Raw genomic sequence first — 57,671 nt, forward strand, 5'->3', positions numbered from 1 at the left:
ATCAGGTCGCCCGGTTCCAGGTATTTGAGCATCTCCGACAGCAGCTGGATTTCATGATCGTTGATGCGGTGGACGATGTGGAACGGACGCAGCGCCGAGGTGTGCGGCAAGCCGGCCGCCTGCACCAGTTCCTGCAGTGCGTGCAGCGTGCTCTGGTGGAAGCGGTAGACGCGTTCGGCCTTGTCCGGCACCACCAGCGCACGCGCGCGCGTCGGGTTCTGTGTCGCCACGCCGGTAGGACAGCGGTCGGTGTGGCAGCTCTGCGACTGGATGCAGCCGAGCGCGAACATGAAGCCGCGCGCCGAGTTGCACCAGTCGGCGCCGAGCGCCAGCGTACGGGCGACGTCAAAGGCGGTGATGATCTTGCCGCTGGCGCCGATCTTGACGCGGTCGCGCATGCCGATGCCGACCAGCGTGTTGTGCACCATCAGCAGGCCTTCCTGCAGCGGCATGCCGACGTGGTCGGTGAACTCCAGCGGCGCGGCGCCGGTGCCGCCTTCAGCGCCGTCGACGGTGATGAAGTCGGGCACGATATTGGTTTCCAGCATGGCCTTGGCGATGCCGAAGAATTCCCAGGGATGGCCGACGCACAGCTTGATGCCGGTGGGTTTTCCGCCCGACAGCGTGCGCAGTTTTTCTATGAATTGCAGCAAGCCGATCGGTGATGAGAACGACGAGTGCACCGCCGGCGAAATGCAGTCGACACCCATCGGGATGCCACGCGTGGCAGAGATTTCCGGTGTGATCTTGGCCGCCGGCAGCACGCCGCCGTGGCCCGGCTTGGCGCCTTGCGACAACTTCACTTCGATCATTTTCACTTGCGGCGCGTTGGCCTGGACTGTGAATTTTTCTTCGTCGAAACTGCCGTCCGGATGGCGGCAGCCGAAATACCCCGAGGCGATCTGCCAGACAAGGTCGCCGCCGAATTCGCGGTGATAGGCCGAAATGGATCCTTCGCCGGTGTCATGCGCGAAGTTGCCTTTTTTTGCGCCTTGATTGAGCGCGCGGATGGCGTTGGAAGACAGCGAGCCGAAGCTCATCGCCGAGACGTTGAAGACTGACATCGAATACGGTTGCGCGAGTCCTGCGCCGACGGTGACGCGGAAGTCGTGGCTGGCGATCTTGGTCGGCGACAGCGAGTGGCCGATCCATTCGTAGCCGGCCAGCTTGACGTCGAGTTCGGTGCCGAACGGGCGGCTGTCGACGTCCGCCTTGGCACGCTGGTAGACCACGCTGCGCTTCTTGCGTGTGAATGGCGCGCCGTCGTTTTCACCTTCAAAGAAATACTGGCGGAGTTCCGGACGGATCGCTTCGAACATGAAGCGGAAATGGCCCATCAGCGGATAGTTGCGCAGCACTGCATGGCGGCGTTGCACGATGTCGCGCACGCCGATCACACTCAGCACCAGCGGCGCTGCGGCCCACCACCAGCTGACCATATGGTCCGAGGCGAGGATGGCCAGCGCCAGCGTCAGAAAAATCATGAACCACAAGATCAGGTAACGAGTTGCCCACATACCAGCGTCCTTTTTGTTGTTTGTCAGGCGGTGTTGGGATTCTACTGCTGCCAAGGTGGCGGTATGGGTCGAAAAGAATGGTGTTTACGGCAATCACTGCCGCTTCAGATGTGCGCCAAGTTGGTGCGTTGTCATGCTGACGCATCGGCCGCAAAGCGGCACGGGTATTGCTTTCTGGATATACATACTCAAGAGTTTGTGCTGGGCCTGCTCCGGCGGGGCGGATCGTTGAGTGGCATTGTTATTGCTTATTGTGATCAAAAAAAGCACGCACCACTACTTAGGCGTCGTGTAGTCCGCTACATCAATTGCTGTTTCCATTGGTTTTCCGTTCGTTCCCTTTCGTTGTTGCCGTCTGGCATTGATTGTGTAACCCATTTATGAAGATCGTCGCTTCCGTGATTCCGCCTGACAATGCTGCCGCCATCACGTCCATTGCCAGGCCACCGCGCTTGCTTGAAACCTTGTTGGCCAATCTGGACGGCATGGTGTATCGCTGCCGCGACGACGAAGAATGGACCATGGAATTCGTCAGCGAGGGCTGTCTGGAGCTGACCGGTTACCAACCCGAAGACCTGCTGTTCAATCACCGTATCTCGTACGAAGATATTACCCATCCCGACGATCGCGAAAAGGTGCGCCAGACCATCCAGTCCTGCCTGGACGGTAAGCGCCGCTTCGAGCTCGAATACCGCATCGTGCGCGCCGACGGCGAAATGCGCTGGGTGTGGGAGCGCGGCGTCGGCATCTACAATGCCGCCGGAACGCTGGATGCGCTGGAAGGCTACGTGCAGGATGTGACCGCACGCAAGGAGGCAGACCAAGCCTTGCTGGAAGCGGAGCGGCGTTACCGCAGCATCTTTGAAAACGCCATCGAAGGCGTGTTCCAGTCGACCCCGGACGGCGGCTACATTGCGGTCAACCCGGCGCTGGCGCGCATCTACGGCTACAAGTCGGCAGATGACCTGATCGTCAGCCTGCGCGACATCAAGCATCAGCTGTATGTGGAGCCGGAGCGCCGCACTGAATTCATGCGCATGATGGCCGACTTCGGTTCGGTGTCGAACTTCGAATCGCGCGTCTACCGTCGCGACGGCGAGATCATCTGGATCTCCGAAAACGCACGCGCCGTGCGCGACGAGGCCGGCACCCTGATGTTTTATGAAGGCACCGTCGAAGCCATCACCGAACGCAAGTTGTACGAAGCCGAAATCCGTCATCAGGCCACGCATGATGCGTTGACCGGGCTGCCCAACCGCACCATGCTGCACAGCCACTTGCAGCGCGCGATCCAGAGCACGCGGCAAAAGGGCACGCTGACGGCGGTGGTGTTCGTCGATCTCGACCAGTTCAAATTCATCAATGACAGTCTCGGTCATCAGGTCGGAGACGAACTGCTCAAGACCGTGGCTCAGCGGCTGGTGTCCTGCGTGCGGGAAACCGACATGGTGGCGCGTCAGGGCGGCGACGAATTCGTGCTGGTGCTGCAGAATCAGCCAGACGAAAACCGCATCACCGAAGTCCTGCAGCGCATCCTGACCGCCGTGGCGCGGCCGTGGGTGGTAGGTGATCGCGAATTCCACGTCACCTGCAGCATCGGCGTGAGTCGCTGTCCGACCGACGGCCGCGATGTCGAAACGCTGCTCAAGAACGCCGATTCGGCCATGTACAAGGCCAAGGAGCTGGGGCGCAACAACTTCCAGTATTTCGCCGGCTGGATGGACGCGCAGGTCAGCAATCGCCTGGAAATGCTGGTCAGTCTGCGGCGCGCGCTCGACCGCGATGAATTCAAGCTGTATTACCAGCCCAAGATCAGCCTGGCCAGCGGTCGCATCATCGGCGCCGAGGCGCTGATCCGTTGGATCACGCCGGACCAGGGCATGGTGCCGCCGGACCGTTTCATCCCGTTTGCGGAAGAAGCCGGCCTGATCGTGCCGATCGGCGAATGGGTGTTGCGTACCGCCTGTGCCCAGAACAAGGCATGGCAGGACGCCGGTCTGGTGCCGATTCCGGTGGCGGTGAACCTGTCGCCGCGCCAGCTCGACCAGAATCTGCCCGAGTTTGTGCGCCAGGTGCTGGCCGAGAGCTGCCTCGCCGCCGCTTGGCTGGAGCTCGAAATTACCGAAAACGTCGTCATGAAGGATGCCGAAAAGACCGTCGCCACGCTCAATGCACTCAAGCGCCTGGGTTTGCAGGTGTCGGTGGACGACTTCGGCACCGGCTATTCGAGCCTGAGCTACCTGCGCCGCTTCCCGGTGGATGCGCTGAAGATCGACAAGTCCTTTGTGCGCGATATCGCCCGCGACGCCGATAGCGCGGCGATCGTCAAGGCGGTGATTTCTCTGGGCCACATCCTCAACCTGCGGGTGATCGCCGAAGGGGTGGAAGACCAGGAGCAATACAACTTCCTGTTGGAAAACGGCTGCGACGAGGTGCAGGGTTATCTGCTCGGCAAGCCGATGCCGGCGGAGGATTTCACGCGCCGGCTGGAGCTGGAAAAGAAGGCGGCCGGCTGACCCGGCCAACCGCGCGGCAGCCGGGACTTGTTGCCTTTCAGTTACGTCGCCAATACTGTCTGACTGCTGCAACGCTGCGCGATTGAGACGACAACCGTCCGGACCTTTGTGCTAAACTCCGCGCAGTATATTTTGCATTTTGCCTCCGGCCACCCGAAAACTCAGCTCGGCGCCGCCTGCAAGGTCAAAAGTTGAAATGGTGCGAGAATCTGGGAACTCAAGATTCTGTGTTCGCAACCAAGCCTTATTTTCCCGCTCATCTTCAACCTCCTATAAATCGAGCGCCGGGAAGCAGCACCAACAGCATCAGGCAGCATATTCAGGTTCGACAACCTGGCAGCACCGTTGGCGCTGTGATGAAACTCAACCCGCGCAGCCAGGCTTCGTATAGTCCGTATCTCCGATATATCGAATAGTCAGCCGCGAACTTTTATTAAACAAGCCGCACACGAGTCGTACATGAATACTATTGAGGCCAAGAAAGTCCTCGAAACAGCATTGCTATGTGCCCACGAGCCATTATCAATCAACGAACTGAAGAAACTTTATGTCTCAGGTGACGATGCCGTCAGTGAAATAACTGCGGACATCATCCGGCAGATGCTGGAAGAACTGCGCGAAGACTGGATCGACAAGGGCGTGGAAGTGGTCAGCCTGTCGACAGGCTGGCGTTTCCAGAGCCGGGCCGACATGAAGGTCTACCTGGATCGCCTGAATCCGGAAAAGCCGCCGAAATATACCCGCGCCACGCTTGAAACCCTGGCCATCATTGCCTATCGCCAGCCGGTCACCCGCGGCGACATCGAAGAGATTCGCGGCGTGACGGTCAGTACCCAGACCGTCAAGTTGCTGGAAGACCGCGCCTGGATCGAGGCCATCGGCCATCGCGACGTGCCAGGCCGCCCGGCGCTGTTTGCGACGACCAGGAAGTTCCTCGACGACCTCGGTCTGACTTCGCTGGATCAGTTGCCGCCGTTGAAGACCGTGACCAAGGACGGTGTAGTCGATCCGGGTGCATTGCTGGAATTGCAGGCGCTGGAAGCAGGCATGCAGGCCGATCTGCTTGCCCAAGGCGAAGCGGAGGCTGCTGCTGCTGCTGCTGCTGCTATTCCCGCCGCCGGCGAATCTGCTGAATCTGTCGACGCGGCCGAGATTGCCGAAGTTGCCGACGGCATTGCCGTGGAACTGACGACCGAAGAAGTTGCCGAACCGGCTGAGTTCGCCGACGAGGCGGATGCAACGGATGTAGCCGAAGCCGCCGATGTGGCTGAAGAGACGGTTGCCGGAGCTGCCGTGGAAGAAATTCCCGGAGAAGACATCGAGAATGACGTGGATGCCATCGCACCAAGCGTCGCCAATCACGAAGAAGCGCAGGCTGAAAGCCCTGCTTCTGCTGAAGACATTCACACCAACGACCCCGCCTCCGGCCACGCAAGTGACGCCGCGCCCGGTCTGAATAACCGCGATTCAAATAATGAAACCATCTAGTTCCAATGATGATCAGCAGGTAGACCTGCTCGGCGCCGCAGCCGATAACGCCACCGCTGCCAAGCCGGTCCGCAAGCGCACCAAGAAAGTTGCGGCGGAAGACGTCGTCGCCGAAGTAGCGCCGGCCGAAAAGCCCGCCAAGGCGCCGGCCAAGCCGCGTGCCAAAAAGGTCGTCGCTGCGGAAGCGCCGGCTGAAACGGCTGCGCCTGCGCCGGTCGCAGCTGATGCCGCCGCCGATGCGCCCGCGCCGAAGAAGCGTGCGCCGCGCGTCAAGAAGGTGGTTGCCGATGCCGCTCCGGTCGCCGAGGCCGTTACCGCAGAAGCTCCCAAAGTCATCGTCACCATTGGTGAAGAAGTCACTGCCGCGCCGGTCCTGCTCGATGCGCCGACCGACAGCGCCCGTACCAAGCCTGCACGCCGTGGCGTACGCGGACCGCGCGCTTTGCGCAACAATCGCGCCGCGCAGCGCGCCGCTGAAGCCGGTGAAGGCGAACAACACAATACGGTTGCAGGCGACGAGCAGCCGGTTCAGGCAGATGCCAATGCGCCGGTTCCTGTGGCCGACCAGGCCATGGCGGAATCGCGCCGCGACGGTCAGGGGCAGGATCGCAATCGCCAGCAAAAAGGCAAGAAACCATTCGCCAAGGGCGGCAAGCCAAAAGCGCCGCAACTGGGTTTGCGTTCGCATGACGCCGGCGACGACGTGTTTTCGTTCGTCACCTCCGACGCCTACGACAAGGAAGACGGCGCCCGCAGCGGCGCGCGCGGCACGCATCAGCTGCGCGGCAAGAACGGCCGCCGCGACCTGACGTCGGAAGACGACGCGCCCAAACTGCACAAAGTGCTGGCCGATTCCGGTCTCGGTTCGCGCCGCGACATGGAAGAGCTGATCGTGGCCGGCCGCGTGTCGGTCAACGGCGAGCCTGCCCATATCGGTCAACGCATCCTGCCGACCGACCAGGTCCGCATCAACGGCAAGTTGCTGCAGCGCAAAGTCAGCAAGAAACCGCCGCGCGTACTGGTGTATCACAAGCCGGCCGGCGAAATCGTCAGTCATAACGACCCCGAAGGCCGCGCGTCGGTATTTGATCGCCTGCCAAACATGAAGGCGGCCAAGTGGCTGGCCGTCGGTCGCCTCGACTTCAACACCGAAGGTTTGCTGTTGTTTACAACCTCCGGTGATCTGGCAAACCGCCTGATGCACCCGCGCTACAACATCGAGCGTGAATACGCCGTGCGTACGCTGGGCGAGCTGGAGCAAGGCATGCGCCAGAAGCTGCTGCACGGCGTCGAGCTCGATGACGGCGTGGCGCAGTTTTCCAAAATCGCCGACGGCGGTGGCGAAGGTGTCAACAAGTGGTATCGCGTGACTATCGGCGAAGGCCGTAACCGCGAAGTGCGCCGCATGTTCGAAGCCATCGGCCTGACCGTGTCGCGCCTGATTCGTACCCGTTACGGCGTCATGACGCTGCCGCAAGGTTTGAAGCGTGGTCGTTGGGAAGAACTGGAAGAAAACGCCGTGCGCACGCTGCTGACGGTGTGCGGTCTGGAAAAAACAGGCGGCGCCGAAGCGCCGTCGGGCAAGTCCAAAGGCGGCGGCAATCGCAACGGCGATAATCGTGGCAACAGCGACAATCGTGGCAACGGCGACAGCCAGCCGCGCAGCAACGCCAACGCCAATCCGATGCAGCCACGTGGTCCGCGTCGCGACCAGCAACCGTCCTGGCAAGGTCAAGGGCAGGGGGCGCGTCAGGGTCAAGGCCAGGGTTCGCGTCAAGGACAGGGGGGGCGTCCGCAGAGCAACAAGCCGCGTCAGCCTGACCCGTTGCAGACGGCGCTGGGCTTCCCGGATGCCGGTCAACGTCGTCATAACCGCCCGCAACGCAATGGCGGCGGCGGTGGCGGTGGTGGTATGCCCGGGCAAGGGATGGGCGCGGGCGGTCAGCAGCGTCGTCGACGCGGATAAGTCTTTGATTGCTCGGGAATTTCTTTTTGGAAATATCGGGCTGTCTGCGGTATGTCCGGCAATCTTGAATTGCCGGACATACCGTAATCGGTTATAATGCGCAAGTTAACGGGGGTGTCTTCACGGCGAAATACATCGTGAAGCGGTCTGTAGTTGAATAAACGATAAGAACGATGGGCAGATGCCCATTTTTTTTTTGCTGAACAAATTGACGTGTCTGTGCTGGCTGTTTGAAATGCGCAGAACGAAGCGCGGAGAGATTTCCTTGCAATTGCTGGATCTGATTGAAACCACCCTGTCGGGCATGGGCTACGAACTGGTCGACCTCGAGAAAGCGGACCGCGGTCTGGTGCGCGTGTTTATCGATTTCCCGTTCGCCGACGCCGACAAGGGCCCGATCACGGTCGAGGATTGTGAAAAAGTCACGCATCAGCTGTTGCACGTGTTTACAGTCGAAAACGTCAACTACGAACGGCTGGAAGTGTCATCACCCGGGCTTGATCGCCCGCTGAAGAAGCTCAGCGACTATGTGCGCTTTGCCGATCAGGAAGCAATCGTCAAGCTGCGCATGCCGATGCCGGGCGCAGCCAACCGCAAGTCGTTCCAAGGCATCTTGCGGGTGCCCGAGGGCGAGAATTTAAAACTGGAATTTGAAGCAAACGATGGGTCGGCAGCGTTGTTGGACTTTACGCTCGCCGATGTGGATAAGGCACGCCTGGTGCCGAAAGTGGATTTTAGGAGTCGCAAAGCATGAGTCGCGAAGTTTTGTTATTGGTCGATGCGCTGGCGCGCGAAAAGAACGTCGATAAGGATGTGGTCTTCGGAGCACTGGAGCATGCGCTCGCGCAAGCTACCAAGAAACGCTACGAAGGCGAAGTCGACATCCGCGTGTCGATCGACCGCGAAAGCGGCGAATTCGAATCGTTCCGTCGCTGGCACGTGGTGCCTGACGAAGCAGGTTTGCAATTGCCCGACCAGGAAGTTTTGCACTTCGAAGCCAAGGAACAGATTCCTGACATCGCCGTCGATGAATACATCGAAGAGCCGATCGAGTCCGTGGAATTCGGTCGCCGTTTTGCCCAGGACACCAAGCAAGTGGTCCTGCAGCGCATCCGCGACGCTGAACGCGAACAGATCCTGGCTGACTTCCTCGAGCGCGGCGATTCGCTGGTGACCGGCACGATCAAGCGCATGGAACGCGGCGACGCCATCGTCGAATCCGGCAAGATCGAAGCCCGCCTGCCGCGCGATCAGACCATTCCAAAGGAAAACCTGCGTATCGGCGACCGCGTCCGCGCCTATATCCTGCGCATCGACCGCAATGCACGCGGTCCGCAAGTGATCTTGTCGCGCAATGCGCCTGAATTCATCATGAAGCTGTTCGAACTGGAAGTTCCGGAAATCGAACAAGGCTCGCTGGAAATCAAGTCGGCTGCACGCGACCCGGGCGTACGCGCCAAGATCGCGGTTTTCACCAGCGACAAGCGCATTGATCCTATCGGCACCTGTGTCGGCATGCGCGGTTCGCGCGTGCAGGCCGTGACCGGCGAACTGGGCGGCGAACGCGTCGACATCGTGTTGTGGTCGGAAGATCCGGCGCAATTCGTCATCGGCGCGCTGGCTCCGGCCAACGTCAGCTCGATCGTCGTGGATGAAGAAAAGCACGCCATGGACGTCGTCGTCGACGAAGAAAACCTGGCGATCGCTATCGGTCGCGGCGGCCAGAACGTGCGCCTCGCAGCAGAGCTGACCGGCTGGCAGATCAACATCATGACGGCGGAAGAATCGGCCGACAAATCGGCGCAGGAAACTGCCGCGACCCGCATCCTGTTCATGGAAAAGCTGGACGTCGATCAGGAAGTCGCCGACATCCTGGTGGAAGAAGGTTTCGCCAGCCTGGAAGAAATCGCCTACGTGCCGATCAACGAAATGCTCGAGATCGAATCCTTCGACGAAGAAACCGTCAACGAACTGCGCAACCGCGCGCGCGATGCACTGGTGACCGAGGCGATCGCCTCCGAAGAAGGTCTGGAAGGCATGGACGAAGAACTGATCAATTTCGAAGAAATGGATCGTGTCGTTGCCGGCAAGCTGGGCCTGGCGGGTGTCAAGAACGTGCCTGCTTTCGCCGCACTGGCGTACGACGAGTTCGGCGCGATCCTGGCCCTTTCGGCCGAGCGCGCGCGCCAACTGATTGAGAATGAATTTGAAGATGTGACCGACGATGAAATGAAGCTCATCGATGCTAAATACGACGAGCGTGCCAAGGCACTGCAAGCCAAAGCATGGGCCACCGTGGAAGCAAAGCAGTAAGCCTCCAGGACCACATCATCGCCGAGCCACATAGAAAAGAGGACTGAATGGCAAGTAACAACGTAGCCCAATTTGCCACCGAGCTGAAAATGCCGGCGGATTTGCTACTGACCCAGCTGCGATCTGCAGGAGTTGAAAAAAGCTCCGAGTCCGATCCTTTGTCAAAAGAAGACAAGGACCGTTTGCTGGAGCATCTGCGCCGCGTGCGCGGAGCAGCTCCGGAAGGCGAGAAGAAGAAAATCACGCTGACCCGCAAGGAAACGACCGAAATCAAACAGGCCGATTCCACGGGCAAGTCACGCACTATCCAGGTGGAAGTGCGCAAGAAGCGCACCTTCATTAAGCGCGATGAACCGACTGCGGACGAAACCGGCAAGCCGGCAACTGTTGCGCCTGAGTCGACTGAAGCCGAGCCAAGCGCGGAAGAAGCGCGTCACCAGGAAGAGCTGATCGCCCGTCAGGAAGCTGAATTGCGCGAGAAGCAGGAACGTCTGGCGCAACTCGAAGCCGAGCGCGCTGCGGAAGCCAAGGCGGCCGAACTGGAAGCGCAGAAGGCTGAGCAGGAAGCCAAGCAAGCGGCTGAAGAAGAAGCTCGTCAAGCTGCTGCAGAAACTGCCGACAAGGCCAAGCCGAGCGCCGGTGCTGCTGCTCCTGTAGCGAAATCGGCAGAAGATGCCGCCGCTGAGGAAAAGAAGCGCGCTGCCGCCGAAGAAGCCAAGAAGAAGGTTGCCCAGGTCGCCAAGGAAGCCTCTGAACGTGCAGCTGCCGCCGACCGCGCCCGCAAGGTCGTGGAAGACGAAGTCGCCCAGATCAAGGCCATGATGAATGCGCCGCGCCGCGTGATCAAGGCTCCCGAGCCTGCGCCGGTCGCTGCCACTAAGACTTCCGAAGGTACGCTGCACAAGCCCGCCGACAAGAAGCCTGGTGAAAAGAAAGACGACAAGAAGGCGCCGGTTGCAGTCGACAAGAAGTCGATCAAGTCGGCCAACGTCTCGTCGACATGGCAGGACGACGCCAAGAAGCGCGGCACCGGCATGAAGACGCGCGGCAACACCGGCACCGGTGGCCGCGATGGCTGGCGTGCAGGTCCGAAGGGCCGCCGCAATTCGCATCACGACGACCACGAAAGCAATTTCCAGGCGCCGACCGAAGCAATCATCAAGGACGTCCACGTCCCTGAAACGATCACCGTCGCCGAGATCGCCCACAAGATGTCCGTCAAGGCTTCCGAAGTCATCAAGCATCTGATGAAGCTCGGCCAGATGGTCACCATCAACCAGGTGCTGGACCAGGAAACCGCCATGATCGTGGTGGAAGAAATGGGCCACCGTGCGCATGCTGCCAAGCAGGATGATCCGGAAGCATTGCTGGAAGAGGGCGTTGAGCATCCTGACGCAGAACTGCTGGCGCGTGCGCCTGTGGTTACCGTCATGGGCCACGTCGACCATGGTAAGACATCGCTGCTGGATTACATCCGACGTGCGAAGGTTGCTTCCGGCGAAGCCGGCGGCATTACCCAGCACATCGGCGCGTACCACGTGGAAACACCGCGCGGCATGATCACCTTCCTCGACACCCCGGGCCACGAAGCGTTTACCGCCATGCGTGCCCGCGGCGCCAAGGCAACCGACATCGTGATTCTGGTGGTTGCCGCCGACGACGGCGTGATGCCGCAAACCAAGGAAGCGATCGCTCACGCGAAGGCCGGCGGCGTGCCGCTGGTCGTGGCGATCAACAAGATCGACAAGCAGGGCGCCAATCTGGACCGCGTCAAGCAGGAACTGATTGCCGAAGGCGTCGTGCCGGAAGAATACGGCGGCGAAGCGCCATTTATCTCCGTGTCCGCGAAGACCGGCGAAGGCATCGATTCGTTACTGGAAAACGTGCTGCTGCAAGCCGAAGTGCTGGAATTGAAAGCCGCCATCAACGTCCCGGCCAAGGGTCTGGTCATTGAAGCCAAGCTCGACAAGGGCCGTGGTCCGGTCGCGACGATCCTGGTGCAGTCCGGCACCCTGAAGCGCGGCGACGTCGTGCTGGCGGGTTCGGCTTACGGCCGCGTCCGTGCGATGCTGGACGAAAGCGGCAAGAGCATCACCGAAGCCGGTCCGTCGATCCCTGTTGAAATTCAGGGCCTGACAGAAGTGCCGAGCGCGGGTGAAGAAGTCGTGGTCATGTCCGACGAACGCAAGGCGCGTGAAATCGGCCTGTTCCGTCAAGGCAAGTTCCGCGACGTCAAGCTGGCCAAGCAGCAGGCGGCGAAGCTGGAAAACATGTTCGACCAGATGGCCGAAGGCGAGGTCAAGAACCTGCCGATGATCATCAAGACCGACGTGCAAGGTTCGCAAGAAGCGCTGGTGCAATCGCTGCAAAAACTGTCCACCGCCGAAGTGCGTGTTCAGGTGGTGCATGCAGCGGTCGGCGGCATTTCCGAAAACGACGTCAACCTCGCGGTGGCATCGAAGGCGGTCATCATCGGCTTCAACACCCGTGCCGACGCGTCTGCCCGCAAGCTGGCCGAAGCCAATGGCGTGGACATCCGTTACTACAACATCATTTACGATGCCGTGGATGAAGTGAAAGCGGCGATGTCGGGCATGCTGTCGCCGGAGAAGCGCGAACAGGCCCTGGGTCTGGTCGAGATTCGCCAGGTGTTCGTGGTCAGCAAGGTCGGCTCTATCGCCGGCTGTTACGTCCTCGAAGGTCTGGTCAAGCGCGGTTCGCAAGTCCGTCTGCTGCGCAACAACGTGGTGCTCTGGACCGGCGAGCTGGATTCGCTCAAGCGCTTCAAGGACGACGTCAAGGAAGTCAAATCTGGCTTCGAGTGCGGTCTGTCGTTGAAGAACTACAACGATATCCAGGAAGGCGATCAGCTGGAAATCTTCGAAGTGCAGGAAGTCGCGCGTACTTTGTAATTCTCTCCGTCGTCACGAGGGCGGGTGTCTGCGCAGCAAACACCCGCCTTGTTTCATTCAACAGCAGCACAGAATTTTTATGCCGTCCCGCTTTGGCGAGCCGGCCGAGGTCAGTAATCCAGCATGGCAAAACACAGCAAATCCATTCCCGGGCGCGGCTTGCGCGTCGCCGACCAGATCCAGCGCGATCTGTCGGAAATCATTGCATTCGAGTTGAAAGACCCGCGTGTGGGGATGGTCACGATCACGGAAGTGCAAGTGACACCGGACTATGCGCATGCCAAGATTTTCTTTACGACCTTGAAGGACGACAAGCAGGCGATCCAGGATACGGTGACCGGCCTCTCGAAGGCGTCCGGTTTCCTGCGTGGACAATTGGGCCGCCGTTTGACGATCCACACCTTGCCCGAATTGCATTTCGTGCATGACAACTCGACGGCGCGCGGCATTGAAATGTCGCGCCTGATCGACGAGGCCAATGCCACCCGCGCCAAGGATGCCGACGAGAGTTGAGCTCGCAGCGGCGTTATTGCGCCGCTTAACCGCACGCCAGTAATCATCGCCGCATCGTTTCAAGACGCATCGATTCAAGAAATTCCCGGACTACACAATCATGGCGCAATCATCGCCCCAACCCTCCCGGCCGCCAAGAGCGCCGCGCGTGCCTGTGCATGGCGTGCTGCTGCTGGACAAACCGGTCGGCTGGTCCAGCAACGATGCCTTGATCAAGGCCAAGCGTTTGCTCAATGCCTTGAAGGCGGGGCATACCGGCACGCTTGATCCGTTCGCGACCGGTTTGCTGCCGTTGTGTTTCGGCGAGGCTACCAAGTTCTCGCAGGATTTGCTGGAAGCCGACAAGACCTATGAAGCCGTGGTCCATTTCGGCATCGTCACCAACACCGGCGACACCGAAGGCGAAGTACTGAGCACCAAGGCAGTCGACGTCACGCCGGAACAGATCGAAGCGGTGCTGGAGAAATTCCGCGGTCCGATCTCCCAGGTGCCACCCATGCATTCCGCGCTCAAGCGCGACGGCAAGCCGCTGTACGAATATGCCCGCGCCGGCATCACGCTGGAGCGCGAGGCGCGCCAGGTGACGATCCATCAGCTGGAACTGCTGTCGTATGAAGCGCCGTTCCTGCGCATCCGCGTGATGTGCAGCAAGGGCACTTACATTCGGGTGCTTGGTGAAGACATCGGCGCGGAGCTCGGTTGCGGCGCGCATTTGAATCAATTGCGGCGCACCGGCGTCGGCGCGTTGACGCTGGAGGGCAGCGTGACGCTCGATGAATTCATCGCGCTGGAAGACGGCCAACGCACGCAGGCCTTGCTGCCGGTGGACGGGTTGCTGACGACGTTTCCGGCGGTGATGCTGACCGATGTGCTGACGCAGCGCTTCTTGCACGGACAGCGTCTGGCGCTCGGTAAAGAAGGTATTGCATTGCCCGCAGAGTCAGGCCGGGCAAGGGTTTATCAGGAAAGCAGCGGTCGCCTTCTGGGCACCGGACTGATGCAGGAATTCGGCATACTGGCGCCGGAACGGCTGATTTCGACCTTGTCGGAATAGCGCAATTTTTTGCTGTCGCCAGCCTTTGTAATGTGTACAGCAACTCTTTGAAATTATTAGGCTTTTTAAAGTTCGTGCGTCGCAACATGCTATAATGCGCGCCTTTCAGGGCCTCCCTAAGCCCTTCGGATTCGGCAGACCAACTCAATTCAATCATGTCAAACAATAAACGCGCTATTCGTAACATCGCCATCATCGCCCACGTTGACCATGGCAAAACCACCCTCGTCGACCAGCTGCTGCGTCAGTCGGGCACCTTCCGCGACAACCAGCAGGTTGATGCCCGCGTGATGGACTCGAACGATATCGAAAAAGAACGCGGCATCACGATTCTGTCGAAGAACTGCGCCGTGGAATACAAGGGCACCCACATCAACATCGTCGACACCCCGGGCCACGCCGACTTTGGCGGTGAAGTGGAGCGCGTGCTGTCGATGGTCGACAGCGTGCTGTTGCTGGTCGATGCGCAAGAAGGTCCGATGCCGCAGACGCGTTTCGTGACACGTAAAGCACTGGCGCTGGGCCTCAAGCCTATCGTCGTGGTCAACAAGATCGACCGCGAAAACGCCGATCCGCAAAAGGCCGTCAACGCCACGTTCGAACTGTTCGACAAGCTCGGCGCCACCGACGAGCAACTGGATTTCCCTATCATTTACGCATCGGGTTTCAAGGGCTACGCCGGCCTGGAAGACACCGTCCGCGACGGCAACATGGAGCCGCTGTTCGACGCGATCCTGGAACACGTTCCTGCGCGCGAAGATGACCCGGACGGTCCGCTGCAACTGCAAATCACTTCGCTGGAATACTCGTCCTACGTCGGCAAGATCGGCGTTGGCCGTATCCTGCGCGGTCGCGTCAAAGCGCTGCAAGACGTGATCTGGATGAACGGTCCCGACGACAAGCCAACCAAGGCGCGCATCAACCAGGTGCTGACTTTCCGCGGCCTGGATCGCGTGATTGTCGAAGAAGCGCTGGCCGGCGACATCGTCCTGATCAACGGTATCGAAGAAATCAGCATCGGTTCCACCATCTGTGCACCGGACACGCCTGAAGGCCTGCCGATGCTGAAGATCGACGAACCGACCCTGACCATGAACTTCATGGTCAACAACTCGCCACTGGCAGGCCGCGAAGGCAAGTTCGTGACCACCCGTCAGATCCGCGACCGTCTGGACCGCGAACTGAAAGCCAACATGGCGCTGCGCGTCGTGCAGGCTGAGAACGACGATTCGACCTACGAAGTGTCGGGCCGCGGCGAATTGCATCTGACGATTCTGATCGAAAACATGCGTCGCGAAGGCTACGAGCTGGCCGTGTCGCGTCCACGCGTGGTGTTCAAGATGGTCGATGGCGTGCGCCACGAGCCGTATGAAAACCTGACCGTCGACGTCGAAGAAACCAGCCAGGGCGGCGTGATGGAAGAACTCGGTCGTCGTCGCGGCGATCTGCAGAACATGGAACCGGACGGCAAGGGGCGCGTCCGTCTGGAATACCGTATCCCTGCACGTGGCCTGATCGGCTTCCAGGGCGAATTCATGACGCTGACACGCGGCACTGGCCTGATGAGCCATGTGTTCGACGAATACGCTCCTGTCGACAACAGCAAGGGTGAACTCGGCGGCCGTCGCAACGGCGTGCTGATTTCGCAAGACGACGGCGCTGCCGTTGCCTACGCGATCTGGAAACTGCAAGATCGCGGCCGCATGTTCGTCAGCCACAACGATCCGGTCTACGAAGGCATGATCATCGGCATCCACTCGCGCGACAACGATCTGGTCGTGAACCCGATCAAGGGCAAGCAACTGACCAACGTTCGTTCGTCCGGTACTGATGAAGCGGTGCGCCTGGTGCCGCCAATCGAAATGTCGCTGGAATACGCCGTTGAATTCATCGACGACGACGAACTGGTCGAAGTCACACCGAAGAGCATTCGCCTGCGCAAGCGTTTCCTGAAGGAACACGAGCGCAAGAAGGCATCGCGCGACGCGTAATTGCCGTCGGCGGTGGAGGAATGGCAAGAATGGTAGGAAGGGCAGGAGCAGTAACGCTGTGCTGATATTGGTTTTGTGAATACCTGATATCAGCACAATAAAGCGGACGACTATGATGCGGTGCGATATAGTTACACCTGTCTCCTCCAATTTCCTCCTAAAGAATTGGATTTAAGCCCGCAACCGAAAGGTGAGCGGGTTTTTTTTTACCTGAATCTTTTTACTTGTTTTGCCTCTGGACGCGTGTTTGCGGGGTAGTGGCAAAAGAAGCGTTGCAAAATGGGAACGCCCGCAAACGTTTTCCAGTGCCGGAAAACAGATAAGCACTTAAATTGTGCATTGCGAAATGACGAATGCTGGTTTGTGGTGCAGAATCACCCCCGCAGTATAAAAATCCTATCTCACAGAGGATAGAGGGGACACCAGCCCGCAACGTGCAAACGTTGCGGGCTTTCTATTTGTGGCGCCTCGCGCGTGTTCCGGTCAGATTGCTTATATTGGAGCAGGCGGACGGTAAAGCGCCACCAGTTCATGTTGCTCATTTTGGATAGGTGTTATGTCTTACGGACCAAGAACAATCAGCGTTGCGCCCATGATGGACTGGACCGACCGGCATTGCCGGCTGTTCCATCGCCAGATCACGCGGCACACCTGGCTGTACACCGAAATGGTCACCACCGGCGCCTTGCTGCACGGCGATGTGCCGCGCCACCTCAATTTCAACGACGAAGAACATCCGGTCGCCCTGCAGCTCGGCGGCAGCGAGCCCCACGATCTGGCGAAAAGCGCCAAATTGGGCGAGGAGTGGGGCTATGACGAGATCAACCTGAATTGCGGCTGTCCTTCCGAGCGTGTGCAGAAGGGGGCATTCGGCGCCTGCCTGATGGCTGAGCCAACATTGGTAGCGGATTGCGTCAAGGCAATGCGCGACGCCGTCGACATCGACGTTACCGTCAAGCATCGTATCGGCATCGACGACGTCGAGTCCTACGATTTCGTGCGCGACTTTGTCGGCACGATCGCCGATGCCGGTTGCAAGACCTTCATCGTGCATGCGCGCAACGCCGTCCTGAAAGGCCTGAGCCCCAAGGAAAATCGCGAGATCCCGCCTCTCAAATACGACTACGCCTATCGTCTGAAGAAGGACTTCCCGGCGCTGGAAATCCTGATCAACGGCGGCATCAAGACCGTGGCCGAAATCGACCTCCATCTGCAGCACGTCGACGGCGTCATGCTCGGCCGCGAGGCCTACCACAATCCTTTCCTGATGGCGGGCTTTGACGCGCGCTATTACAGCCAGGTTGACGGCGGCCTGCAGCCCACGCGCAACGACGTCATCGCGGCGATGGTGGAGTATGCGCGCGCGCAGCTGACGGCGCATGGCGACGGCGGCAAGGGCCTGCGCCTGAACAGCATCACGCGTCATATGCTGGGCCTGATGGCAGGGCTGCCGGGGGCGCGCGCCTTCCGCCAGACCCTGTCGGATTCCAAGCGGCTGGCGCTGGGCGATCCGGCGTTGCTGATGGAAGCCTTGTCGCATACGCAACTGGTGACGTTGGAATAAGTCTGCATTCACCCCATCCTTGCCCGCCCAAGCAGGCAATCAGCCAAAAAAACGGCCGCAAATCCTTTAAAATACGGGGCTACTGAAGGAAATCGTTATGCCTATCGCAACAACAGAAGAAATCGTCGCCGAATTGCGCGCCGGACGCATGGTCATCCTGGTCGACGAAGAAGATCGTGAAAATGAAGGCGACCTGGTGCTGGCCACCGATTTCGTCACGCCTGAAGCCATCAACTTCATGGTCAAGCATGCGCGCGGCCTGGTCTGTCTGACGCTGACCGAAGAGCATTGTGACCGTCTTGACCTGTCGATGATGTCGACGCGCAACGGCACCCAGTTCGGCACCAATTTCACCGTCTCGATCGAAGCCGCCGAAGGCGTCACGACCGGCATCTCTGCCGCCGACCGCGCGCGCACCATTCAAGTTGCCGCCGCCAAGGACGCAGTGCCGGCCGACATCGTCCAACCGGGTCATATTTTCCCGCTGCGCGCACAAAAGGGCGGCGTGCTGATGCGCGCCGGCCATACCGAAGCCGGTTGCGACCTGACCCAGATGGCGGGCCTGACGCCGGCCGCCGTGATCTGCGAAATCCTCAAGGACGACGGCACCATGGCGCGCCTGCCGGACCTGCTCGAATTCGCCGAAGAACACAAGCTCAAGATCGGCACCATCGCCGACCTGATCCATTACCGCAGCCAGCACGAAAGCATCATTGAGCGTGTCGCCGAGCGCGAGATGCACACCGTGCACGGCTCGTTCAAGGCCATTGCCTATCGCGACACGCCAAGCGGCGGCGCCCACCTGGCACTGGTGCATGGCGACATCCGTCCGGGCGAAGAAACATTGGTGCGCGTGCATCAGCCGGTCTCGATTCTCGACCTGCTCGAAACCAAAGCGACGACCCACTCGTGGAACATGGCCTCGGCCATGGCCGCGATCAAGGCGGCGCCGAGCGGCGTCGTGGTGCTGCTCAATTGCGAGGAATCGGCCGACCAGATGTTTGCCCAGTTCGCCGCGCTCAACAACGTGCAGGCGGCCAAGCCGGCCCGCGCCGACCGCCTCGACCTGCGCACCTATGGCATCGGTGCGCAAATCCTCAAGGATCTCGGCGTGTGCAAGATGCAGCTTCTGGCCAGCCCGCGCAAGATGCCGTCGATGACCGGATTCAACCTCGAAGTTACCGGCTATCGCGCCAAGCCAGACGCCTGACCGACCGTACCGTCCGCAACGCATCGCGGCACCATCACACTCACACAACGCAAGTTTGCGTATAAGGAAAAGCCATGACTATTGGTACTTACGAATCGGATCTGAATGGCGACGGCTTGCGCATCGGCATCGTCCAGGCGCGTTTCAACGAAGACGTCTGCCACGGCTTGCTGGCGTCATGCCTGGCTGAGCTCAAGCATCTCGGCGTACAGGACGAAGACATCCTCCACGTCAGCGTGCCGGGCGCGCTGGAAATTCCGCTGGCCCTGCAAAAGATGGCCGAGACCGATCAGTTCGATGCGCTGATTGCATTGGGTGCGGTTATCCGCGGCGAGACCTATCACTTCGAACTGGTGTCGAACGAATCGGGCGCAGGCATCACGCGCGTCGGCCTCGACGCCGGCATCCCGATCGCCAACGCCGTGCTGACCACCGAGAACGACGAGCAGGCCGAAGCGCGCATGGAAGTCAAAGGCGCCGATGCTGCCCGCGTCGCCGTCGAGATGGCCAACCTGTCGCTGGCGCTGGAAGAACTCGCCACAGTGGCTGAAGAAGAATAAGCAGGCAGGCCGGCCGGTCTTCGCTGCACGTTTTGCAGTGGACGCCGGCGGCGCAATTGATTGCTGATTGCGCGTCTGTTTCGATTTTGCATTGACCCGGTTTCCTCATTTCATCATGACCAATAAAATTCAACACGCCAACCCGAGCAAGAACCGTACGCCGCGCCACCGCGCCCGCGAGTTCGCGCTGCAGGGCCTGTATCAATGGCTGCTCAACAATGAAGACGCCGGCGCGATCGAAGCGCACATCCGCGAAGCGCACGGTTTCGACAAGGCCGACGCCGAGCATTTCGACGTCCTGCTGTACGGCGCGATCAAACAGGCGCCGGAGTTGCGCACCGATCTGGCACCACTGATCGACCGCGCCATCACCGAGCTGTCGCCGGTGGAACACGCGGCGCTGCTGATCGGCGCCTTCGAACTGAAAAATAATCTCGAGATTCCGTATCGCGTGGTCATCAACGAAGCCGTTGAACTGACCAAGTCGTTCGGTGGTATCGACGGCCACAAGTACGTCAATGGCGTGCTTGACCGTTTCGCCGCCAAGGCGCGCGAAGTGGAAGTCGGTGCCGGACGCCGCTGATCCGCTCGTCATTGTTCGCGCCGCCGCTGCATTGAAGTTAACGCAGCGCGGCGGTTTTACAGTTCTTCTTGCAGTTCTTCGTTCTCACATCGTTCCATGAGCTTTCACGATCTCGCCTCCCGCCTGCAAAACATCGCGCCGTTCCATGTGATGGAGCTGGCCAAGATGGCCGCTGCCCTGGAGCAACAAGGCAATCACATCATTCACATGGGCATCGGCGAGCCCGACTTCACCGCCGCGCCCGCCGTTGTTGCCGCCGCGACACAGGCGATGGCCGACGGCAAGATGCAATACACCTCGGCAACAGGTTTGCCGGCGTTACGAGAGGCGATCTCAGCGCATTATGAGCGCGTGTACGGGTTGGACATCGCGCCGTCGCGAATTATCGTCACAGCGGGCGCCTCAGCGGCCCTGTTGCTTGCCTGTGCGGCGTTGGTGGAGAAGGGCGCAGAGGTTTTGATGCCGGATCCCTCTTATCCGTGCAACCGCCATTTCGTCGCCGCCTTCGAAGGCCAGGCAAAATTGATCGAAAGCGGACCGGAACATCGCTTTCAGTTGTCTGCCGGCATGGTGCAGGAACATTGGTCGGCGGCAACCAAAGGCGTATTGCTGGCGTCGCCGTCGAATCCGACCGGCACCTCGATCCTGCCCGATGAGTTGAAGAAGATCGTCGACGTCGTGCGCGAGAAAAAAGGTTTCACCATTGTCGATGAAATCTACCAGGGCCTGTCGTACGAAGGCGCGCAGTTCTCGGCGCTGTCGCTCGGCGAAGACGTCATCGTCATCAACAGCTTTTCCAAATACTTCAACATGACCGGCTGGCGTCTCGGCTGGCTGGTGCTGCCCGAAAGCCTGGTGCCGCAAGTCGAGAAGCTGGCGCAGAATTTGTTCATCTGCGCCTCGTCGATTGCGCAGCATGCCGGTATCGCCTGTTTTGCGCCGGAGTCGATCGCGCTGTACGAAGACCGCAAGGCCGAATTCAAACGTCGCCGCGATTACATCGTGCCGCAACTCGAACGTCTCGGCTTCAAGGTGCCGGTGATGCCCGACGGCGCGTTCTATGTTTACGCCGATTGCAGCGCGCTCAGCGACGACGCCGATGCATTCACGATCGACATGCTCAACAAGGCCGGCGTGGTACTGGTGCCGGGCCTTGATTTTGGCCCGGCCACGGCGCATCGCTACATCCGCTTGTCGTACGCGACGTCGATGGAGAATTTGCAGGAAGCGGTGCGGCGCCTGGATAAATATCTGGCGGAGCGCAAGGCGGCATAATTTATTGGGGATGTCGCGCAGGATGTCTCTGAAAACATCAATCCGCAGAAAATAAAAAAGGAGCCGATTGGCTCCCTTTTTATTGGCGTCGCTGAAATAATTACAGCGCGGCGATTTCTTCGGTCACGTTTGTGCCTTGCTTCTTCGGCGCTGCCGAAGCCATGTCGCCGACAGCGGTCGGCTTGGCTTGCACCGGCGCCGCTGGTGCGGCAGGACGTGGGGCCGGCTTGATCAGCGCGGTGGTGAAGATCGAGATGTTCTTGCCGACCGCGACTTCCTTCAGGTTCTGATATTCGGACAAGACCTTGAGGCCGTAGCCGCCGTCGTTGTCCATTTCAGCTGCGCCGACGTAGCTCTTCAGGCCGGCTTCCACCGAACCGCCGCGTGTCACGTATTCTTTCAGGATCAGCGAACCGACCTTGATGTTGGCCACCGGATTGAGAGCTGCCTTGACGCCGCCCAGTTCCTGGAACTTGTCGTGATGGACCTTGGACATGACCTGCATCAGGCCTTGTGCGCCCATCGGGCTTTCCGCGAACGGATTGAAGCGTGACTCGATTGCCATCACCGCCAGGATCAGCAGCGGATCAAGCTTGATGTCGCGTGCTGTCAGATACGCAGCCGAGACCAGCATGTCAGTGGCATCGCCGGCAACGCGATAACGCTTGGACAGCCAGTTTGTCACCAGCTTCTGCTGACGCGGCGTGCCAAGAATCTTGCGCTCTTCATCGCTGAGCGGGATGGCGGCGGCTGCCGGTGCAGCGGCGGCAGTCAATGCCGGCGCCGGCGTATCCATCAGGTTGGTCAGTGGCGGCGCTTCTGGCGCTGCCTCTTCAACCTGGCCGTCCGAGAAGGGCGACAGAGCGATGATTTTGTCGGCGAAATCCGGGTTGAAGAACATCATGCCCAGAACGAACAGTGCAGCGATGCCGACCAGAGTCAGGGCATAGTGCGCTGCGGTAAAAAAGCGACCGATGCGGCTGGGAATGGACTTCGCCCATTGCGCCGACTGATCAACCATATCCGAGGCGGCGCTTAACGGCGCCTCTATGGGTTGGTTTAACATTGAACCTCCTGAATGTTGCAAATTACATAGGGCAAAACCGGCCAAGAGTGAAAAACCGGATTACTGACTACATGCATCACAATCAAAAAACTGCCGTCGCAAGGCGTTACGGCAAGCTTGGGGGTTGTTTGCGGTTACTGCAGGGCCGTCGGCTCCTGTGCAGTGCAATACAACCAAGTTCGGGGGAGAAGGCTGACGCCTTTTGACAACACTCCTTAAAAATGTCAGTGGGACCCCGTTCCCGTGAAACCTTGTGAGCTGATTCGGGTTCCTGACCCGGCTCCTTTAATCAAGGTGGCCGAATTGTAGAAGCCACTTTATATCAAGTCAATACTAATAAACCGATTTAATATAACTTTTAAGTCTGATTTTTGGAGGGGTACACCGCCAAAAATCAATAGAATCAACCGTTTGCCCGGTCTATCTCACCTAAGGGCTGTGTTACAGAAATCCAGCGAAAAAAAATGAAATATACAGATTTACGCGATTTTATTTCGCAATTGCAACTTTCCGGCGAATTAAAACGTATCTCCACGCCGGTGTCTCCCTACCTCGAAATCACCGAAATCTGCGATCGCACCTTGCGAGCCTCAGGTCCGGCGCTGATTTTCGACAAGGTCGAAGGCAAAAATATCCCGGTCCTGGCGAATCTTTTCGGCACGCCGCGCCGTGTGGCGCTGGGCATGGGCGCGGAAGATGTCAGCGAATTAAGACGCATCGGCCATTTGTTGGCGAAGCTGAAAGAGCCCGAGCCGCCGAAAGGTTTCAAGGACATCATGGGTCTCGGCACGCTGGTCAAGTCGCTGTGGGACATGGCGCCCAAGGAGCACAGTTCGGCGCCGTGCCAGGACATTGTCTGGGAAGGTAACGACGTCGACCTTGACCGCCTGCCGATCCAGCATTGCTGGCCGGGCGATGTCGCCCCTCTTATTACATGGGGCCTGGTGATCACCAAAGGTCCCAACAAGAAGCGCCAGAATCTCGGCATCTATCGCCAGCAGGTCCTCGGCCGCAACAAGGTCATCATGCGCTGGCTGGCGCATCGCGGCGGCGCACTCGACTTTCGCGAACACTGCATCGCCAATCCAGGCAAGCCGTATCCGATCGCCGTCGCACTGGGCGCCGATCCCGCTACTATATTAGGAGCAGTCACGCCGGTGCCGGACAGCCTGTCCGAATACCAGTTCGCCGGCCTGCTTCGCGGCAGCCGCACCGAGCTGGTCAAGGCCATCGGCAGCGAGCTGCGCGTGCCGGCTTCGGCCGAAATCGTGCTGGAAGGGCATATCTATCCCGATGAATCGCATCCCTCCGGCTACGAGCATGCGCTTGAGGGGCCGTATGGCGACCATACCGGTTACTACAATGAGCAGGACTGGTTTCCGGTCTTCACCATCGACCGCATCACCATGCGCCGCGATCCCATCTACCACTCCACTTACACCGGCAAGCCGCCCGACGAACCGGCCGTGCTGGGTGTCGCGCTCAACGAAGTGTTCATCCCGCTGCTGCAAAAGCAGTTCAGCGAAATCACCGACTTCTACCTGCCGCCGGAAGGCTGCAGCTACCGCATGGCGGTGGTGCAGATGAAGAAGTCCTACGCCGGCCACGCCAAGCGCGTGATGTTCGGGGTGTGGAGTTTCCTGCGCCAGTTCATGTATACCAAGTTCATCGTGGTGGTCGATGAAGACGTCGACATCCGCGACTGGAAGGAAGTGATCTGGGCCATCACCACCCGCGTCGATCCGGTGCGCGACACCGTGATGGTGGACAACACGCCGATCGATTACCTCGACTTCGCCTCGCCGGTCAGCGGCCTCGGCAGCAAGATGGGCATCGACGCCACCAACAAATGGCCCGGTGAAACCAATCGCGAATGGGGTACCACGATCAGCATGACGGATGCGGTCAAGAAGCGCGTGGACAGCATCTGGGACGAGCTGGGGATTTAATGCAGATGAGTTGCGGCGTATGTATTGGCGTGCGCCGCAATTTATGCCGTCAGAGCGAACAGCGCTCGCACCTGCTGCGCAGATGAGGTACAATTCCTGCCGGCGGGCCCCTGCGCATTGTGGCATGGTCAACCTGGTCAGGTCGGGAACGAAGCAGCCACAGCCATTTCCTGCAAGTGCCGCAGACAAGGCTCGCCTCTTCCTTCTCAGGAAGCATTCAATACAAGTCGCCGACGACGCAGTGCATTCCGTCGCCGACACTCCTGTTTCAAATCCCGGATTTGTAAATTAATTAAGCCGCTTTGCCGCCGACGGTAAATCCTATCGTGGTCTTGCCGCCTCTGCTGTTGGCGAACGCGGTGCCGCCGTGCATCAGCGCAATCGCCTTGACGATCGCCAGGCCGAGGCCGTGGCCGTGCACGCCGTCGAAGTCGCGACGCGCGCTGTCGACGCGGTAGAAGCGGTCGAACAGGCGTGGCAAATGGCGCTGCTCGATCGGTTCACCCGGATTGGAAACGGCGACCTGCACGCGCTGTTGCACATCCTGCTGCTGCGCATCGATCGACACCGTGATGCGGGCGCCGGCCGGCGAATGCTGGATGGCGTTTTGCAGCAGATTGGTCAGCGCGCGACGGAACAGCGCAGTCTCGATCATCGACTTCGCATCCACGTCGCCGACCACTTCCACGCTCATCTGCATCTCGTCGAGCACGAACTCGAAGAACTCGATGGTCTTTTGCACCTCGTCGGCGATCGCCGTGTAGACCAGGCTGGTGGCGGCTTCGCCTTGATCGCAGCGGGCCAGGAACAGCATGTCGTTGATGATCGAACGCAGTCGGTCCAGTTCTTCCAGGTTCGACTGCAGCACGATCTCGAACTCCGGCGCGCTGCGTTCGCGCGACAAGGCCACCTGGGTTTCGCCGATCAGGTTGGCCAGCGGCGTGCGCAACTCGTGCGCGACGTCGGCGTTGAAGGCTTCCAATTGCTTGTAGGCGTTTTCCATGCGGTCCAGCGCGCCGTTGAAAGCCTGCGCCAGATCCGACAATTCATCCGGCAGCGCCGAGACGGTGAGGCGTTCCGACAGGGTTTGCGGACTGAGGGTTTGTGCCTTGTCCGACATCCTCTTGAGCGGTTGAAGACCGGCGCGCGCAATCCAGTAGCCGAACAGGATCACCAGAAAAATCCCCGCCAGCGACAGGCCGATCATGGCCGCGACAAAAGTACGCAGCGTCTCGAAATACGGTTCGGTGTCGACGCCGATGGTCAGGCGGATGGCGGGGCGGTCGAGATAAGCCGGCAACACCTTGGTCAGCGTGTGCATCGGGAATTCCTTGCCCTTGATGCGCAGGCGGCCGATGTTGTTGGGGTCGTAATCGAAGTCATGCAGCTCGGCCAGGTCCTTGCCGTAGCTGAATTGCGGATCGTCACTGAATACCCAGAAGCGCACCTTGCCGTCGGCCGGCGTCAGCGTGTCCAGCTTGGCCTGCACGCGCGCCCAGCGCTCCACCGTGCCGATGCGCGAGACCATGTATTCGATGTCGTTGAAGGTCGTCACCAGGCCGTCGCGCTCATGGCGCAACAACTCGTTCTTGACCACGGCGTACAGCACGCCGCCGATCAGCGAAAAAATGACCAGCGCGGCGGCCGCGAACATCATGACCAGCCGCGCGATGATGGAATGCCTCATCCGTCTTCCCCGTCACGTTCATCATGTTCGTCGTGTTCCGGCAGCGCAGCTTCCGCAGCGCGCGGCTCCAGCACATAGCCCATGCCGCGTATCGTATGCAGCAGTTTCTGGTCGAAGGGCGCGTCGATCTTGGCGCGCAGGCGCTTGATCGCAACTTCGACGACGTTGGTGTTGCTGTCGAAATTCATGTCCCACACCAGTTCGGCAATCGCCGTCTTGGACAGGATCTCGCCCTGACGCCGCGCCATGATCGCCAGCAATGCGAACTCCTTCGCGGTCAGGTCGATACGCGTGTTGTTGCGGTAAGCCTTGCGGCTCAGCAGGTCGATTTGCAGGTCGCCGATACGCAGCTGCGCCGGCTCCTGCGATCGTCCGCGGCGCGTCAGCGCCTGCAGGCGCGCCAGCAGTTCGAGGAAGGAAAACGGCTTGATCAGGTAATCGTCGGCGCCATCGTGCAAGCCCTTGATGCGGTCTTCCACGCGATCGCGCGCGGTCAACATGATCACCGGCGTCTGCTTGACGGTGCGCAGCGAACGCAGCACCGAGAAACCGTCCAGCCCCGGCAGCATGACGTCCAGCACGATCACATCGTAATCATGTTGAATCGCCAGATGCTGGCCGTCGATGCCGTTGGCGGCCAGATCCACGGTGCAGCCCTGCTCGGTCAATCCCTTGCAGAGGTACTCCGCCATCTTGTGCTCGTCTTCGACGATCAGAATTTTCATTCCTGCTCCAAATACCGCGTTCATTGACATCAACTAGTGCGATTCTATTACAGGAGCGGCACCGCCTTTGCGTGCTGCCTTACGCGCTGCGCGTGCTTCCTTCTTGTTCATGTACCAGTAATGCGCGCGATCCAGGTAGAGATACACCACCGGCGTCGTGAACAGCGTCAGCGCCTGCGACAGCACCAGGCCGCCGACCATCGCATAGCCGAGCGGACGGCGCAGCTCGGAACCGGCGCCATGGCCCAACATCAGCGGCAGGCCCGACAGCAGCGCGCACATGGTGGTCATCATGATCGGCCGGAAGCGCAGCAAACACGCCTGATAAATCGCCTCTTCCGGTTTCATGCCCTTTTGCCGTTCGGCGGTCAGCGCAAAGTCGATCATCATGATGCCGTTCTTCTTGACGATGCCGATCAGCAGGATGATGCCGATCAGCGCAATCACGCTGAGGTCGTAGCCGCCCGCCATCAGGATCAGCAGCGCCCCCACGCCGGCCGACGGCAGCGTCGACAGGATGGTCAGCGGATGGATGTAGCTCTCATACAGCAGGCCCAGCACGATGTACACCGCGATCAACGCCGCCGCAATCAGGTACGGCTGCGACGACAGCGAATCGCCGAAGGCCTTGGCGGTACCCTGGAACGCCCCCGTCAGGGTAGTCGGCACGCCCATCTCGGCCTGCGCCTGGTTGATGGCGTCGACCGCTTCGCCCAGCGCCACGCCGTGCGCCAGGTTGAACGAAATCGTCACCGCCGGGAACTGGCTCTGGTGGCTGATCGACAGATACGCGGTCTTGGTCGTATCGACCTTGATGAAAGTCGACAGCGGCACTTGCTGGCCGGTGAGCGGCGAGGTCAGGTAGAGCTTGTTGAACAGCGCCGGATCCTTTTGCAGCTCCGGCGTCACTTCCAGGATCACGCGATAGCTGTTCACCTGCGTGAAGTACTGTGCGACCTGGCGCTGGCCGATGGCGTCATAGATCGTGGCGTCGATCAGCGCCGGCGAAATGCCGAAGCTCGATGCGCGTGCACGGTCAATCGTGATGGTCGCGGTCGCCGCCGAGTTTTGCTGATCTGAAGCGACGTCGGTGAGCTCCTTCAGCCGGCGCAAGCGATCCACCAGCTTCGGCGCCCACACGTTGAGCTCGTCCAGGTTGGAGTCGGTCAGCGTGTATTGATATTGCGTACGCGACAGACGGCCGCCGACGTTGATGTCCTGGCTGGCCTGCATGAACAGGTTGACGCCCTGGATCTTGGCCACTTGCGGACGCAGGCGCGTGATGATCTCGCTGGCGTCCAGCGTGCGGCCTTCGCTCTTCGGTTTCAGTGCAATGAAGAAGTTGCCGGTGTTGAAGGTGGTCGAACCCGCGCTCATCGCGAAGCCGGTCACGTCCGGATCCTTGCGCACCACGTCAGCCACCTGCAGCAGGCGGCGATGCATGGCGGTCGAGGAAATATCCTGCGCCGATTCGGCAAAGCCGGCGATCACGCCGTTGTCCTGTTGCGGGAAGAAGCCCTTCGGAATGAAGATGAACAGCACCACGGTCACCGCAACGGTGGCAAGGAAGCTCATCAGCGTGATGAACTGGTGGCGCAGCACCAGATCGAGACCGCGCTTGTAGCCGTTCAGCAGGGCATCGAAGAAGCGCTCGAACAATTGATACATCTTGCCGTGCTTTTCAGCATGGGTGTTCTTCAGGAAGCGCGAGCACAGCATCGGCGTGAGCGTCAGCGAAATGATCACCGACACGCCGATGGTCAGCGTCACTGTCACGGCGAACTCGCGGAACAGGCGGCCGACGATGCCGCCCATCAGCAGCAGCGGGATGAACACCGCCACCAGCGACACCGAAATCGAGATGATCGTGAAGCCGATTTCACCGGCGCCTTTGAGCGCCGCCTCCATCGGATCCATGCCTTCTTCGACGTAGCGGTAAATGTTTTCCAGCATCACGATTGCATCGTCGACCACGAAGCCGACCGCAATCGTCAACGCCATCAGCGACAGGTTGTCGAGGCTGTAGCCGACCAGGTACATCACGGCGGCGGTGCCCATGATCGCCAGCGGCACGGTGATGCTCGGGATCAGCGTCGCCGCGACGTTGCGCAGGAACACGAAGATCACCATCACCACCAGCGCAATCGTCAGGACCAGCGTGAACTCGACGTCTTCCACCGAGGCGCGGATGGTCTGGGTGCGGTCGATCAGCGTATTGACGTGCACGCTGGCGGGGATCGCTGCGCGCAGGCGCGGCATCGCGGCCTTGATGCGGTCGACCGTTTCAATCACGTTGGCGCCCGGCTGCTTGGTGATCGCCAGCACGATGGAGCGGCCGTTGGTCAGCGTCGTGTCCGTCTCTGCGGCCGCGCCGGAGAAGGCCCAGGCAGCAATCTTCATGTTTTCAGGCGCATCGATCGCCACGCCGATGTCGCGCACGCGGATCGGTGCGCCGGCGCGGTAAGCCAGCACCATGTCGTTCCATGGATCGGCGCTGAGCAACTGATCGTTGGTATAGACGGTGAAGCTCTGATGCGTGCCGTCGACCGTGCCCTTGGGCTGGTTCACGGTGGTGGTGGCGATCACACCGCGGATGTCTTCCAGGCTCAGATTCAGCGTTGCGAGCTTGGCGGGATCAACCTGGATACGCACGGCCGGTTTCTGCGCGCCGTTGACGTTGACCAGGCCGACGCCGGAGATCTGCGAGATCTGCTGCGCCAGGATGTTGTCGGCGAAGTCGCTGACCTGCGTCAGCGGCAGCGCGTCCGATTGCACCGACATGATCATGATCGGCGAATCGGCCGGATTGACCTTGCGGAAGGTCGGCGGATTCGGCAGATTGGCCGGCAACTGGCCGGTCGACGCATTGATCGCCGCCTGCACGTCGAGCGCGGCGGCGTCGATGTTGCGGTTGAGGTCGAACTGCAAGGTGATCTGGGTGCTGCCCAGCGCACTTTGCGAGGTCATTTGCGACAGGCCGGCAATCAGTGAGAACTGGCGTTCCAGCGGTTGCGCGACGTTGGAGGCCATGGTTTCAGGACTGCCGCCGGGCAAACTTGCGGAGACTTGAATCGTCGGGAAGTCGACCTGCGGCAGCGGCGCGACCGGCAGCAGCGGCCAGACCGCGACACCGACCAGCAGGATCGCCAGCGCCAGCAACGTGGTGCCGATGGGACGCTTGATGAAGGTGGCGGACACACTCACTTTGCGGATCCTTTCGCAGCAGCGCCGTTGGCGGCAGCCTTGTTCTCAATGATGCGGCTGCCCGGTTTGAGCTTGTACTGACCGTCCAGCACCACGCGTTGAGAGACTTCCAGGCCCTGGCTCAGCACCGCGATGCTGTCTTGGATACGCGTGACCTTGACCGGCTGGATCGCCACCGTTTCGTCGGCCTTGACGATGTACACGTAAGTGCCTTGCTGGTTGCGCTGGATCGCAGCGGCCGGCAGGGTCAGCGCCGGCGCGTGATCATCCATCTGCAGGTTGATGTTGACGTACTGTCCCGGCCACAGCGTGTGCTGCTGGTTGGTGAAGCGCGCCTTGAGCTGCACGGTGCCGCTGGTGGTGTCGATCTGGTTGTTGAGCAGGATCAGCGTGCCGGTCGCCAGCGGTTCGTTGCTGGTGCGCGCGTAGGCAGTGACCTTCAGCGGCTTGTGACTGGCCAGCTGGGCGCGGTTGATGGCCGGCACGGCTTCTTCCGGCAAGGTGAATTGCACGGTGATCGGATCGATCTGGTTGATGATCACCAGGCCGTTGGCGTCGGAGGCGTGGACGATATTGCCCGGATCGACCAGACGTGCGCCGACGCGGCCGCTGATCGGCGCGTTGATCGTGGTGTAGCCGAGCTGGACCTTGGCGTAACTGATCTGCGCTTCATCGGTTTTGACGGCGGCTTCAAGCTGCGCCACCAGGGCCTTTTGCGTATCCAGTTGCTGTTGCGTGGCGGCGTCCTGCTGACGCAGCGTGGTGTAGCGCTGCAAGTCGATTTTTGCGTTCGTCAGCTGGGCCTGGTCACGCGCCTGTTGCGCCTGCACCTGCGCAAGTTGCGCCTGCAGCGCGCGCGGATCGATCTGCGCCAGCATCTGGCCGGCCTTGACGTCCTGGCCTTCGGTGAAGCCGACCTTGTCGAGCTGGCCGTCGATGCGCACCTTGACGACGACGCTGGCATTGGCGGTCACGGTGCCGACGCCCGACAGGTACAGCGGAATGTCGCGCTCCTGCACTTGCACGGTGGTGACGGAAATCGACGGCGCCTGCTGCGCCTGTTCCTTGGGCGCCGCGACTGCATCGGCGCGATGGAACAACGACCAGGCGCCGCCGCCGAGGGCGACCAGAACGGCAGCGGAAATCAACAGGGTGGAACGTTTGGGTGTCAAAGAAGTAGTCATGCTTTCACTCGCGAAATTGTTTTTATTGGCCGGCTTATTTGTTGGCGCTGTTGGATGTCGTGGATGCAGCCGAAGTGCTCACCTTGTCGATGTCGGCTACGGTCCAGCCGCCGCCGGTCGCCTTGATCAGCGCGACGCTGGCCACCAGCTGGCGACCCAGCAGGGTGACGGCGGTGCGCTGGTTGGTCAGCGAAGTCGCCTGCGTCGTCACGACCGCGATGTAGGTGGTGGTGCCGGCCTGGTACTGGCTCAGCGCCAGTCGTTCGGACAATTGCGCCGCCTTCACCGCCTGATCCTGCACCTGGCTTTCCTGATCCAGCACGCGCAGTGTCGACAGGTTGTCTTCGACTTCCTGCAAGCCGCCCAGCACGGTTTGTTTGTAGGTGGCGACGGCGCCGTCGAACGCCGCAGTGGCCTGGTCGTTGCGCGCGCTGCGCGCGCCGCCGTCGAACAGCACCACCGCCAGCGTGGCGCCGAGCGACCACACGCGGCTAGGCGTATCGAACAACTGGGAGAACGATGCGCCGCTGTAACCGCCGGACGCGCCCAAGGTCAGCGCCGGGAAGTACGCCGCGCGCGCCACGCCGATGTTGGCGTTGGCGGCGGCGGCCAGACGCTCGGCGTTGGCGATGTCGGGGCGACGCTCCAGCAGATCGGACGGCAGTCCGGTCGGCGTCGCCGGCATGCTGGCTTGCAACGCCGCGGCATCGGTAGTCAGCGGCGCCAGCGAGAATGCCGCCGGCGCCTTGCCGAGCAAAATGGCGATGGCGTGTTCAAGCTGGTTGCGGGTGGCATCGAGGTCGATCAGCTGCGCCTGTGCCGCGCGCAATTGTGTTTCCGCCAGCGCCACGTCGGAGCGCAATGCCACGCCCGCGTCATATTGATGCCGGGTCAGCTGGAACGAGCGCGTATAGGCCGCCACGGTGCGTGCGTACAAATCTTTCTGCAGGTCGGTCACGCGCAGCTGCAGGTAGTTCTGCGCCAGCGTCGCCTGGATGCTCAGACGCGCCGCGCCGAGGCTGGCTGCGCTGGCCTGGCTGGCGGCGTCGCCGTTTTCCACAGAGCGCCGCACGCGGCCCCAGATGTCTGCTTCCCACGAGGCGTTGAGACCGACAGCGTAGGTATCGGTCAGCCGGCTGCCTGCGGTCGGGCTATTGGTTTGCGCCCGCGTAGGTCCGGCCGAGGCGCCGATGGTGGGCCACAGGCTGGCGCGCGCGATGGCGGCGGTGGCCTGAGCCTGACGGTGTTGCGCTTCGGCAAGACGGATGTTCTGGTTGGCCTGGTTGGCTTGTTCGATCAGGTCATTGAGCACCGGGTCGCGATACGCCTCCCACCAGCGCTGGTTGCTGTCGATCTGACCGGGCTCGGCTTTCTTCCAGGGGCCTTGTTCCTTGTAGGCCGTGGGCAGGTCGAGTTGCGGGCGGACGTAGTCAGGCCCGACCGCGCAGCCGCCGAGCAGCAGGGCGGTCGCGATGGCAGCGGCGGACAACAGTGGGGCCGGCTGGAATGCGGTGGAGCGGGGTGGCGATTTGGTGGTCGCTGTCATGGGTGGGTTTGGCGGCATGGTGGACGGCATTGCATTGAGCGGGCGATCAAATGGACATGTTGACGGGTGGAAATTGCGGACGACCGTCGACACCTTTTTATACGGTGTTCACTTTATAGAGAGGCGGTCAACTGGAGGCTGACGGAAATATGACATTTCTGTCAGTTTCGGATTTGGGTGTGTTTGATTGCTTGTTTGCGTTGCTGATGCTGTTCTTTCTTCGGTCGACCATGGTTGCCGGGGGCGGCCCGGCAGCCGCTCACTTTCTTTGCTTCGCCAAAGAAAGTAAGCAAAGAAAGGCGACCGCGATTCGCCGCCCCGCTGCGCGGGGTTCCCGTTGGCGCCGTACTCAAATCGGGAAGGGAAACAAACTCGCTTCGCTCAGACAAGTTTCCCTTCTTTATCCGATTTGAGCACGTCACCAACGGCGACTCATAAGCGGAATTCCTTTTTCGGCTCGCTTCGCATTGCCTTGGGTGGCTCGCCTTCGGCATCGTGATTGTCGCGGCAGTGGGGTTCGCGAAGAACGGTGACCGTCATTTCACCTCAGTCCCCTGGCGATGCGCAGCGAGCCAGTCTGGAAGTCCGCTTGCGAGTAGCCGGTGGCGGCAGGTGCAAATCGGATAAAGAGGGGAAACTTGTCTGAGCGAAGCGAGTTTGTTTCCCCTCCCGATTTGTGCCTGCCGACGCCGGGGACCCCGAAGGGGCTACGAACCAGCGGTCGCTTCTTTTGCTTACTTTTCTTGGCGAGACAAGAAAAGTGAGTAGCTGCCGGGCTACCCCCGGCAAGGTCGTCCGAAGAACATGCCGCATCAGTTACAACAAACCGGCTATAAAGCTACGGCAAATTCTCCCGCAACATCACACTAATCCTCACCGCCTCCACCCCCGCCAACGCCTCCTTCTTCTCCCGCAAATTCCCAAATATCCGCACACAATTCATGATCATGTTCTGCGGATGCTGCGTCAGAATCGCATCCACGGTGCCGTCGATCAGCAACCCCCGCGTATCCGGCGTCAGGCCATGCCCGATGAACACCACCTTCTGCTCCCGCCCGCTCTCCCGCAGCGCGCGGCCGACGCCATCCGAAGCGCCGCCGATGTTGTACATCCCGACCAGATCCGGGTACTGCTCCAGCAGCGTGCGCGCCTGTTTGTAGTTGGTGTCGGCATCGTCATGCCCCTCGCGCAGACCGACCACCTGCAGATGCGGAAACATTTCTTCGAGCACATGCAGAAATCCCATCTCGCGCTCTTCATGACCGCGATAGCTGAGACTGCCGGCGATCATCGCCACTTTCATCGGCTTGGCCTTATTGCCGCCGACATTGCCGCCGCCAAGAAAGCGTCCCAGCAAGTAACCGGCGGTACGTCCCGCCGCCCGATTGTCCATACCGACATAAGCCGCACGGCGAGAATTCGACAAGTCCGAAATCAGCGTCACCACCGGGATACCTTCGGCCACCAGCGTATTGACGGCTTCGCGCACCAGCGGATGTTCGAGCGCCATGAAGGCCACGCCGTCGGCCTGGCGGCCGTAATGCAGCAGACGCTTGGCCAGCACGCTGGGGTTGAAGCCTTCGATGTGATGGCATTTGCATTTCACGTTGAACGGCGCCAGCTGCTCCTCGGAAAACGCGATGTAGTCGCCCAGCATCTGCATGAAGCGGTTGCTCTGCGGCGGCAGCAAGAACACCAGCCGCATCGGCTTGGGTTGCATCGCCTTGTACAGATCGGCTTCCGGCAGATAGTCGAGTGCGGCGGCCGCCTTCAGGACTTTTTGCATGGTCGCGGCGCGCACGCCGGGGCGCTGGTTGAGTACGCGGTCGACCGTGGCGGTGGACACGCCGGCGGCGCGCGCGATGTCGGTCACGCGGGCGCGGCCGCCATCGTTGATGCCATCGGTCGGCAAACGGGGATCAGGGGAAAATGCCATAGCGAGATATTTTATGTTTACATCAAAAACCATCATGAAATTGCTTTGACCGCAGCAGATGCAAAGCCTATTCTCTGCAAAAAGCAATCGAGACAAATCAAATAACATCAAGAATATACAAGGAGACAGCATGCGCGGAAACATTTTTTCCGCTGCATTGCCACGCAGGTCTTCGCTACCCGAACAGAATCCGCACGCCATCAACGACCTATAAAAATCCAGGAGATACGCAATGCACGCCATGACCCGTCGCCACTTTCTGAAGACCGCTTCGGTCGCCTCGGCCGCCGCCGCGACCGGACTCTATGCCGGTTCCGCCAGCGCCGCCGCTGAATTCACGCTGAAGTACGGCAACAACCTGCCGATGACCCATCCGATGAACGTGCGCGCCAAGGAAATGGCCGCCAAGATCGCCGCCGAGTCCAAGGGCCGCGTCGACTTCCAGGTCTATCCCAACGGCCAGCTCGGCACCGACACCGACATGCTGTCGCAGGTGCGCGCCGGCGCCATCGACTTCTTCACCATCTCGCCGGAAGTGCTCGGCACGCTGGTGTCGGCCGGCCAGATCAGCGGCGTCGGTTTCGCCTTCAAGGATTACAGCCAGGTGTGGGCGGCGATGGACGGCGATCTTGGCGCCTACGTGCGCAAGCAGATCGCCGCGACGACTTCGCTGTTCGCGTTCGAGCGCTGCTGGGACAACGGCTATCGCCAGGTGACCACCAGCACGCGCCCGATCACCAAGCCGGAAGACTTCAAGGGCATGAAACTGCGCGTACCGCCGAGCCCGCTGGCGACTTCACTGTTCCGCGCGTTCGATGCGGCGCCGACCAGCATCAACTTCGCCGAAGTGTATTCCGCGCTGCAGACCAAGATCGCCGAAGGCCAGGAAAACCCGCTTGCAGTGATCTCCACCGTCAAGTTCTATGAAGTGCAGAAGTATTGCTCCATGACCAACCACGTGTGGAGCGGCTTCTGGTTCATGGGCAACAAGAAGTCCTTTGAACGCATGCCAAAAGAGTTGCAAGAGATCGTTACACGCAACGTCAACGAAGCCGGCCTCAAGCAGCGCGTCGACGTCAAGGCCTTGAACGAATCGCTGGTGGCCGACATGAAGGGCAAGGGCATGCAGTTCAACGATACCGATAACGAAGCCTTCCGCACCAAGCTGCGCGCTTCCGGCTTCTACACCGAGTGGCACAAGAAATTCGGTCCCGAGGCGTGGGCGCTGCTGGAAAAGTACACTGGGAAGCTCGCGTAAATGGACGCTGCAATAAATTACATAACGCCGTTGCCGACCAACCCGCTGGCGCGTCTGCTGGCGGGCGTCAATCGCGGCGTCATGCACGTTGTCGCCGCGGTTGCTGCGGCGTTGGTGGTGGTGGAAACCGGCGTGCTGCTGGCCGGCGTGATCTACCGCTATGCGCTGCATGATCCGCTGATCTGGTCCGATGAACTGGCCTCGACGCTGTTCATCTGGCTGTCGATGCTGGGCGCAGTGCTGGCGCTGGACCGGGGCGAGCACATGCGCCTGACGGCCATCGTCAACAAGCTCTCCGACAAATGGCGCGTCTGGCTGGAAACGGTGGCCGCGCTGATCGTCTGCATTTTTGTATTGATGATCATCCATCCTGCGGTCGACCATGCGTCGGAGCAGATGGCGATCACCACGCCGGCCTTGGAGATCCCCGACGGCCTGCGTGCAGCAGCGCTGCCGGTCGGCGCGATCCTGATGTTCCTGGCGGCGATCGCCCGCATGGCGAGCCGCTCCAGCATCAGGCAGGTGCTGTCCGCGGTTGCCGTGGTCGCCGTCATCGGCGCGGTGCTGTGGATCAGCAAGCCGGCCCTGCTGGCCATGGGCAACTACAACCTGATCGTGTTCTTCGTGGTGCTGATCGGCGCGTGTGTCGCAGGCGGTATTCCGATTGCGTTCGCCTTCGGTACGGCGACGATGGCCTATCTGACCATTGCTACAGGCGCGCCGATGATGATCGTGGTCAGCCGTATGGACGAGGGCATGTCCAGCCTGATCCTGTTGTCGGTGCCGCTGTTCGTCTTGCTCGGTTCGCTGCTGGAAATCAGCGGTCTTGCCAGAACGCTGATCGACTTCATGGCGGCCTTGCTGGGCCACGTGCGGGGTGGTTTGCAATACGTGCTGCTGGGCGCGATGTTCCTGGTCTCCGGCATCTCCGGCTCCAAGGCAGCCGACATGGCCGCGATTGCCCCGGCGCTGTTCCCTGAAATGAAGAAGCGCGGTTCCAAGCCGGAAGAACTGGTGGCCTTGCTGTCGTCCTCCGGCGCCATGACCGAAACGATTCCGCCGAGCCTGGTGCTGATCACCATCGGCGCCGTGTGCAGCGTGTCGATTACGGCCCTGTTCATCGGCGGCCTGATGCCTGCCGTGATCGCCACGATTGCGATCGGCATTGTCTGCTGGTTCCGCGCCCGTCGTGAACCGATGCCGGATGTGAAGCGCGCCACCATCGGCGTGATCGGCAAGACATTGATCGCGGCGATTCCTGCGCTGGCCTTGCCGATGCTGATCCGCGTGGCGGTGATTGAAGGCGTCGCCACCGCAACGGAAGTGGCCACCATCGGTGTCGCCTACACCATCGTGGTCGGTCTGGTCATGCATGCCTTCATGAAGCATCTCGATTTCAAGCGCATCTATCCGATGCTGGTGGAAGCGGCGACGCTGTCGGGCGCGATCCTCTTGATCATCGGCATGGCCACCTCGATGGCCTGGGCGCTGACGCAGTCGGGCTTCTCGGCCAAGCTGGTGTCGCTGATGCAGGGCGTGCCGGGGGGTGGCTTCGGTTTCCTGCTGATCACGATCGTGATCTTCATCGTGCTGGGCAGCATCCTGGAAGGCATCCCGGCGATCGTGCTGTTCGGACCGCTGCTGTTCCCGGTGGCGCGCTCACTGGGCATCCATGACGTGCACTACGCCATGGTGGTGATCCTGGCGATGGGCATTGGTCTCTTTGCACCACCGTTCGGCGTTGGCTTCTATGCCGCCTGCGCGATCGGCAAGGTGTCGCCGGACAAGGTCTTCAACCGTGTGTGGGGCTATCTGGCCGCACTGGTGGTGGCCTTGCTGGTGGTCGCTGCGGTGCCGTGGATTTCGATCGGCTTCCTGACGTAAAAAATTTAGCAATTATTCAAACGAAACAAACGAAAAAAGAGGTGAGCAATGAGCCGTTTTCTGGGTGAGATCAAACAACTGGGCTACGTCGTCGACGACATACAGGCCGCGATGAAATACTGGAGCGAAGTGCTGGGCGTGGGCCCGTGGTACTACATGGAGCGCGTGCCGCTGAAGAACTACCGCTACAAGGGCGAGCTGCAGGACATCCATTCGTCGGTGGCGCTGGCCAACTCCGGCAACGTGCAGGTGGAATTGATCCAGCAGCGCAACGATGCGCCGTCGATGTATCAGGATTTCCTCAAGGCCGGCCGCACCGGTTTGCAGCATCTGGCTTACTGGACCGAAGACTTCGACAACGATCTCGCACGCCTGCTGGAAAAGGGCTGGAAGGTCGGCATGAGCGGTGAAGTCGGCGAGCGCGGCCGCTTCGTCTATTTCGAGACCGAATTCCATCCCGGCACCGTGATCGAGCTGTCGGAAATTGCCGGCCCCAAGGGCACCGTGTTCCGCATCATCCGCGAGTCGGCGGAAAACTGGGACGGCAGCGATCCGGTGCGCACCTTCCCCGACCTGAGCAAGATGTGATGGCGGCAACGATGGATAACAATCGTTTCTACGCCGACTACCTGATCGAAACGCCGCTCGATCCCAAGCAGGTCGCCGAGGTCATGGCGGGCGAACAATCCTGCGGCACCTTCGTGCGCGTGCAGGGCGAGACCGAACAGCTGCGCGAACGCGCGCGCGCCGTCGTGGTGTCGGTGGAAGAGATCGACAGCGTGGCGACGCCGAGCCTGCCCAACGCCTGGCAGCAGCGTCAGAACATGCAGGGTCCTTATCGTCGGGCGAAAGTGAAGATTTCCTTCCCGATCGACAACGTCGGCGCCAACTTGCCGACGCTGGCGGCGACTGTCGCCGGCAACCTGTTCGATCTCGGCGAAGTCACCGGCATGCGACTGCTGTCGCTGTCCTTGCCGGAACATTACCGCCGCCAGTTCGACATGCCGCGCCACGGCATCGCCGGCACGCGCAAGCTGACGGGAGTGCCGCAAGCGCCGCTGCTGGGCACTATCATCAAGCCCAACGTCGGCCTCAGTGCCGTCCAGACCGGCGAGCTCGTCACGCAGTTGTGCGAAGCCGGCGTCGACTTCATCAAGGACGACGAAGTCTGCGCCAACCCGGTCCATGCGCCGCTGGAAGAACGCGTGCGCGAAGTCATGAAACGGGTGCGCGCGTATCAGGACAAATCCGGCCGCCGCGTGATGGTGGCGTTCAACATCACCGACGAGCTCGACGCCATGCGCCGTCATGCCGAACTGGTCGAGCGCGAAGGCGGCAGCTGCATCATGGTCGGCCTCAACTGGTGCGGCTTCTCGGCGCTGCAAAGCCTGCGCCGCACCAGCGGCCTGGCGATCCACGGCCATCGCAACGGCTTCGGCATGATGTCGCGCCAGCCGGCGCTGGGCATGTCGTTCTCTGCGTATCAAAGCCTGTGGCGCCTGAGCGGCGTCGATCATCTGCACGTGCACGGCCTCGACGGCAAGTTCTCCGAGTTCAATGACGAAGTGGTGCAGTCGGCGCGCGATTGCCTGACGCCGATGGCGGCGGGCGATGAAGTGATGCCGGTGTTTTCGTCGGGACAATGGGCCGGTACGGTGCCGGCCACCTTTGCCGCGGTCAACAGCACCGACGTGATCTTCCTCTCGGGCGGCGGCATCCTCGCGCACCCGGACGGCGCTTCGGCTGGTGTCGCCAGCCTGCGCCAGGCGTGGGAAGCGGCGCGCGACGGCGTCAGCCTGCAGGAGCGCGCACGCCAGTCGCCGGAGCTGCAACGCGCGCTGGACTTCTTCGGGCCGCGTCTGAAATGAGCGAAGGGCATCGTCCGCGCGTCTGCTTCTATGGCGACGATTTCACCGGCGCCACCGACACGCTGGCGACGGCGACCGAAGCCGGCTTGCGCAGTTTGCTGTTCCTGCGCGTGCCGGACCGGCGTCAGCTGGAGGCGGCCGGCAAACTCGATTGCCTCGGCATCGCCGGCGCCGCACGTTCGATGGCGCCGGATGAAATGCGCGAAGAACTGGAACCGGTCGCGCGTTTTTTTGCCGGTTTGCAGCCGCCAGTGACGCACTACAAAATCTGTTCAACCTTCGACAGCGCGCCGCATGTCGGCAACATCGGCACGGCCTTGTCGGTGTGGCGGCAACACATCGCCAACGACTTTGTCCCCATCGTCGGCGGCCAGCCGAATCTGCAGCGTTATTGCGTGTTCAGCAACCTGTACGCTGCGGTCAACGGCGGCGGCGAGGTGTTCCGCATTGATCGCCACCAGACCATGCGCAATCATCCGGTGACGCCGATGCATGAAGCCGACATGCGCGTCCATCTGGCGGCGCAAGGCGTGACGGTGGCTGCAATCCATGCCCCGGCTTATGCGAAGGATACGGCGCAACTGGATGGCGAAGTGGAGCGGATTGCGCAAGCGCATCCCGACGCCGTGCTGTTCGACGTCGGCGACGCGGCGCATCTGCCGCTGATCGGCCGGCAGATATGGCGACGCGCGCAAGCACAGCCTTTGCTGGCGATCGGCGCCAGCAGCGTGGTGCAAGCCTTGTGCACTCATTGGCGCGAACAAAAAGAATTGCCTGAGTCGTCGACTGATACGGCACGCATTGCCGCCGCGGAAGGCGCGGTGTTCGTGCTGGCCGGCAGCCTGTCGCCGGTCACGGCGCGCCAGGTGGCGGCAGCGACCTCTTATGAGCGCATCACATTGGATGCGCGCCGATTGATCGAAGGCGACCAGACTTATGTCGAAAACATGCTGTTGCGTGTTGCACAGCATCTGAACAACGGCAGCCACGTGCTGGCATGCACCGCCGACGGCGCGCGCCTCGACGGTGAACACGCGTCGTTGCGGCTGGCGCAGGCGAGCGGTGATTTCCTGCAGCGCTTGCTGCCGATGACCTCGGTGCGCCGCATCGGCGTGGCCGGCGGCGATACCTCAAGCCATGCATTGAAGGCGCTCGACATCTGGGGCCTGTCTTATCTCGGCAAGTTGTCGCCGGGCGTCGCGCTGTGCCGCGCGCATGCCGACGGCACGCGCGAGGAGGGCGTTGAACTGATGCTCAAGGGCGGTCAGATGGGCGGCGAGGATTTGTTCGAACGACTGGCGAACGGTATCTAGCTTACTGCGGCCACGCGCGCGCCAGGATGCTTTTCTGCAAGGACGCGGCATCCGCAGTTCCCGCCGGCAGCGTGCCGTACACGCGGCCGTTGACGGCATCGCCGCGGCTGAGGACGAAGGCTTCTGCCATAGTCTGCGGCGCGTGCTGCAGCATCAGCGCGCCTTGCACGGTCAGCACCAGTTGCTGCACCAGCCGGCGCGCCAGCATTTCGCGCTGCTCCGGCGCCAGTGTCATCATCTGCTTGAGCGAATGCAACGGCGCCTGCAAGACTTCGTGGCCATCGGCGACCTGCTGCAATTCGTCCAGCAGCAACAGGCAGGCGTCCGGCTCGCGCTCCATCGCGCGCAGCACGTCGAGGCACATGACGTTGCCCGACCCTTCCCAGATGGAGTTGACCGGCGCTTCGCGATACAGGCGGGCCATCGGTCCGGTTTCCACATAGCCGTTGCCGCCCCAGACTTCCATGCACTCGCCGGTGAATTCCAGTGCACGCTTGCAGATCCAGAACTTGGCGGCCGGCGTGACGATGCGTCGCCAGGCGCGCTGCAAGGGATCGGCCGGCGCTTCGAAGGCGCGCGCCAGGCGCAGCATCAGCAAGGTCGCGGCTTCGCTTTCCAGCGCCAGGTCGGCCAGTACATTGCGCATCAGCGGCTGCTCGGCCAGGTGCTTGCCGAAGGCGCTGCGGTGGCGCGCATGATGGATGGCCTGGACCAGCGCATGGCGCATCAGGCCGGCGCTGCCGATCACGCAGTCGAGGCGCGTGTGGTTGGCCATCTCGATGATGGTCGGGATGCCGCGGCCTTCGTCACCGACCATGACGCCATAGGCATCTTCGAACTCGACTTCGCTGCTGGAGTTGGAGCGGTTGCCAAGCTTGTCCTTGAGGCGCTGGATCAGCACGCCGTTCTTGTGGCCGTCAGGCCGCCAGCGCGGTACGAAGAAGCAGGACAAACCATTGTCGGTGCGCGCCAGCACCATGTGGGCATCGCACATCGGCGCCGAGAAAAACCATTTGTGACCGGTCAGGGTGTAGGCCGCGCCGCGTCCGCTACCGTTGAGCGGACGCGCCGCAGTGGTGTTGCTGCGCACGTCGGAGCCGCCTTGCTTTTCTGTCATGCCCATGCCGATCAGCATTGATCGCTTCTGGTCCAGCGGCAGGTCGCGCGGATCATGTTCGCGTGAAAACAATTTGTCGCGCACCAGCCGGTACAAGGCCTCTTCACCGCGCAATACGGGGATCGAGGCAAAGGTCATGGTGGTCGGACACAACGACCCGGCTTCGATCTGGGCATGCAGGAAATAGCCGGCGGCGCGCGCCACGTGGGCGCCGGGCTTGCCTTCGAATTCCGGCATCCATGGCAGCGCGTGCAAGGCTTCGCGCCGCAGCAGGCCCAGCAAGGCGTGCCAGGCGGGGTGGAAGTCGACGCTGTCGATACGGTTGCCGAAGCGATCGTGGGTATTCAGTTCGGGCGTGTGGCGGTTGGCCAGCGCCGCCATCTGCAACACCTCGGCGCTGCCCAGTTCGGCGCCGTAATTGGCCAGCGTGGATGCATGCCAGCCGGCCTGTCCGCGCTGCACGCCCTGGCTCAGCGCGATATCGGTGTCATACGGATTGAAGTCCTGCAGTTCCGGGACCTGGTTGGCGACATCGTGCGTTTTCATTGCGGCTCCTAGGGGAAGACGGAAGAACGACTGGCGAGCGCGGACAGTGTAAGGCATAGCCGGCGCGGAAGAGCTGCGTTAGAACCTGTTTGCGATCTTACTGCGAGGCCATGATCCGGCATCGGGCGGTGCTCAGAATCCTCATGTACTCAAGTACATTCCGGTTCTTCCGCTCCGGCCGCTGCCGGCTGATGGCCTCTCGCTACAGATCGTAAACAGATTCTTAGGCGTATTTGCTATAACTATATAAGTATCTTGTCGCTAGGCCTGTCCGGCACATGACAAAGACTCATATTAAAATGAGACTCCTGAAAGGATTCCTCCGACCATGCCTTATCTGACCATCGAAGACACCATCGGCAATACGCCCTTGATTCAATTGCAACGCCTCGGCGGCGAAGACGCCAAGCAACGCAACAACATCATCCTCGGCAAGATGGAGGGCAACAATCCCGCCGGGTCGGTCAAGGACCGCGCCGCGCTGTCGATGATCCGCCGCGCCGAAGAGCGCGGCCAGATCAAGCCCGGCGACACCCTGATCGAAGCCACCAGCGGCAACACCGGCATTGCGCTGGCCATGGTGGCGGCGCTGCGCGGCTACAAAATGGTCTTGCTGATGCCTGAAAATCTCAGCGAAGAACGCCGCCAGAGCATGGCCGCCTACGGCGCCAAGATCGTCCTCACGCCCAAGAGCGGCGGCATGGAATACGCGCGCGACCTCGCCGAACAGATGCAGAAGGAAGGCCAGGGCCTGATCCTCGACCAGTTCGCCAATGGCGACAATCCGCAGGCGCACTACGAAACCACCGGTCCCGAACTGTGGCGCGACACCGAAGGCCGCATTACCCATTTCGTCAGCGCCATGGGCACCACCGGCACCATCATGGGCGTGTCGCGTTACCTGAAGGAACAGAACCCGGAGATCCAGATCATCGGCGCCCAGCCGGAAGAAGGTTCGTCGATTCCGGGCATCCGCAAATGGCCGGAAGCCTACCTGCCGAAGATCTATGAAAAGCCGCGTGTCGACCAGCTCGAATACGTGAGCCAGGCCGCCGCCGAAAACATGGCGCGCAAACTGGCGATGGTGGAAGGTCTGTTCTGCGGCATTTCCGCAGCAGGCGCTTGCGAAGTGGCGCTGCGCATATCGCAGCAGGTCGAGAATGCGACGATCGTGTTCGTGGTCTGCGATCGCGGCGACCGGTATCTGTCTACCGGCGTATTCCCTGCATAATTCGCGTATCACGTGGGCCGGTGGCCCGGCGCCGGAATGCTTTCCCGGGCGCCAATAAAAAACGGAGCTTACGCTCCGTTTTTTTATTCCACGCCTGGTGTTGCCGGCGAGCCTGGCTTCGGCTTGAATTGCTTGTCGCTGATGCGGAATTTTTCGCGACGATCGCCCATCAATTCGCGCAATTCGCGGATCGACAGTTCGCTGACTTCGTGCATGCGGATCAGCAGCGACGCGCCCACCGGCAGACGACGGTGACGGATCTTGCTGATGACTGGTGGAGCCACTTCCAACGCACGCGACAAGGCGGCGTCGTTCTTCAGATGCAATTTCTCAATCAGCGCATCCAGCAGGTGGTTGGGATCGTAGTTGACTTGATCCGAAAGGGAAGTATCGTTGATGCCATTAGGTGTAGTCATGATCGGACGTTCCATTATGCAGATGTTTATAAAGGCCTTGTTTGTGCAAGTGCATTAGTTCTTGGTAAAACTGCAAAACGTGGTTCACTAGTTTCCATCAGAGGTGCCATTCTTTTCCCACTGCAACAACACAACTCGAACCAAGGCCATCGGGATCAGTCGGTCTGACTTGCCAGCCTTCACTATTCGTTTCCATGCTCCCAACGTCTGTACTATCAAAACGCCAATGTTGACGCACAGTACATTCGTTCAGAAAAGTCTATTACAAAATAGTTGCGAGAAATCACCTCGAATTTGTAACAGATATTAACAGGAATTTTTCTATAATTGGTGTTGTTTCTTTGACACGACAAAAGCCAGTCGATTCCAGCCATTTACGCCAAGATCCCGCATGGTTGCGATGTTTCGCTCGAAAATGGCGCTCGCTTCGGGGAAGGCGGCGACCGCCCGGTCGATGCTGCTTTCCCGCAACAGATGCAAAACCGGAAACGGCGAGCGGTTGGTGTAGTTGTCGACATCGTCGGGCAGGGCGTCCGCAAACTGATACTGCGGATGGAAACTGGCGATCTGGATGACGCCGTCCAGCCCGGCGTCTTCCAGCACCTGGTCGGCGACGTCGAGGAAGTTGTTGTAGTCGTAGAAGTCCTGCAACACGCGCGGATGGATCAGCAAGGTGGTGTCGAGCAATTCCGGATCGGCAGCTTGCAGATGTTGCAATTCATCCAGCAACTGCTGCGCCAGGCCGGCTTCATCCTCGGCGTGGCTGACCACATAGCGGATCTGCTCCTTGATGTAGACCGATTTGGCGAAGGGGCAGAGGTTCAGGCCGATCACGGCTTCGGCGACCCAGGCACGGGTCAGGGCAATGACGGTGTCGTCAGCGGGGAAAGTGGCGTTGTCCATGGCGGAATTGTCTCATGGGCACGGTTTTCCAATCTTGCGGGAAAGCGTAGAAAAGCCCCTGAAATCGGCTATGCTTCACATCCTTCGCAGGCATTCAACCCAACACCGCACCAAAAAGAAGACCGTCATGGCGCTCAAAGCAACCATTTTTAAAGCCGATCTGCAGATTTCCGACATGGATCGGCACTATTACCAGAATCATTCCCTGACCATCGCGCGCCATCCATCGGAAACCGATGAGCGCATGATGATCCGCGTGCTGGCCTTCGCGCTCAACGCCAGTGAAGCGTTGACCTTTGGCAAGGGGCTGTCGGATGTCGAGGACCCGGACGTCGTTGCCAAAGACCTGACCGGCGCCATCGACCTGTGGATCGAAGTCGGCCAGCCCGACGACAAGCGCATCCTCAAGGCCTGCGGCCGTTCCGCGCATGTGATCGTCTACAGCTACAGCAGCGTCAGCAGCATCTGGTGGAACCAGATCGGCAACCGCGTCGAACGCGCCAAGAATCTCACCGTCATCAACATCGCCGCCGAAACCAGCCAGGCCCTGGAAAAGCTCGCCCAGCGCAATATGCAGCTGCAATGCACGATCCAGGACGGCCAGATCTGGCTGGGCAACAATGAAGAGATGGTGCAGATCGACCCGCAGGTCATCAAGGCCGAGGCGGCTTTTTAGATTGATTTTTAGCGTCAGACTGCTGCGCGCGCGGCTATGCGCGCCAGCAGCGCGCAGCCGGCAGTGGTGTTGAACCACGCGGCGTGGCCAAGATAGTAAGCGTCGTAGGCCAGCGCCGCATTATTGGCCGAACGCGTAATGCCGTGGAAGTACGCCAGCTCGGCCAACGCGAACTCCGCATGGACCAGCGGCAACAAGGCCGCCAGCGCCAGCCACTGGCGCGAGGTCAGCGGCCGCACCAGATGGTAGCCTTCGAGCAGCGCATCGAGCAGGTTGGGATGGACGGCGTCGGTCTTGCCTTCCTGGATCGCAAGCCATTCGATGACGTTGCGCTCGATCGCGGTAGCCAGGTCGTGCAGCGCACAAGTTCGGTCGCTAAGGCCGAAATCGAGGATGGTCTCGACGCCTGCCGCCGCGCTGCGATCTGTCCACAGCAAGTTGGACGCGTGCCAGTCGTTGTGGGTCCACAGCGGCGTCAATTCATCCAGATAGGGCCGCAGCCGCGCGTGGAAAGGTAACAGCGTGGTGGCCGCTTCGCCGCGCCAGTCGCGTTCCTTCAGATAGTCGGCAATCGCCGGATAGCGCTCGATGTAGCGTTGCAGCGCCGGCAGCGGATCTGGCTGAGAAAAAATCGTGAAACTCGACACCAGCGTCTGCGCCTTGCGCGCCGGCGCGGTGTAATCCTGCGCGGCCAGATGCAAGCGCGCCAAGGCCTTGCCGGCTTCATGCGCATGCACGCTGCTGCTGAACGGCGTCCATGACACCGCGTCGCGATACAGGTCGACGCCGGAGGCGACGCCATGCACCTCATAGGTCCAGTGATCGTCGGTGAAGGCGGTGGCGCCGTCGATGGTGGTCAGCACTTCACTGACGGCGATGCCGCGGCTGCGCAGGTGATTGATGAAACCGTGTTCTTCGCTCAGGCCGGCGACGTCGCGCACCGACACATGGTGACGCTTGACGAACACGTCCATGGTCGAGGTCGTCATCACGCAACCCGCCGAGAACGGTCGCGGGCTGTGCCATACCAGCCGCTTCGGCGCACCGGCTTGCGGATAGTGCAGCAGCACGCGCGCTACTTCGGCCGAGGTCAGCGCCGGCCAGTCCGATATCACGGCGTCGGCATTCATGCCATGGCTCAGTACGCGGGTCAGATGGTGGGAGGCGGCTTCCATGCGGGCGGCGGTTGCGGGGCGCTGATTTAGAAGTCGTACTGCACCGACAGGCGCGCCAGACGGGGAGCGCCGAGGTGCAGGTAGCTGTCGCCGAGCGACTCGCCGGTGTCTTTCCAGTAGCGCTTGTCGAACACATTGTCGACAGTCAGGCGCACGGTGGTCGGATGGCCGGCCATCCTGGTCTGATAGCGCAGGCCGGTGTTGAAGATGTGATACGACGGTACGGAGGCGCTGCCGTCGCGCGTGGCGCTCTTGCTGCCGCTGTACAGCCAGCTGCCTTGCAGGTTCAGGCCGGGCAAGGCGGCCAGCGCGTAGTCGGCATACAGCGCGCTGCGCACGCGCGGCACGTTGATGGCTTGCTTGTCGTCGTAAGCCGGCGTGCCGGTGCCGTCGGCGCGCGCCTGGATGAAGGCCAGGCTGGCGGCCAGGCGCAGTTGCTTCGTCACGTTGCCGGAAGCCCCGAGTTCGAGCCCGGTATGGGTTTGCTTGCCCTGTTGGACATACTTGAAGCCGCCCGCGCCGTCCGGCTGCGGATACTCGTAGGCCTTCTTCATGCGGAAGATCGCGGCGGTGAAACTCAGGTCCTTGGTCCAGTCGTACTTGATGCCGGTTTCCAGCTGACGCGCCACCGAAGGCGGCAGGATGGTTGGGAAATTGGTCTGCCAGAACGCCGCCGCCGTGCCCATGCTCAGCGTTTCGGCGTAGCTGCCGTACAGCGACATGTTGGCTTGCGGTTTATAGATCAGCGCAAGTTGCGGCAGGAATTGGTTGCGGTCAGTATCGCGCGTGGTGGCGCCGGCCAGGTTATACGTTTTTTCCTTCAGCCAGACCTGGCGTCCGCCGGCCAGCACTTCCCAGTGTTCGCCGAACTGCACGCGGTCGGTGAACAAGATTGCCTGCTGGCGGCTGTCGAGGTTGCGGTACGAGGCCGGGATGTCGGCGCCCGACGGCGCCAGCGGTGCAGCGACCGGGCTGTAGATGTTGCCGGTGCCGACTACGTTCGAAATGCCGTCCGACTTGTCGACCACGCGGCGCGACATGGTTACGCCCAGCGTCAGGTCATGCTCGATGGCGCCCATGTTGAACTTGCCTTGCACCACCGCTTGCGCTTCGTCGTTGCGGCGGGTGTCGTCCGGGCTGCGATAGTCGTATACGTCGTAGTCGCCGTTGGCGGCGAAGGTCGGCGAGAACACGGTGGCGCTATTGCTGCCGTAAGGGAAGGACAGATAGTCGTCGATCACCGCGCGGCTACGGCCGGCTGTGATGTAGCCGCGCCAATTGTCGTTGAATTCCAGATCGAAGCGGGTATTGAAGTTGAGCGAATCGATGCGCACCGGTTGCACCCACGACTGTGGTGACAGCATCGTCTTCGGCGAGACGCCGGACGGCACCGTGGTGCCGCCCAGCAGCTGATAGCCGGCGACTGATTTCTGCGCCTTCTTCTGGTATTCGATGTTGAACGCGAGGCGTGCTTTCGAACTGATGTCCCATGACGCCGCCAGCGAGGCGAAGTCGCGGTAGCCGTTGCTGTAGTCGACGTAGGAATTGATGTCTTCGTGCGCGGCATTGACGCGCAGGCCGAACTGTTTGCGATCGCCGAACAGCACGCCCAGATCGGTCGAGAGATAGCGTGAACCGTTGGAGTCGGTGCCGAACATGACCGAGCGCACGTCGGCCGGACGCTTGGTCACATAGTTAACCAAGCCGCCGGCGTTGACGACACCACCTTGCAGGCCGGACAGGCCCTTGATGATCTCGACCTGTTCCTTGTTCTCCAGCGCGATGTTCTGTTCGCCGACCACTGACAGGCCGTTGATGCGATAACCACTCGCCAGATCCAGCGGAAATCCGCGCACGCTGATGTTCTCGTAGTAACCAACCGGCGCATAGTTTTCACCGACGCTGGCGTCGTTCTTGATGACGTCGCTGAGCAGGCGCGCCTGCTGGTCTTTCAGTTGTGCTTCGGTGATCACCGACACCGATGCCGGCGTGTCCAGCAGCGGCGTTTCGCCAAAGCCGGCAATGGCCGACGAGCGTGCGCGATAAACGTCGGCGCGGCCTGCTTCGGCGCTGACGTTAATGGCCGGCAGCGAGCCGGCGTCATTGCTTTCTTCAGCGAAGGCGGCAGGTGCGACGCTGGCCAGCGTCAGGGAAATGGCGAGGGGAGAGAAGCGTTTCATCGGTCTTGCTGTCGGTTTCAGAGTGTGGCGCAGGCGGACGGCTGGCGGCTTACTGCGCGCGCGCGGTGCGCACGGCGCGGGCCAGGTCGATCACCGACATGGCGTAGAAATAGCTGCGGTTGTACTGCGTGATGGCAAAGAAATTGTTGGTCGCCAGCCAGTGGTCGGTCGGCGCATCGCCGTTCTGCAGGTCGACCAGGCCGAAGCGCAGGCCGGCCGGCAATTCGGTACCGGGAACCACGCCGGCGGCGCGCAACTCGTCGGCGCTGAACTTGGCTTCCAGGCCCTGGTTGATCAGGTTGTCGATCTTGCCGGGGTCGGTGACGGTAGTGGTGAACACGGTCGGTTCACCGCGCTGCCAACCGTGGATCTTGAGGAAGTTGGCGACGCTGCCGATGGCGTCGACCGGCGAATTGCGCAGGTCGATCTTGCCGTTGCCGTCGAAATCAACCGCGTACTGGCGGATGCTGCTCGGCATGAATTGCGGCCAGCCGATGGCGCCGGCGTAGGAACCCAGCAGCGAGAACGGATCGATGTTGGATTCGCGCGCGAACAGCAGCGTGCTTTCCAGCTCGCCGCGGAAGAACGCCATGCGGGCGTCGCGGTTGGCGGTCTTGGGGTAGTCGAAGGCCAGCGTGGTGACGGCGTCGAGCACGCGGAAATTGCCGGTGTTGCGGCCGTAGACGGTTTCCACGCCGATGATGCCGACGATGATTTCGGCCGGCACGCCGTATTGCGCTTCGGCGCGCGACAGCGCCAGTTCATGCTCGTTCCAGAAGTCGACGCCGGCGTTGATGCGCTTGGGTTCGACGAAGCGCGCGCGGTAGGCTTGCCAGTTCTTCGGCTTGCCGCTCGGCGCCGGCTTGATCAGCTGGATCGCGGTATCGATGTAGCGCGCCTTGTTGAAGAGCGCTTGCAGCGCGGCCTTGTCGAAGCCGTTGCGCGCGACCATTTCGTCGATGAAGTCGTTGACTTCCTTCCACTGGCTGAAATTGGCGAACTCGCCGTCGTCAGCCGGGGCGGCTTTCTTTTTCGGCTTGGCTTTCGTGCTGCTGCTTTTGCTCTTGTCGGTTTTGCTCTTGTGGGTCGTCGATTCCGCATGAACCGCTGCAGGGAGCAAACAAGCGAGGGAAAGAACGGACAGGCCGAGCAGGTGAGGCAAACGAAGGCAGGGTTTCATTGACATGGAGGGCGCAGCGCTGCGCGTAAATTAACTCAGTAAGGTGGCTGACAGACAAGTCGGCCAGTATACATGATCGGCTGGGCGCGCCGACGGCCGCCCGCTCCGCCTGAACCGCTTGGATGTACACTAGCAAAAATGCCACGAGACGCTCCCGCATCGGGAGAGCAAAGCAAAGATAACAATGACGACCGCTTTTTATACGCATGCAGACTGCCAGCGCCACGAGATGGGCGACTGGCATCCGGAGACGCCGTTGCGCCTGCAGGCCATCGAGGATCAGCTGATCACCAGCCGCATCGACCAGTTCCTGGAACGCCGCGATGCGCCGCTGGCCGAAGTCGCCGACATCGAGCGCGTGCACACCGCCAATGCGGTGGCGCTGATCCGTGACAATGCCGAGGCACTTGCTCTGGCGCAGGACAACGTCGCCCACTATCCGCTGGACGGTGACACATCGATCAACCGGTACAGCTGGAACGCCGCCTTGCGCGCGGCCGGCGCCGCCGTCGCCGCGACCGATGCGGTGATCGCCGGCGAGCTGGAAAACGCCTTCTGCTCGGTGCGTCCGCCGGGTCACCACGCCACGCCAACCACGCCGATGGGCTTTTGCCTGTTCAACAACGTTGCCATCGCGGCGCGCCACGCCATGGACGTCCACGGCCTGGAGCGCGTGGCCATCGTCGACTTCGACGTGCATCACGGCAACGGCACCGAAGCGGCATTCAAACATGATCCGCGCGTGCTGATGGTGAGTTTCTTCCAGCATCCGTTCTATCCCTTCAGCGGCGCCGATCCGGCCGAGCCGCACATCCTCAACGAGCCGCTGCCGGCGTATACGGCGGGCAACGTGGTGCGCCAGCTGGTGACCGACAAGTGGCTGCCGGCATTGCACGCGCATCAGCCGCAGATGATCTTCATCTCGGCCGGTTTCGACGCCCATCGTGAAGACGACATGGGGCAGATGGCGCTGGTGGAAGCCGACTACGCCTGGATGACGAAGCAGATCATGGACGTGGCGCGGCAGCATGCGCGCGGCCGCATCGTGAGCTGCCTGGAGGGCGGTTACAACCTGTCGGCCTTGGGCCGCAGCGTGGTGGCCCATCTCAAGGTGCTGGCTGATCTTGATTAAGTTTGACTAGATCAGGCTAGGGCGCTTCCAGCCGGTCGTAAGCCGCAACGATGGCGTCGGCCACGGCGCGCACGCGGGCGGTGCGGTTGAGGTCGCTGTGCAGCACCAGCCACATGTCATAAGGTTCGGCGCGCTCGGGCCAGAGCCGCACCAGTTGCGGCACCGTGTCGGCCATGTAGGTCGGCAACTCGCCGATGCCCAGTCCCGCTACCACTGCTTCCATCAGCATCAATCCCGAACTCACTTCCATCGCCACGCGCGCATTGGTGGTCGATTCACCGCAGATGGCGTCGATCTGCGACGCATAGATCGCGCGCTGGTAAATCACCACGTCATGTCCCGCCAGCGCGGTGCCCGGTTGCGGCAGGCCGTGCTTTTTGACGTAGTTTTTGGACGCGTACAGGCCGAGCGCCAGCCGCTTCAGGTGGCGCGAAATCAGATCGGGACTGGTCGGACGCAGGCTGCGTACGGCCAGGTCGGCTTCGCGCCGGGTCAGGTTGGAGACTTGCGTTGACGTCGTCAGCACCACGCGAATCGCGGGATGATCGGCCGCCAGCTGCTGCATGGCCGGCATCAGTACGTGCTTGGCCATGGTGTCGGTGGCGGCGATGCGCACGACACCGCACAGGCGCTCGTCGATGCCTTGCATCTGGCGCTGCAGCTGGTCGGCGGCGGTTTCCATTTTTTCAACCGCGGCCACGGCCAGGTCGCCTGCGGGCGTCGCCACATAGCCGGCCGGCGTGCGCAGAAACAGTCGCGCGCCCAGCGATTTCTCCATCGCGTTCAGGCGGCGGCCGACCGTGGCCTGGTCGATCTGCAGTTGTTCAGCGGCGCCGCGCAAGGTGCCGGCGCGCTGTATGGCCAGGAAAATACGGGCGTTGTCCCAATCCATGATGGCTTCCCTGCAAGATAAGTGAATAGACTGCTGATGCAAATTTGCATCGGAGTGACGAGATTATGCTTATTTATTGCATTGCGCAAGAAGCCTAGAATGGCATCCTTGCTCGTATTCCCGTTGGCCTCGTGCCGGAATTGTCGGGCGGCAATCCTACAGAAAGAAATCATGTCTACACAATGTCCCGCTCCCGCCGGCGCCATCCCCACACCGCCGCGCAAGGCCGAGGTCCAGGCGCGCACTGGCATGCTGCCGCTGGTGACGCTTGCCATCGGCTTCGTCATGGCGATGCTCGACGTCACTGTGGTCAACGTCGGCCTGTCGTCGATTGAAAAAAGCCTGGCCACGCCGCTCAGCATGCTGGTCTGGATCGTTGACGGCTATACGCTGAGCTTCGCCGCCATGCTGCTGGTCGGCGGTGCGCTGGCCGATCGCTACGGCGCCAAGAATATCTACCTGCTCGGCCTGGTGCTGTTCGTGGTCGCTTCGCTGCTGTGCGGCGCGGCGCCCAACGGCGGCATGCTGGTTGCCGCACGCCTCTTGCAAGGGCTGGGGGCGGCGTTCTTCATGCCGAGTTCGCTGAGCCTGCTGACCCATGTCTATGAAGACGACCGCGTGCGCGCCCGCATGCTGGGCGTCTGGTCGGCCACGGTCGGCGGCGCGGCGGCGGTGGGCCCGCTGGTGGGCGGCATCCTGATCCATTCGTTCGGCTGGCGCAGCGTGTTCCTGATCAACGTACCGGTCGGCCTGATCGGCCTGTACATGGCGGTCAAGATGATTCCGTCGGTGGAGCGGCACATGCGCGCATTGACCATCACCAGCCATTTCCTCGGCGTGCTGATGCTGGCCGCCTTGAGTTTCGTGCTGATCGAGGGACCGGTCTACGGCTGGACCTCGCTGCCGATCGTGAGCGCCGTGGTCGTTGCCGTGCTGGCGTTCGGTACGCTGGTGCAGCGCGAGCGCAGCGGTTCGGCGCCGCTATTGCCGCGTGCGCTGTTTGCCACGCCGCAGTTCGCGGCCGCCAACGGCATCGGCTTCCTGATCAACTTCGGCGTCTACGGGCAGTTCTTTTTCCTGGCGCTGTTCCTGCAGCAGGCGCGCGGCGCCGATGCGCTGCAGACCGGTTTGCAGATGCTGCCAATGATGGCGGTGATCTTCATCGGCAACCTGAACTCCGGCCGCATGACGGCGCGTTTCGGACCGCGTCTGCCGTTGCGTCTCGGCCTGACGGTCGGCGCGGTGTTTTCGGCACTGCAGATCTGGCTGACGCCGGAGACGCCTTACTGGATGCTGGCCGTCGCCGGCGCGCTTGCCAACCTCGGCATCAGCACCGCCATCCCGGCCATGACCACCGCCGTGATGCAGGTGGCCGGCAAGGGCCACGCCAACAGCGCCGCTGCGGCGCTCAACGCCAATCGCCAGATCGGCGCGCTGGTGGGCGTGGCGCTGATGGGCGCGATCCTGCACAGCTTCAGCAGCTGGATCACGCGCATCGTGCTGGCCTACGGCGTGGTGGCGCTGGTCTATGCACTGGCGCTGGTGTTGGTGTTGCGTTACGTCAATGCACGCTCGGCGGCAAGCACGGCCGCTGTCGCTCCGGCCGGGGAATAAGCGGCATTCGTGCCTTCTTTTTGGAAGCAAACGGGCCGCAGGCCGTAAAATAGCGGCTTATTTTGCAAAAAGAAGAATTCCGCATGTCTATTCAATGGTTCCCAGGTCACATGAACGCCGCCCGCAAGAAGGCGGCGGAAGCGATGGAAAAGGTCGACCTGGTCATCGAGGTGGTGGATGCCCGCCTGCCGCAGGCCAGCTGCAATCCCATGATCGAGCAGATCCGCCTGTTTCGCCAGCGGCCCTGCCTGAAGATCCTCAACAAGAGCGACCTCGCCGATCCGGGCGTGACACAGGCCTGGATCGCACACTACAACAGCCAGAAGAACGTCAACGCCGTTGCGCTCAGCTGCAAGAAGCCCAGCGACGTCGCCAAGGTGCCGAAGCTGGCGCTGGCGCTGGCGCCGCATCGCGGCACGCCCCTGAAGCCGCTGCGCATGATGATCATGGGCATACCCAACGTCGGCAAGTCGACGCTGATGAATGCGCTGCTCAAGAAGCGCGTGGCCGCCGTCGGCGACGAGCCGGCCGTGACCAAGACGCAGCAGCGTCTTTACCTTGGCAACAACATGGTGCTGATCGATACGCCCGGCATGCTGTGGCCAAAGATCCAGCACCCCAGCGATGGCCTGATGCTGGCCGCCAGCCACGCCATCGGCAGCAACGCGCTGATCGAGGAAGAAGTCGCGACCTTCCTTGCCGATGAACTGCTCAAGCGCTACCCGCACCTGCTGGCGGCGCGTTACGGCTTCAAGACCGAAGGCATGGACGGCGTGGCGGTAGTGGAAGGCGTTGCCATCAAACGCGGCTTCCGCCTCAAGGGTGGCGACTTCGACTTCGAGAAGGCCGCGCACACCTTCCTGCAGGACTATCGCACCGGTGCGCTCGGACAAATCACGCTGGAGACGCCTGCTACGCGTGCAGAGTTGCTGGCCAATTACCAGGCCGAGCTGGCCATTGCGGCGGCGGAAGAAGCCGCAGAACTCGCAGCCATCGCGGCCGAGGAAGCGGAAAAGAATCGCGGTCGCCCCGAATAGAGCGAGCCGATTTCGCAGGTCAGGAAAACCGCTCCGGCGGTTTTTTTATTGCGTGCATGGTTGCAAGTTTTCACTGAGGTTCGAGGTTCACGCCGGACGGTGGACCTCAGTTCCTGTCGCAGGCAGCCGTTCCGGTGCCGATATCGGGAGCGCAGGATTTTCTCCTGACGTCGTAGGTTTTGACCGGCACCCAGCGCTGATCTTGAATGCGATAGACGGTAAACGCGGGATTTTGCAAATTGCCGTTGGCATCGAACGCGACCGTGCCAAGCAAGCCTTTGTGGCGAATTTTGTGGAGTTCCTCCACGATCCTGTGCGGTTCCAGAGAATTGGCCTTCTTGATCGCCGCAATCAATGTGTTGCAGGCATCGTAGGACGAGACCGTGTAGACGCTGATACCGGTTCGAAATTTCGCGTGGAAGTTTTTCTCCAACGCCTTGAATTGCGGGTGTTCCTCGTAGTGCTTGCCGGGAGCCGAGGCAAACAGGCCATCGCCCGCACCCTGGATCATGCTCAGGAAAATCGGATTCACTACGCTGCCGGTCAGGAACAATTTTGCGGAGACGCGCAGCCGCTGCCGGGCACGCACCAGATCCTCCGAACGCCGAAGGTAGCCGCCGAAGAAGATCAGATCGACTTCACCGGCTGTAAATTGGGTCAATACGGCGTTGAAATCGGAAGTCTTGTTGCTCACGGTGCTGCGGACAACAACCTGGTTGGGCGAACGAAATTGTTCGGCAAACAGCTCTGCCATGCGCGCGCCGAAAGCGGTGGTGTCGTCGATGATCGCGATGCGTTTTGACTTCAGTTCCTGAGTCGCAAACTCGGCAATGGCGATGGCGACATCTTCACTGCTGCCGACCGCGCGAAAGCTGGTCGCATAGCCCTGTTGGGTAAATTCCGGCGCAGCCGCAGAGGCACTGATCTGCGGTACGCCGGCTGCGGCATAGATGGGCGCCGCAACGATGGTCGGCGCCGATAACCAGTGACCGATCACCCCGGCAACACCGGCGGTGACCATCGATTTGGCGACGAACCCGGCGACGGCGACGTCGGCTTTGTCGTCCATGGCAAGCAGCTTGAAGACTATTTTCTTGCCATTCATGGAGTAGCCGGCGCGGTTGGCTTCATCGATCGCCAGCTGGACTCCGTATTGGCCGCTCTGCGCCAGAGGCCAGGCAAGCGGGCCGGCAAATCCGATCAGGACGGTTTGTGTATTGTCTGCGGCCGAAGCGGCGAGCGCAGGGCTGCCGGAGAAAGCGGAATGGATGAGGACGGCTAGAAAAAGGCGGCGGAGCTTTTTCATGGATGTTCCTTCCTGAAACAGCCTCGCCGTCATCGGGCGGCTCCCGTGCGCAAGGCTGATGCACGGATCAATATATTTCCTTTTTGATAATTGTCTTGCGAGCAAGAAAAGGGTTTTTCGGTGTTTGTTTTTCTTTTCGGAAACCAGCAGGCGTAAAAAAAGGCTTTCCGAAGAAAGCCTTTTTGCGGCGGTACTGCTTGCCGGTGACGGACTACAGCTGGATTACCAGGAAGTCACGACCGAGTTCTTGTACTTCTCGATCACGAATTTCTTGATTTCCGGGCTGTGGTAAGCCTTGACCAGCTTGGCAACCCAAGGCTTGTCCTTGTCTTCGACGCGCACGGCGATGACGTTGACGTAAGGGCCCTTGGCGGCTTCGATGGCGATGCCGTCCTTGGTTGGCGACAAGCCGGCGGATTCAGCAAAGTTGCCGTTGATGGCGGCGGCATCGAAATCATCCAGCGAACGCGGCAGTTGGGCTGCATCCAGTTCGATGATCTTGACCTTCTTCGGATTGTCGACGATGTCCAGCGGTGTTGCCTTCAGGCCCGCATCAGGTTTCAGCTTGAGCACGCCTTGCGCTTGCAGCAACAGCAGCGCGCGGCCGCCGTTGGTAGGGTCGTTAGGGATGCCGACGCGAGCGCCGTTCTTCAGGTCGTTGAGCGACTTGATCTTCTTCGAGTACACGCCCATCGGGAAGGTGATGGTGGTACCGACGCTGACCAGCTTGTAGCCGCGGTCCTTGACTTGCGCGTCCAGGTACGGTTGGTGCTGATAGCTGTTGGCGTCGAGGTCGCCGGCAGCCAGCGCCGCGTTCGGCTGGATGTAGTCGCTGAACTCAACGATCTGCAGCTTCAGGCCGTCTTTCTCGGCCAGCTTCTTTACCTGTTCCAGGATTTCAGCGTGCGGGCCGCCGGTGGCGCCGATCTTGATCGGCTTGTCTTGCGCCAGGACCGGTGCGGACACCAGGCCGGCAACCACGCCCAGACCTGCGAAAAATTGGATTAATTGACGACGATTCATTGTTTCCCTCTCTCTTCGATAGCAGCAGCGGATAGCTGCATTATTTTTTACGCCTGGACCTGTTCTTAACGATGGCTCAGACGACGTACCAGGACATCGCCCAGTGTTTGCACCAATTGCACAAATACGATCAGGATCAGCACCACCGCCAGCATCACTTC

General features: G+C 61.0%; 43 protein-coding genes and 2 other RNA genes (2 of these 45 running past the window's edge). 27 read left to right on the forward strand and 18 right to left on the reverse strand.

Going from position 1 to position 57,671, the window contains the following annotated elements; genetic code table 11:
* Positions 1-1,517, reverse strand: partial view of an FMN-binding glutamate synthase family protein gene (locus tag ACIROY_RS14905; RefSeq protein WP_402278074.1) — the 5' portion only. It extends 94 nt beyond the left edge of the window; 1,517 of the gene's 1,611 nt are visible here — the first part of the coding sequence; its start codon is at positions 1,515-1,517; its stop codon lies beyond the left edge, outside the window.
* Positions 1,518-1,897: 380 nt separating this feature from the next.
* On the opposite strand from ACIROY_RS14905, the gene ACIROY_RS14910 reads away from it, so the two are divergent.
* From ACIROY_RS14910 to ACIROY_RS14975, 14 genes are all read left to right on the forward strand, one after another.
* Complete coding sequence (locus ACIROY_RS14910) at positions 1,898-4,033, forward strand: EAL domain-containing protein (RefSeq protein ID WP_402278073.1); 2,136 nt, start codon at positions 1,898-1,900, stop codon at positions 4,031-4,033.
* A 459-nt stretch (positions 4,034-4,492) separates the two neighbouring features.
* Positions 4,493-5,521: an SMC-Scp complex subunit ScpB gene (gene scpB / locus ACIROY_RS14915; protein ID WP_402342199.1), complete on the forward strand. Its 1,029-nt coding sequence runs from the start codon at positions 4,493-4,495 to the stop codon at positions 5,519-5,521.
* Positions 5,508-7,487 (forward strand): 23S rRNA pseudouridine(2605) synthase RluB, encoded by a 1,980-nt coding sequence (gene rluB, locus ACIROY_RS14920; protein ID WP_402278071.1) that lies wholly within the window; start codon positions 5,508-5,510, stop codon positions 7,485-7,487. The genes scpB and rluB overlap by 14 nt, the downstream gene beginning before the upstream one ends.
* 265 nt (positions 7,488-7,752) lie before the next feature.
* Entirely contained in the window at positions 7,753-8,241 is a 489-nt protein-coding gene (gene rimP / locus ACIROY_RS14925) for a ribosome maturation factor RimP (protein ID WP_402342201.1), read from the forward strand.
* Positions 8,238-9,800, forward strand: a complete 1,563-nt coding sequence (gene nusA / locus ACIROY_RS14930) for a transcription termination factor NusA (RefSeq protein ID WP_265211660.1) — start codon at positions 8,238-8,240, stop codon at positions 9,798-9,800. Before rimP ends, nusA begins: the two co-directional genes overlap by 4 nt.
* A 47-nt stretch (positions 9,801-9,847) precedes the next feature.
* On the forward strand, positions 9,848-12,712 hold the full coding sequence (gene infB, locus ACIROY_RS14935) for a translation initiation factor IF-2 (RefSeq protein WP_402278070.1): 2,865 nt from the start codon (positions 9,848-9,850) through the stop codon (positions 12,710-12,712).
* A gap of 123 nt (positions 12,713-12,835) precedes the next feature.
* Positions 12,836-13,225 carry a 30S ribosome-binding factor RbfA gene (gene rbfA / locus ACIROY_RS14940; RefSeq protein WP_402342203.1) on the forward strand — a complete coding sequence of 130 codons (390 nt, stop codon included), beginning with the start codon at positions 12,836-12,838 and terminating at the stop codon, positions 13,223-13,225.
* Positions 13,226-13,325: 100 nt separating this feature from the next.
* Entirely contained in the window at positions 13,326-14,279 is a 954-nt protein-coding gene (gene truB, locus ACIROY_RS14945; protein WP_402342204.1) for a tRNA pseudouridine(55) synthase TruB, read from the forward strand.
* Between the two features lie 155 nt (positions 14,280-14,434).
* Complete coding sequence (typA, locus tag ACIROY_RS14950; RefSeq protein WP_116434894.1) at positions 14,435-16,270, forward strand: translational GTPase TypA; 1,836 nt, start codon at positions 14,435-14,437, stop codon at positions 16,268-16,270.
* A 556-nt stretch (positions 16,271-16,826) separates the two neighbouring features.
* Complete coding sequence (dusA, locus tag ACIROY_RS14955; RefSeq protein WP_402342206.1) at positions 16,827-17,834, forward strand: tRNA dihydrouridine(20/20a) synthase DusA; 1,008 nt, start codon at positions 16,827-16,829, stop codon at positions 17,832-17,834.
* A gap of 97 nt (positions 17,835-17,931) precedes the next feature.
* Positions 17,932-19,044 (forward strand): bifunctional 3,4-dihydroxy-2-butanone-4-phosphate synthase/GTP cyclohydrolase II, encoded by a 1,113-nt coding sequence (gene ribBA / locus ACIROY_RS14960; RefSeq protein WP_116434896.1) that lies wholly within the window; start codon positions 17,932-17,934, stop codon positions 19,042-19,044.
* A 74-nt stretch (positions 19,045-19,118) separates the two neighbouring features.
* Entirely contained in the window at positions 19,119-19,604 is a 486-nt protein-coding gene (gene ribH / locus ACIROY_RS14965) for a 6,7-dimethyl-8-ribityllumazine synthase (protein ID WP_402278065.1), read from the forward strand.
* 115 nt (positions 19,605-19,719) lie between these two features.
* Complete coding sequence (gene nusB, locus ACIROY_RS14970; RefSeq protein ID WP_402342208.1) at positions 19,720-20,187, forward strand: transcription antitermination factor NusB; 468 nt, start codon at positions 19,720-19,722, stop codon at positions 20,185-20,187.
* Between the two features lie 96 nt (positions 20,188-20,283).
* Complete coding sequence (locus tag ACIROY_RS14975) at positions 20,284-21,462, forward strand: pyridoxal phosphate-dependent aminotransferase (protein ID WP_402342210.1); 1,179 nt, start codon at positions 20,284-20,286, stop codon at positions 21,460-21,462.
* Positions 21,463-21,562: 100 nt separating this feature from the next.
* Here the strand turns inward: ACIROY_RS14975 and ACIROY_RS14980 are convergent, their stop codons facing one another.
* Positions 21,563-22,528, reverse strand: a complete 966-nt coding sequence (locus ACIROY_RS14980) for a transglycosylase SLT domain-containing protein (protein WP_402278062.1) — start codon at positions 22,526-22,528, stop codon at positions 21,563-21,565.
* Positions 22,529-22,992: 464 nt separating this feature from the next.
* Between ACIROY_RS14980 and ubiD the strand changes: the two genes are divergently transcribed.
* Positions 22,993-24,477, forward strand: coding sequence for a 4-hydroxy-3-polyprenylbenzoate decarboxylase (gene ubiD / locus ACIROY_RS14985; RefSeq protein ID WP_402278061.1), 1,485 nt, complete (start codon positions 22,993-22,995; stop codon positions 24,475-24,477).
* Positions 24,478-24,578: 101 nt separating this feature from the next.
* Positions 24,579-24,677: signal recognition particle sRNA small type (ffs, locus tag ACIROY_RS14990), an RNA gene on the forward strand.
* A gap of 92 nt (positions 24,678-24,769) precedes the next feature.
* Here the strand turns inward: ffs and ACIROY_RS14995 are convergent.
* The 6 genes from ACIROY_RS14995 to ACIROY_RS15020 all read right to left on the reverse strand — a co-directional run bounded on the left by ACIROY_RS14995 (position 24,770) and on the right by ACIROY_RS15020 (position 34,759).
* Positions 24,770-26,164, reverse strand: coding sequence for a heavy metal sensor histidine kinase (locus ACIROY_RS14995; RefSeq protein WP_402278060.1), 1,395 nt, complete (start codon positions 26,162-26,164; stop codon positions 24,770-24,772).
* Positions 26,161-26,889 carry a heavy metal response regulator transcription factor gene (locus ACIROY_RS15000; protein ID WP_402278059.1) on the reverse strand — a complete coding sequence of 243 codons (729 nt, stop codon included), beginning with the start codon at positions 26,887-26,889 and terminating at the stop codon, positions 26,161-26,163. Before ACIROY_RS15000 ends, ACIROY_RS14995 begins: the two co-directional genes overlap by 4 nt.
* 33 nt (positions 26,890-26,922) lie before the next feature.
* Entirely contained in the window at positions 26,923-30,093 is a 3,171-nt protein-coding gene (locus ACIROY_RS15005; RefSeq protein WP_402342212.1) for an efflux RND transporter permease subunit, read from the reverse strand.
* Complete coding sequence (locus ACIROY_RS15010; RefSeq protein ID WP_402278057.1) at positions 30,090-31,277, reverse strand: efflux RND transporter periplasmic adaptor subunit; 1,188 nt, start codon at positions 31,275-31,277, stop codon at positions 30,090-30,092. Before ACIROY_RS15010 ends, ACIROY_RS15005 begins: the two co-directional genes overlap by 4 nt.
* A gap of 34 nt (positions 31,278-31,311) precedes the next feature.
* Positions 31,312-32,823, reverse strand: coding sequence for an efflux transporter outer membrane subunit (locus tag ACIROY_RS15015; RefSeq protein ID WP_402342214.1), 1,512 nt, complete (start codon positions 32,821-32,823; stop codon positions 31,312-31,314).
* An 838-nt stretch (positions 32,824-33,661) separates the two neighbouring features.
* Entirely contained in the window at positions 33,662-34,759 is a 1,098-nt protein-coding gene (locus ACIROY_RS15020) for a LacI family DNA-binding transcriptional regulator (protein ID WP_402279602.1), read from the reverse strand.
* Between the two features lie 232 nt (positions 34,760-34,991).
* Between ACIROY_RS15020 and ACIROY_RS15025 the strand changes: the two genes are divergently transcribed.
* From ACIROY_RS15025 to ACIROY_RS15045, 5 genes are read left to right on the forward strand one after another with little or no spacing between them, the layout of a single operon-like run.
* Positions 34,992-36,017, forward strand: coding sequence for a TRAP transporter substrate-binding protein (locus ACIROY_RS15025; RefSeq protein ID WP_402342216.1), 1,026 nt, complete (start codon positions 34,992-34,994; stop codon positions 36,015-36,017).
* Positions 36,018-37,901 carry a TRAP transporter large permease subunit gene (locus ACIROY_RS15030; RefSeq protein ID WP_402342218.1) on the forward strand — a complete coding sequence of 628 codons (1,884 nt, stop codon included), beginning with the start codon at positions 36,018-36,020 and terminating at the stop codon, positions 37,899-37,901. It begins immediately after the preceding gene.
* 48 nt (positions 37,902-37,949) lie between these two features.
* Positions 37,950-38,489: a VOC family protein gene (locus ACIROY_RS15035; RefSeq protein ID WP_402279595.1), complete on the forward strand. Its 540-nt coding sequence runs from the start codon at positions 37,950-37,952 to the stop codon at positions 38,487-38,489.
* Positions 38,490-38,500: 11 nt separating this feature from the next.
* Positions 38,501-39,769 (forward strand): ribulose-bisphosphate carboxylase large subunit family protein, encoded by a 1,269-nt coding sequence (locus ACIROY_RS15040; protein ID WP_402342219.1) that lies wholly within the window; start codon positions 38,501-38,503, stop codon positions 39,767-39,769.
* Entirely contained in the window at positions 39,766-41,082 is a 1,317-nt protein-coding gene (locus ACIROY_RS15045) for a four-carbon acid sugar kinase family protein (protein ID WP_402342221.1), read from the forward strand. Before ACIROY_RS15040 ends, ACIROY_RS15045 begins: the two co-directional genes overlap by 4 nt.
* 1 nt (position 41,083) lies before the next feature.
* Here ACIROY_RS15045 and ACIROY_RS15050 read toward each other — a convergent pair whose 3' ends face one another.
* Complete coding sequence (locus tag ACIROY_RS15050) at positions 41,084-42,745, reverse strand: isovaleryl-CoA dehydrogenase (protein WP_402342223.1); 1,662 nt, start codon at positions 42,743-42,745, stop codon at positions 41,084-41,086.
* 143 nt (positions 42,746-42,888) lie between these two features.
* Here ACIROY_RS15050 and ACIROY_RS15055 point away from each other — a divergent pair.
* A non-coding RNA gene (locus ACIROY_RS15055) (sX9 sRNA) lies at positions 42,889-42,963 on the forward strand.
* 110 nt (positions 42,964-43,073) lie between these two features.
* On the forward strand, positions 43,074-43,976 hold the full coding sequence (cysM, locus tag ACIROY_RS15060) for a cysteine synthase CysM (RefSeq protein WP_402279584.1): 903 nt from the start codon (positions 43,074-43,076) through the stop codon (positions 43,974-43,976).
* Between the two features lie 83 nt (positions 43,977-44,059).
* Here cysM and ACIROY_RS15065 read toward each other — a convergent pair whose 3' ends face one another.
* Both ACIROY_RS15065 and ACIROY_RS15070 read right to left on the reverse strand, forming a co-directional pair.
* On the reverse strand, positions 44,060-44,392 hold the full coding sequence (locus tag ACIROY_RS15065; protein ID WP_116435310.1) for a hypothetical protein: 333 nt from the start codon (positions 44,390-44,392) through the stop codon (positions 44,060-44,062).
* A gap of 321 nt (positions 44,393-44,713) precedes the next feature.
* Positions 44,714-45,295, reverse strand: coding sequence for a DUF1415 domain-containing protein (locus ACIROY_RS15070; RefSeq protein ID WP_402279582.1), 582 nt, complete (start codon positions 45,293-45,295; stop codon positions 44,714-44,716).
* 127 nt (positions 45,296-45,422) lie between these two features.
* Here ACIROY_RS15070 and ACIROY_RS15075 point away from each other — a divergent pair, with 127 nt between their 5' ends.
* Positions 45,423-45,971, forward strand: a complete 549-nt coding sequence (locus ACIROY_RS15075) for a YaeQ family protein (RefSeq protein WP_402279580.1) — start codon at positions 45,423-45,425, stop codon at positions 45,969-45,971.
* Between the two features lie 14 nt (positions 45,972-45,985).
* On the opposite strand, the gene ACIROY_RS15080 is transcribed toward ACIROY_RS15075, so the two are convergent.
* From ACIROY_RS15080 to mltB, 3 genes are read right to left on the reverse strand one after another with little or no spacing between them, the layout of a single operon-like run.
* Complete coding sequence (locus ACIROY_RS15080) at positions 45,986-47,146, reverse strand: phosphotransferase enzyme family protein (protein ID WP_402342225.1); 1,161 nt, start codon at positions 47,144-47,146, stop codon at positions 45,986-45,988.
* Between the two features lie 26 nt (positions 47,147-47,172).
* Complete coding sequence (locus tag ACIROY_RS15085; RefSeq protein ID WP_402342226.1) at positions 47,173-49,326, reverse strand: TonB-dependent siderophore receptor; 2,154 nt, start codon at positions 49,324-49,326, stop codon at positions 47,173-47,175.
* Between the two features lie 49 nt (positions 49,327-49,375).
* Positions 49,376-50,512: a lytic murein transglycosylase B gene (gene mltB, locus ACIROY_RS15090; protein ID WP_402342228.1), complete on the reverse strand. Its 1,137-nt coding sequence runs from the start codon at positions 50,510-50,512 to the stop codon at positions 49,376-49,378.
* A 178-nt stretch (positions 50,513-50,690) separates the two neighbouring features.
* Between mltB and ACIROY_RS15095 the strand changes: the two genes are divergently transcribed.
* On the forward strand, positions 50,691-51,638 hold the full coding sequence (locus tag ACIROY_RS15095) for a histone deacetylase family protein (protein WP_402342230.1): 948 nt from the start codon (positions 50,691-50,693) through the stop codon (positions 51,636-51,638).
* A gap of 16 nt (positions 51,639-51,654) precedes the next feature.
* Here ACIROY_RS15095 and ACIROY_RS15100 read toward each other — a convergent pair whose 3' ends face one another.
* Positions 51,655-52,530: a LysR family transcriptional regulator gene (locus ACIROY_RS15100; protein WP_402279568.1), complete on the reverse strand. Its 876-nt coding sequence runs from the start codon at positions 52,528-52,530 to the stop codon at positions 51,655-51,657.
* A 249-nt stretch (positions 52,531-52,779) separates the two neighbouring features.
* On the opposite strand from ACIROY_RS15100, the gene ACIROY_RS15105 reads away from it, so the two are divergent.
* Both ACIROY_RS15105 and ylqF read left to right on the forward strand, forming a co-directional pair.
* Positions 52,780-54,144, forward strand: a complete 1,365-nt coding sequence (locus ACIROY_RS15105; protein WP_402279618.1) for an MFS transporter — start codon at positions 52,780-52,782, stop codon at positions 54,142-54,144.
* Positions 54,145-54,227: 83 nt separating this feature from the next.
* Positions 54,228-55,181: a ribosome biogenesis GTPase YlqF gene (gene ylqF / locus ACIROY_RS15110; protein ID WP_402279565.1), complete on the forward strand. Its 954-nt coding sequence runs from the start codon at positions 54,228-54,230 to the stop codon at positions 55,179-55,181.
* Between the two features lie 106 nt (positions 55,182-55,287).
* Here ylqF and ACIROY_RS15115 read toward each other — a convergent pair whose 3' ends face one another.
* The 3 genes from ACIROY_RS15115 to ACIROY_RS15125 all read right to left on the reverse strand — a co-directional run.
* On the reverse strand, positions 55,288-56,487 hold the full coding sequence (locus tag ACIROY_RS15115) for a branched-chain amino acid ABC transporter substrate-binding protein (protein WP_402342232.1): 1,200 nt from the start codon (positions 56,485-56,487) through the stop codon (positions 55,288-55,290).
* Between the two features lie 222 nt (positions 56,488-56,709).
* Complete coding sequence (locus ACIROY_RS15120; RefSeq protein ID WP_402342234.1) at positions 56,710-57,510, reverse strand: MetQ/NlpA family ABC transporter substrate-binding protein; 801 nt, start codon at positions 57,508-57,510, stop codon at positions 56,710-56,712.
* 65 nt (positions 57,511-57,575) lie between these two features.
* Positions 57,576-57,671, reverse strand: the final stretch of a protein-coding gene (locus ACIROY_RS15125) for a methionine ABC transporter permease (protein ID WP_016835964.1). The gene runs 558 nt beyond the window's last position; only the last 96 of its 654 coding nucleotides appear in the window; its start codon lies off the right edge, out of view — the gene reads right to left on this strand; the stop codon is at positions 57,576-57,578.

The sequence above is a fragment of the Herbaspirillum sp. NPDC101396 genome (assembly GCF_044767365.1).
Lineage (GTDB): Bacteria > Pseudomonadota > Gammaproteobacteria > Burkholderiales > Burkholderiaceae_D > Herbaspirillum.

Bases quoted from the DNA above. Each gene is read 5' to 3' on its own strand.
- ACIROY_RS14910 (WP_402278073.1), top strand. From the start codon at position 1,898: ATGAAGATCGTCGCTTCCGTGATTCCGCCTGACAATGCTGCCGCCATC.
- scpB (WP_402342199.1), top strand. From the start codon at position 4,493: ATGAATACTATTGAGGCCAAGAAAGTCCTCGAAACAGCATTGCTATGT.
- rluB (WP_402278071.1), top strand. From the start codon at position 5,508: ATGAAACCATCTAGTTCCAATGATGATCAGCAGGTAGACCTGCTCGGC.
- nusA (WP_265211660.1), top strand. From the start codon at position 8,238: ATGAGTCGCGAAGTTTTGTTATTGGTCGATGCGCTGGCGCGCGAAAAG.
- infB (WP_402278070.1), top strand. From the start codon at position 9,848: ATGGCAAGTAACAACGTAGCCCAATTTGCCACCGAGCTGAAAATGCCG.
- rbfA (WP_402342203.1), top strand. From the start codon at position 12,836: ATGGCAAAACACAGCAAATCCATTCCCGGGCGCGGCTTGCGCGTCGCC.
- truB (WP_402342204.1), top strand. From the start codon at position 13,326: ATGGCGCAATCATCGCCCCAACCCTCCCGGCCGCCAAGAGCGCCGCGC.
- typA (WP_116434894.1), top strand. From the start codon at position 14,435: ATGTCAAACAATAAACGCGCTATTCGTAACATCGCCATCATCGCCCAC.
- dusA (WP_402342206.1), top strand. From the start codon at position 16,827: ATGTCTTACGGACCAAGAACAATCAGCGTTGCGCCCATGATGGACTGG.
- ribBA (WP_116434896.1), top strand. From the start codon at position 17,932: ATGCCTATCGCAACAACAGAAGAAATCGTCGCCGAATTGCGCGCCGGA.
- ribH (WP_402278065.1), top strand. From the start codon at position 19,119: ATGACTATTGGTACTTACGAATCGGATCTGAATGGCGACGGCTTGCGC.
- nusB (WP_402342208.1), top strand. From the start codon at position 19,720: ATGACCAATAAAATTCAACACGCCAACCCGAGCAAGAACCGTACGCCG.
- ACIROY_RS14975 (WP_402342210.1), top strand. From the start codon at position 20,284: ATGAGCTTTCACGATCTCGCCTCCCGCCTGCAAAACATCGCGCCGTTC.
- ACIROY_RS14980 (WP_402278062.1), bottom strand. From the start codon at position 22,528: ATGTTAAACCAACCCATAGAGGCGCCGTTAAGCGCCGCCTCGGATATG.
- ubiD (WP_402278061.1), top strand. From the start codon at position 22,993: ATGAAATATACAGATTTACGCGATTTTATTTCGCAATTGCAACTTTCC.
- ACIROY_RS14995 (WP_402278060.1), bottom strand. From the start codon at position 26,164: ATGAGGCATTCCATCATCGCGCGGCTGGTCATGATGTTCGCGGCCGCC.
- ACIROY_RS15000 (WP_402278059.1), bottom strand. From the start codon at position 26,889: ATGAAAATTCTGATCGTCGAAGACGAGCACAAGATGGCGGAGTACCTC.
- ACIROY_RS15010 (WP_402278057.1), bottom strand. From the start codon at position 31,277: ATGACTACTTCTTTGACACCCAAACGTTCCACCCTGTTGATTTCCGCT.
- ACIROY_RS15015 (WP_402342214.1), bottom strand. From the start codon at position 32,823: ATGACAGCGACCACCAAATCGCCACCCCGCTCCACCGCATTCCAGCCG.
- ACIROY_RS15020 (WP_402279602.1), bottom strand. From the start codon at position 34,759: ATGGCATTTTCCCCTGATCCCCGTTTGCCGACCGATGGCATCAACGAT.
- ACIROY_RS15025 (WP_402342216.1), top strand. From the start codon at position 34,992: ATGCACGCCATGACCCGTCGCCACTTTCTGAAGACCGCTTCGGTCGCC.
- ACIROY_RS15030 (WP_402342218.1), top strand. From the start codon at position 36,018: ATGGACGCTGCAATAAATTACATAACGCCGTTGCCGACCAACCCGCTG.
- ACIROY_RS15035 (WP_402279595.1), top strand. From the start codon at position 37,950: ATGAGCCGTTTTCTGGGTGAGATCAAACAACTGGGCTACGTCGTCGAC.
- ACIROY_RS15040 (WP_402342219.1), top strand. From the start codon at position 38,501: ATGGATAACAATCGTTTCTACGCCGACTACCTGATCGAAACGCCGCTC.
- ACIROY_RS15045 (WP_402342221.1), top strand. From the start codon at position 39,766: ATGAGCGAAGGGCATCGTCCGCGCGTCTGCTTCTATGGCGACGATTTC.
- ACIROY_RS15050 (WP_402342223.1), bottom strand. From the start codon at position 42,745: ATGAAAACGCACGATGTCGCCAACCAGGTCCCGGAACTGCAGGACTTC.
- cysM (WP_402279584.1), top strand. From the start codon at position 43,074: ATGCCTTATCTGACCATCGAAGACACCATCGGCAATACGCCCTTGATT.
- ACIROY_RS15065 (WP_116435310.1), bottom strand. From the start codon at position 44,392: ATGACTACACCTAATGGCATCAACGATACTTCCCTTTCGGATCAAGTC.
- ACIROY_RS15070 (WP_402279582.1), bottom strand. From the start codon at position 45,295: ATGGACAACGCCACTTTCCCCGCTGACGACACCGTCATTGCCCTGACC.
- ACIROY_RS15075 (WP_402279580.1), top strand. From the start codon at position 45,423: ATGGCGCTCAAAGCAACCATTTTTAAAGCCGATCTGCAGATTTCCGAC.
- ACIROY_RS15080 (WP_402342225.1), bottom strand. From the start codon at position 47,146: ATGGAAGCCGCCTCCCACCATCTGACCCGCGTACTGAGCCATGGCATG.
- ACIROY_RS15085 (WP_402342226.1), bottom strand. From the start codon at position 49,326: ATGAAACGCTTCTCTCCCCTCGCCATTTCCCTGACGCTGGCCAGCGTC.
- mltB (WP_402342228.1), bottom strand. From the start codon at position 50,512: ATGTCAATGAAACCCTGCCTTCGTTTGCCTCACCTGCTCGGCCTGTCC.
- ACIROY_RS15095 (WP_402342230.1), top strand. From the start codon at position 50,691: ATGACGACCGCTTTTTATACGCATGCAGACTGCCAGCGCCACGAGATG.
- ACIROY_RS15100 (WP_402279568.1), bottom strand. From the start codon at position 52,530: ATGGATTGGGACAACGCCCGTATTTTCCTGGCCATACAGCGCGCCGGC.
- ACIROY_RS15105 (WP_402279618.1), top strand. From the start codon at position 52,780: ATGCTGCCGCTGGTGACGCTTGCCATCGGCTTCGTCATGGCGATGCTC.
- ylqF (WP_402279565.1), top strand. From the start codon at position 54,228: ATGTCTATTCAATGGTTCCCAGGTCACATGAACGCCGCCCGCAAGAAG.
- ACIROY_RS15115 (WP_402342232.1), bottom strand. From the start codon at position 56,487: ATGAAAAAGCTCCGCCGCCTTTTTCTAGCCGTCCTCATCCATTCCGCT.
- ACIROY_RS15120 (WP_402342234.1), bottom strand. From the start codon at position 57,510: ATGAATCGTCGTCAATTAATCCAATTTTTCGCAGGTCTGGGCGTGGTT.